The 57,671-nt window shown below is 38.4% G+C and carries 57 protein-coding genes and 1 other annotated feature (1 of these 58 running past the window's edge); of the genes, 4 read left to right on the forward strand and 53 right to left on the reverse strand.

Features of this window, described 5'->3' with window-relative positions; all coding sequences use genetic code 11:
* Positions 1-242: 242 nt before the first annotated feature.
* The 4 genes from WBG45_RS00635 to WBG45_RS00650 form a co-directional block, all read right to left on the reverse strand.
* Positions 243-1,769, reverse strand: coding sequence for an alpha-amylase family glycosyl hydrolase (locus tag WBG45_RS00635; RefSeq protein WP_424411868.1), 1,527 nt, complete (start codon positions 1,767-1,769; stop codon positions 243-245).
* A 38-nt stretch (positions 1,770-1,807) separates the two neighbouring features.
* Positions 1,808-2,650: a sugar ABC transporter permease gene (locus WBG45_RS00640; protein ID WP_424411869.1), complete on the reverse strand. Its 843-nt coding sequence runs from the start codon at positions 2,648-2,650 to the stop codon at positions 1,808-1,810.
* A 1-nt stretch (position 2,651) separates the two neighbouring features.
* Complete coding sequence (locus WBG45_RS00645) at positions 2,652-3,935, reverse strand: carbohydrate ABC transporter permease (RefSeq protein ID WP_424411870.1); 1,284 nt, start codon at positions 3,933-3,935, stop codon at positions 2,652-2,654.
* Between the two features lie 265 nt (positions 3,936-4,200).
* On the reverse strand, positions 4,201-5,484 hold the full coding sequence (locus WBG45_RS00650; RefSeq protein ID WP_424411871.1) for an extracellular solute-binding protein: 1,284 nt from the start codon (positions 5,482-5,484) through the stop codon (positions 4,201-4,203).
* A gap of 333 nt (positions 5,485-5,817) precedes the next feature.
* Here WBG45_RS00650 and WBG45_RS00655 point away from each other — a divergent pair, with 333 nt between their 5' ends.
* Entirely contained in the window at positions 5,818-7,599 is a 1,782-nt protein-coding gene (locus tag WBG45_RS00655) for a glycoside hydrolase family 13 protein (protein ID WP_424411872.1), read from the forward strand.
* A gap of 363 nt (positions 7,600-7,962) precedes the next feature.
* Here WBG45_RS00655 and dtd read toward each other — a convergent pair whose 3' ends face one another.
* The 7 genes from dtd to WBG45_RS00690 all read right to left on the reverse strand — a co-directional run bounded on the left by dtd (position 7,963) and on the right by WBG45_RS00690 (position 17,542).
* Positions 7,963-8,403, reverse strand: coding sequence for a D-aminoacyl-tRNA deacylase (gene dtd / locus WBG45_RS00660; protein WP_424411873.1), 441 nt, complete (start codon positions 8,401-8,403; stop codon positions 7,963-7,965).
* 10 nt (positions 8,404-8,413) lie between these two features.
* Positions 8,414-10,603: a RelA/SpoT family protein gene (locus WBG45_RS00665; RefSeq protein WP_424411874.1), complete on the reverse strand. Its 2,190-nt coding sequence runs from the start codon at positions 10,601-10,603 to the stop codon at positions 8,414-8,416.
* Between the two features lie 586 nt (positions 10,604-11,189).
* Complete coding sequence (locus tag WBG45_RS00670; RefSeq protein WP_424411875.1) at positions 11,190-11,702, reverse strand: adenine phosphoribosyltransferase; 513 nt, start codon at positions 11,700-11,702, stop codon at positions 11,190-11,192.
* On the reverse strand, positions 11,693-14,050 hold the full coding sequence (gene recJ / locus WBG45_RS00675) for a single-stranded-DNA-specific exonuclease RecJ (protein WP_424411876.1): 2,358 nt from the start codon (positions 14,048-14,050) through the stop codon (positions 11,693-11,695). Before recJ ends, WBG45_RS00670 begins: the two co-directional genes overlap by 10 nt.
* A gap of 281 nt (positions 14,051-14,331) precedes the next feature.
* Positions 14,332-14,709: a LapA family protein gene (locus WBG45_RS00680; protein ID WP_424411877.1), complete on the reverse strand. Its 378-nt coding sequence runs from the start codon at positions 14,707-14,709 to the stop codon at positions 14,332-14,334.
* Between the two features lie 103 nt (positions 14,710-14,812).
* Entirely contained in the window at positions 14,813-17,086 is a 2,274-nt protein-coding gene (secDF, locus tag WBG45_RS00685; RefSeq protein ID WP_424411878.1) for a protein translocase subunit SecDF, read from the reverse strand.
* A 105-nt stretch (positions 17,087-17,191) separates the two neighbouring features.
* A complete protein-coding gene (locus tag WBG45_RS00690) occupies positions 17,192-17,542 on the reverse strand; it encodes a post-transcriptional regulator (RefSeq protein WP_424411879.1) in 351 nt (116 codons plus the stop codon).
* 95 nt (positions 17,543-17,637) lie between these two features.
* On the opposite strand from WBG45_RS00690, the gene WBG45_RS00695 reads away from it, so the two are divergent.
* The gene (locus WBG45_RS00695; protein WP_424411880.1) at positions 17,638-19,143 is read left to right on the forward strand and encodes an oligosaccharide flippase family protein; all 1,506 of its coding nucleotides are present in this window, start codon (positions 17,638-17,640) and stop codon (positions 19,141-19,143) included.
* Here WBG45_RS00695 and WBG45_RS00700 read toward each other — a convergent pair.
* From WBG45_RS00700 to ruvA, 6 genes are all read right to left on the reverse strand, one after another.
* On the reverse strand, positions 19,130-19,786 hold the full coding sequence (locus WBG45_RS00700) for a DUF421 domain-containing protein (protein ID WP_424411881.1): 657 nt from the start codon (positions 19,784-19,786) through the stop codon (positions 19,130-19,132). The two genes, WBG45_RS00695 and WBG45_RS00700, sit on opposite strands and share 14 nt — an antisense overlap.
* 99 nt (positions 19,787-19,885) lie before the next feature.
* Positions 19,886-20,158, reverse strand: coding sequence for a preprotein translocase subunit YajC (gene yajC / locus WBG45_RS00705; protein WP_024534396.1), 273 nt, complete (start codon positions 20,156-20,158; stop codon positions 19,886-19,888).
* 44 nt (positions 20,159-20,202) lie between these two features.
* Positions 20,203-21,342: a tRNA guanosine(34) transglycosylase Tgt gene (tgt, locus tag WBG45_RS00710; protein ID WP_424411882.1), complete on the reverse strand. Its 1,140-nt coding sequence runs from the start codon at positions 21,340-21,342 to the stop codon at positions 20,203-20,205.
* Entirely contained in the window at positions 21,339-22,397 is a 1,059-nt protein-coding gene (gene queA / locus WBG45_RS00715; RefSeq protein ID WP_424411883.1) for a tRNA preQ1(34) S-adenosylmethionine ribosyltransferase-isomerase QueA, read from the reverse strand. Before queA ends, tgt begins: the two co-directional genes overlap by 4 nt.
* A 21-nt stretch (positions 22,398-22,418) precedes the next feature.
* Complete coding sequence (gene ruvB / locus WBG45_RS00720) at positions 22,419-23,420, reverse strand: Holliday junction branch migration DNA helicase RuvB (protein ID WP_424411884.1); 1,002 nt, start codon at positions 23,418-23,420, stop codon at positions 22,419-22,421.
* Positions 23,421-23,438: 18 nt separating this feature from the next.
* The gene (gene ruvA / locus WBG45_RS00725) at positions 23,439-24,059 is read right to left on the reverse strand and encodes a Holliday junction branch migration protein RuvA (RefSeq protein WP_424411885.1); all 621 of its coding nucleotides are present in this window, start codon (positions 24,057-24,059) and stop codon (positions 23,439-23,441) included.
* 209 nt (positions 24,060-24,268) lie between these two features.
* Between ruvA and WBG45_RS00730 the strand changes: the two genes are divergently transcribed.
* Complete coding sequence (locus WBG45_RS00730) at positions 24,269-24,454, forward strand: hypothetical protein (protein WP_424411886.1); 186 nt, start codon at positions 24,269-24,271, stop codon at positions 24,452-24,454.
* Positions 24,455-24,602: 148 nt separating this feature from the next.
* On the opposite strand, the gene WBG45_RS00735 is transcribed toward WBG45_RS00730, so the two are convergent.
* Both WBG45_RS00735 and safA read right to left on the reverse strand, forming a co-directional pair.
* A complete protein-coding gene (locus WBG45_RS00735) occupies positions 24,603-25,415 on the reverse strand; it encodes a phosphotransferase (protein ID WP_424411887.1) in 813 nt (270 codons plus the stop codon).
* A gap of 39 nt (positions 25,416-25,454) precedes the next feature.
* Entirely contained in the window at positions 25,455-26,384 is a 930-nt protein-coding gene (gene safA / locus WBG45_RS00740) for a SafA/ExsA family spore coat assembly protein (RefSeq protein WP_424411888.1), read from the reverse strand.
* A 98-nt stretch (positions 26,385-26,482) separates the two neighbouring features.
* Between safA and WBG45_RS00745 the strand changes: the two genes are divergently transcribed.
* Positions 26,483-27,040 (forward strand): transcription repressor NadR, encoded by a 558-nt coding sequence (locus tag WBG45_RS00745; protein ID WP_424411919.1) that lies wholly within the window; start codon positions 26,483-26,485, stop codon positions 27,038-27,040.
* 266 nt (positions 27,041-27,306) lie between these two features.
* On the opposite strand, the gene pheA is transcribed toward WBG45_RS00745, so the two are convergent.
* From pheA to WBG45_RS00915, 34 genes are all read right to left on the reverse strand, one after another.
* Positions 27,307-28,179, reverse strand: coding sequence for a prephenate dehydratase (gene pheA / locus WBG45_RS00750; protein ID WP_424411889.1), 873 nt, complete (start codon positions 28,177-28,179; stop codon positions 27,307-27,309).
* A gap of 12 nt (positions 28,180-28,191) precedes the next feature.
* A complete protein-coding gene (locus WBG45_RS00755; RefSeq protein WP_424411890.1) occupies positions 28,192-28,647 on the reverse strand; it encodes an ACT domain-containing protein in 456 nt (151 codons plus the stop codon).
* Positions 28,648-28,664: 17 nt separating this feature from the next.
* Positions 28,665-29,954: a GTPase ObgE gene (obgE, locus tag WBG45_RS00760; protein WP_024534385.1), complete on the reverse strand. Its 1,290-nt coding sequence runs from the start codon at positions 29,952-29,954 to the stop codon at positions 28,665-28,667.
* A 3-nt stretch (positions 29,955-29,957) separates the two neighbouring features.
* Positions 29,958-30,488, reverse strand: coding sequence for a Spo0B domain-containing protein (locus tag WBG45_RS00765; RefSeq protein ID WP_424411891.1), 531 nt, complete (start codon positions 30,486-30,488; stop codon positions 29,958-29,960).
* A 284-nt stretch (positions 30,489-30,772) separates the two neighbouring features.
* A complete protein-coding gene (gene rpmA / locus WBG45_RS00770; protein WP_024534383.1) occupies positions 30,773-31,063 on the reverse strand; it encodes a 50S ribosomal protein L27 in 291 nt (96 codons plus the stop codon).
* A 15-nt stretch (positions 31,064-31,078) separates the two neighbouring features.
* Positions 31,079-31,414 carry a ribosomal-processing cysteine protease Prp gene (locus WBG45_RS00775; RefSeq protein ID WP_024534382.1) on the reverse strand — a complete coding sequence of 112 codons (336 nt, stop codon included), beginning with the start codon at positions 31,412-31,414 and terminating at the stop codon, positions 31,079-31,081.
* Positions 31,415-31,426: 12 nt separating this feature from the next.
* The gene (gene rplU / locus WBG45_RS00780; RefSeq protein WP_024534381.1) at positions 31,427-31,735 is read right to left on the reverse strand and encodes a 50S ribosomal protein L21; all 309 of its coding nucleotides are present in this window, start codon (positions 31,733-31,735) and stop codon (positions 31,427-31,429) included.
* Between the two features lie 14 nt (positions 31,736-31,749).
* Positions 31,750-31,825, reverse strand: a sequence feature (ribosomal protein L21 leader region).
* 39 nt (positions 31,826-31,864) lie between these two features.
* The gene (locus WBG45_RS00785; protein WP_424411892.1) at positions 31,865-32,464 is read right to left on the reverse strand and encodes a metalloprotease; all 600 of its coding nucleotides are present in this window, start codon (positions 32,462-32,464) and stop codon (positions 31,865-31,867) included.
* Positions 32,451-33,011: a hypothetical protein gene (locus WBG45_RS00790; RefSeq protein WP_424411893.1), complete on the reverse strand. Its 561-nt coding sequence runs from the start codon at positions 33,009-33,011 to the stop codon at positions 32,451-32,453. The genes WBG45_RS00785 and WBG45_RS00790 overlap by 14 nt, the downstream gene beginning before the upstream one ends.
* 280 nt (positions 33,012-33,291) lie before the next feature.
* Entirely contained in the window at positions 33,292-34,227 is a 936-nt protein-coding gene (locus WBG45_RS00795) for a nuclease-related domain-containing protein (RefSeq protein WP_424411920.1), read from the reverse strand.
* A 95-nt stretch (positions 34,228-34,322) separates the two neighbouring features.
* Positions 34,323-35,120: a septum site-determining protein MinD gene (gene minD, locus WBG45_RS00800; protein WP_424411894.1), complete on the reverse strand. Its 798-nt coding sequence runs from the start codon at positions 35,118-35,120 to the stop codon at positions 34,323-34,325.
* A 1-nt stretch (position 35,121) separates the two neighbouring features.
* Positions 35,122-35,793 (reverse strand): septum site-determining protein MinC, encoded by a 672-nt coding sequence (gene minC / locus WBG45_RS00805; protein ID WP_424411895.1) that lies wholly within the window; start codon positions 35,791-35,793, stop codon positions 35,122-35,124.
* A gap of 22 nt (positions 35,794-35,815) precedes the next feature.
* Complete coding sequence (gene mreD / locus WBG45_RS00810; RefSeq protein WP_424411896.1) at positions 35,816-36,340, reverse strand: rod shape-determining protein MreD; 525 nt, start codon at positions 36,338-36,340, stop codon at positions 35,816-35,818.
* Positions 36,337-37,224 carry a rod shape-determining protein MreC gene (mreC, locus tag WBG45_RS00815; RefSeq protein WP_424411897.1) on the reverse strand — a complete coding sequence of 296 codons (888 nt, stop codon included), beginning with the start codon at positions 37,222-37,224 and terminating at the stop codon, positions 36,337-36,339. The genes mreD and mreC overlap by 4 nt, the downstream gene beginning before the upstream one ends.
* Before the next feature lie 14 nt (positions 37,225-37,238).
* On the reverse strand, positions 37,239-38,255 hold the full coding sequence (locus WBG45_RS00820; protein ID WP_024534373.1) for a rod shape-determining protein: 1,017 nt from the start codon (positions 38,253-38,255) through the stop codon (positions 37,239-37,241).
* 94 nt (positions 38,256-38,349) lie between these two features.
* A complete protein-coding gene (gene radC, locus WBG45_RS00825; RefSeq protein ID WP_024534372.1) occupies positions 38,350-39,048 on the reverse strand; it encodes a RadC family protein in 699 nt (232 codons plus the stop codon).
* A complete protein-coding gene (locus WBG45_RS00830) occupies positions 39,038-39,649 on the reverse strand; it encodes a Maf family protein (RefSeq protein ID WP_424411898.1) in 612 nt (203 codons plus the stop codon). The genes radC and WBG45_RS00830 overlap by 11 nt, the downstream gene beginning before the upstream one ends.
* Before the next feature lie 95 nt (positions 39,650-39,744).
* A complete protein-coding gene (locus tag WBG45_RS00835) occupies positions 39,745-40,383 on the reverse strand; it encodes a hypothetical protein (protein WP_424411899.1) in 639 nt (212 codons plus the stop codon).
* 87 nt (positions 40,384-40,470) lie between these two features.
* Entirely contained in the window at positions 40,471-41,226 is a 756-nt protein-coding gene (locus WBG45_RS00840) for a prepilin peptidase (RefSeq protein WP_424411900.1), read from the reverse strand.
* Positions 41,227-41,850: 624 nt separating this feature from the next.
* On the reverse strand, positions 41,851-42,891 hold the full coding sequence (locus tag WBG45_RS00845) for a LysM peptidoglycan-binding domain-containing protein (RefSeq protein WP_424411901.1): 1,041 nt from the start codon (positions 42,889-42,891) through the stop codon (positions 41,851-41,853).
* Positions 42,884-43,639 (reverse strand): hypothetical protein, encoded by a 756-nt coding sequence (locus WBG45_RS00850; RefSeq protein WP_424411902.1) that lies wholly within the window; start codon positions 43,637-43,639, stop codon positions 42,884-42,886. The genes WBG45_RS00845 and WBG45_RS00850 overlap by 8 nt, the downstream gene beginning before the upstream one ends.
* Positions 43,640-43,641: 2 nt before the next feature.
* Positions 43,642-44,595: a type IV pilus biogenesis protein PilM gene (pilM, locus tag WBG45_RS00855; protein ID WP_424411903.1), complete on the reverse strand. Its 954-nt coding sequence runs from the start codon at positions 44,593-44,595 to the stop codon at positions 43,642-43,644.
* Positions 44,596-44,638: 43 nt separating this feature from the next.
* Entirely contained in the window at positions 44,639-45,103 is a 465-nt protein-coding gene (locus tag WBG45_RS00860) for a prepilin-type N-terminal cleavage/methylation domain-containing protein (protein WP_424411904.1), read from the reverse strand.
* Positions 45,104-45,452: 349 nt separating this feature from the next.
* A complete protein-coding gene (locus WBG45_RS00865; RefSeq protein WP_424411905.1) occupies positions 45,453-46,664 on the reverse strand; it encodes a type II secretion system F family protein in 1,212 nt (403 codons plus the stop codon).
* Positions 46,664-47,704 (reverse strand): type IV pilus twitching motility protein PilT, encoded by a 1,041-nt coding sequence (locus tag WBG45_RS00870; RefSeq protein WP_424411906.1) that lies wholly within the window; start codon positions 47,702-47,704, stop codon positions 46,664-46,666. Before WBG45_RS00870 ends, WBG45_RS00865 begins: the two co-directional genes overlap by 1 nt.
* Before the next feature lie 8 nt (positions 47,705-47,712).
* Entirely contained in the window at positions 47,713-49,362 is a 1,650-nt protein-coding gene (locus WBG45_RS00875) for a GspE/PulE family protein (protein ID WP_424411907.1), read from the reverse strand.
* Positions 49,363-49,376: 14 nt separating this feature from the next.
* Complete coding sequence (locus WBG45_RS00880; RefSeq protein ID WP_424411908.1) at positions 49,377-50,762, reverse strand: hypothetical protein; 1,386 nt, start codon at positions 50,760-50,762, stop codon at positions 49,377-49,379.
* Positions 50,763-50,765: 3 nt separating this feature from the next.
* Complete coding sequence (locus WBG45_RS00885; protein ID WP_424411909.1) at positions 50,766-51,152, reverse strand: hypothetical protein; 387 nt, start codon at positions 51,150-51,152, stop codon at positions 50,766-50,768.
* Between the two features lie 13 nt (positions 51,153-51,165).
* Positions 51,166-52,635: a hypothetical protein gene (locus tag WBG45_RS00890; RefSeq protein ID WP_424411910.1), complete on the reverse strand. Its 1,470-nt coding sequence runs from the start codon at positions 52,633-52,635 to the stop codon at positions 51,166-51,168.
* An 18-nt stretch (positions 52,636-52,653) separates the two neighbouring features.
* On the reverse strand, positions 52,654-53,112 hold the full coding sequence (locus WBG45_RS00895; RefSeq protein ID WP_424411911.1) for a prepilin-type N-terminal cleavage/methylation domain-containing protein: 459 nt from the start codon (positions 53,110-53,112) through the stop codon (positions 52,654-52,656).
* Positions 53,109-53,597 (reverse strand): type IV pilus modification PilV family protein, encoded by a 489-nt coding sequence (locus WBG45_RS00900; RefSeq protein ID WP_424411912.1) that lies wholly within the window; start codon positions 53,595-53,597, stop codon positions 53,109-53,111. The genes WBG45_RS00895 and WBG45_RS00900 overlap by 4 nt, the downstream gene beginning before the upstream one ends.
* Before the next feature lie 123 nt (positions 53,598-53,720).
* Positions 53,721-55,433 carry a sensor domain-containing diguanylate cyclase gene (locus WBG45_RS00905; protein ID WP_424411913.1) on the reverse strand — a complete coding sequence of 571 codons (1,713 nt, stop codon included), beginning with the start codon at positions 55,431-55,433 and terminating at the stop codon, positions 53,721-53,723.
* An 83-nt stretch (positions 55,434-55,516) separates the two neighbouring features.
* Positions 55,517-56,767 carry a bifunctional folylpolyglutamate synthase/dihydrofolate synthase gene (locus WBG45_RS00910; protein WP_424411914.1) on the reverse strand — a complete coding sequence of 417 codons (1,251 nt, stop codon included), beginning with the start codon at positions 56,765-56,767 and terminating at the stop codon, positions 55,517-55,519.
* A 58-nt stretch (positions 56,768-56,825) separates the two neighbouring features.
* Positions 56,826-57,671, reverse strand: partial view of a bifunctional folylpolyglutamate synthase/dihydrofolate synthase gene (locus WBG45_RS00915; protein ID WP_424411915.1) — the 3' portion only. The gene runs 459 nt beyond the window's last position; the window shows 846 of its 1,305 coding nt (coding positions 460-1,305); its start codon lies off the right edge, out of view; it ends in the stop codon at positions 56,826-56,828.

Consider the following 57,671-nt stretch of genomic DNA (forward strand, 5'->3'; position numbering starts at 1 on the left):
TACCTTGTATATCTCCAATTCCATCACCATTGCTGTCCATAAAACTACGGGGATAGATTTGATAACAAACAGCTTCTTTCCACCAATATTTATTCATTTATTAAACCTCCAAATCCAAGATGTAACTATACATATAAAATCACTAGTATTCTAAACCATTATTTTTTTTAATTGTTGTTTTATTTATCCTATAATTGCGGTTGACGATCATTCCGCGTGACAAGTATGAAATCATGATAAGTCTATTTCTTATATCTTTTCCACATCAAGATAACCAATCCTAACAATACACTAAAAATGAATATGATAGGCCCAAGAAATCCAAAATCTAAGCCCTTTATCTCTGAGATTGAAAAGATTTCTGCCTGTTCCGAATCAATAGTTAGAGAATACTTACCTTTACTTTCTTTGACACTTCCATCAGCCAATAAGCCCTTTAATTCCATATCCAAAGGCAAATCCTTCTCGTCTAAACTGACAGTTTGCTGATCCGTTGTGTTATTTATGGCAACGACAATTGTTTCTTCTTTGTAAGTTCGTTTATAGACTGCCATACCACTTTCATCATGTAACACTTCCAAGTCTCCTCTAGTGAGGGATGGATACTTATTACGAAGCACTCCAAGTTTAGAAAGGTACTTGGTTAATGTCTGATCTTCATCGAACTCCATCATTCTTCTATTACCTGGATCTTCTGCACCATCAAGAGCAATTTCAGAACCATAATATAAAATTGGAATACCAGGTGCAGTATAAAGATAAGTGAGGGCTAATTTCCATCGAACAATTGGATCTTCCCTATTTATTAAAATGTCTCTAGTAAAACGGGTCATATCATGATTATCCATGAAATTACCCAAGAGTTCTGGGTGTTGGTAAAATGCTTTATTGCGGTCCCATGAAGTGAATAGCCAACCAAGGCTTTGGTTTGGCTTTGAAAATATTGTACGAAGATGTTGATTTTGTGGAAAATCGACAAATCCATCTATTCCTGTCTTTTCATAAGAGGCTACCACTCGAAGGTCATCATGCCAAACTTCCCCTAATAAATAAAAATCATCTTTTACCGATTTGACTTCTTGTGAAAACTCGGTCCAAAATTCTTTCGGAACATGCTTCACTGTATCCAATCGATAGCCATCCACATCGGTTTCTTCAATCCACCACTTAGCGGTATCTAGCAAATATTTTCGTGCTTCAGGATTTTCTTGATCAAAATCTGGTAAATCATATAGCCAATTATTTTCTACTTCTTCTTGGTTACCCCAATTGACGATTGGCTGTTTTTCATGAAACCAGTCTTTTTTCTGTTCGTCAGTCGCCCATGGGTGATTAGGTCCCACATGGTTAACTACGAAATCCAAAATTACTTTAATATCACGGTTATGTGCTTCTGTGACGAGTGTCTTAAATTCTTCCATCGTTCCGAAATGTTCTTCCGTATTATAAAAGTCCTTAATCCAATAACCGTGGTAGCCCTTGTCCTCATTATCAAAAACAGGTGTTAACCAAATCGCAGTAAAACCCATGTCCTTGATATAATCAAGCTTGTCCGTGATTCCTTTAAAGTCTCCGCCGTTATATTCTTTCAAATCATCTGACTGCACTTTAAAATCGTTGGTTGTATCACCATTGTTAAAACGATCAACCATGATGAAGTAAATGGATTCATCTTGCCATTTGCGCTCTTCTTTTTCATCAGCACTTACTGGAAATGCATAAAAAAGAAGAAACGGAATTAAAATGAGCAATACGTGACCCCTTTTCATTTTCCGTTCCTCCTCTCATATTTATATTGTTTTTTGAATTATCCTTTTGTGCCCCCGGCAGTTAAGCCAGAAACAAAATACTTTTGGAACATTAAGAACAGAATAGCAATAGGAATGGCAATTAAAACTGCCCCTGCTGCGAATTTTGTGAATTCATTTCCGAATTGCTTCGCAACTAGTTCATATAAACCAACAGCTAGTGTGAATTTATCTTCCGAACGTAGTAAAATTCTCGCCAAGATAAAGTCCCCTAATGGTGCAATGAAAGAGAACAATGCGACAACTGAGATGATTGGTTTAGCTAAAGGCATCACGATTTGGAAGAAGATACGCAGATGACCTGCACCATCCATTTTAGCTGATTCATCAAGTTCTTTAGGAATCGTATCTAAATAACCTTTCATCAACCATGTACTCATTGGAATTTGACCACCAACGTAGACAAGAATTAACCCGATATGTGTGTCGATTAACCCTGTACGGTTTGCTAATACGAATATAGCAATTAATGCTGCAAAGTTAGGAATCATTTGCAAGATTAAAAATGTTAGTAAGCCATTTTTTCGTCCAATAAAACGATAACGAGAGAATGAATACGCTGTAAACGATACGGCAATGACAGATAACACCATTGTGATAATACTTATTTTCATTGAATTCCAATACCATAACATGTAATTAGATTTATCTAGATCAAACAAGAATTGATAGTGTTTCAACGTCGGGTTATCTGGGAACATTTTTGAACCCGATAGACTTTGTCCTGGATTAAAGGAAGAACCAATTACCCAAAGTAAAGGATAAACTACGATAAAAATCATCAATGCAATTAAGATATAGGATATTGTGAGTCGGATAATTTTACTTTTTTTAACGTTCATACTACATCATATCCTCCTCTTGGAAAGATTTTGTTCTCTTGAACTGCCATAGTGCCACCGAGATAACAATGACTGATAGAATCATCGTGACAGCTGCTGCTTTACCATATTGTGCACTTGTCATCGTCAAGCGATAGATCCACGAAATGAGGATATCCGTTCCACCCGCATTTTGACTTGGTATAGCCGGTCCCCCACCATTAAATAGGAAAATGACGTTGAAGTTATTAAAGTTAAAGGTATATTGCGTAATAATAATCGGTGCTGTTGCAAATAATACTAATGGCAATGTAATAGAAAAGAACTTTTGGAAGATAGAGGCACCATCAACAGTTGCCGCTTCGTAAAGTTCATCTGGAATCGATTGTAAAACTCCAGTCGTCATGGCAAAAATAAATGGAAAACCTAACCACGTTTGAATCATGATCAGAGCTAATCGTGTCCACGTTTCATTTGTCATCCAAGACACAGCCTCAATCCCAAAGAAAGGAAGTATGTCTTTATTGATAACTCCGAAAGTTTCATTAAACATTCCAGAGAATATTAGGATCGTAATAAATGAAGGAACTGCCCAAGGTAAAATCATGACAGTACGGATGATTGCTTTACCTTTTAAATCCTTTTGATTAACAAGAATCGCAAGGAAAATACCTAATGCTACTTGTAAAGTAGTTGCACCGAATGTCCAAATAATTGTCCAAGCCAAAACGGCGAAGAAAGTAGTTCTCCAAATATCTAATTTGAAGATATCGATAAAGTTTTGGAAACCAACCCAGTCTACTAATTTTGCTGGTGGCGAATGGTATAAATCGTAATTGGTAAATGCCAATAATGCCACGAATAAAATCGGGAAGATAACAACAAAAATTAATAGGAAGAATCCAGGTGTAATCATTAAGTAAGGGAACCCATTGTCTATTAAATTATGATATTGTTGGCGCACCGAATTCAACTTGAATCCTCTATCTCGTTTTTCACCATTGCGGTACGCATCATTTAAATTCAGCGCATAAACACCCAAGCCCATGATGGTAATAATCAAAGCAATAATTCCATCGATTAATAGGAATACTGAATGATCCAGCTTCGGAATTTCACCTAGCGTAAATAGTCCCCAAAAACCAACAGGTATTATATCTTTAAACACAATACCAAAAGATAGCCCTAGTATTAAAAAGATGAACCCTTTTAAAAATTGCTTATTATAAAACTGTCCGAATCCAGGAATGATGGAAAGCAAAACAGCGTTTCTTCCATGATGAGTAGTCGTTTTTGTTTCTTCCATAATTGCTAAGCCTCCTCTTTCAGAATAGGAGAAAGTAGTTGATTTTGTATCAAACTATTAACCTTTTCTTTTCGTAACCTATGTAACTCAGAAATCGATATCAACGCATGATTTTTTCTTCTTGCTAAATTGAGTTCTTTTTTAATGTATTCTCTACTTCTGTGAGCGTCTTAATAAAAGGATGGGCAATACCTTCCAAGAAGGAAGATATCGCCCTTTGCTTTTTCCTACGTATTAATTTGCAAGTTTTATCAGCTAACCTTTATTATTTTGCAGGGTGGTTAGCTTCAATGTTTGCTTGAATAGCTTTTACAGCTTCGTCTAAAGCAGGTTTTGCTTCAGCTTTTCCAGTTGCCAATGTTTGAAGTGCAGAAGCCATTGGGCCCCATACTTCTCCCATTTCAGGAATGTTAGGCATTGGTACAGCGTATTGAGATTGAACTGCTACTGCTTTAGCGCCTTCGTTGTCAGCAATAATTGGATCTTCAACTAATGCAACGTTAGCTGGAATCTCAGATACTGCTTCAAAACGTGCTTTAGAGTTTTCATCGTTAGATAAATGTTCAATTAATTTCGTTGCCCAGTAAGGATTTTCAGTGAATTCTGTTACGTGCCATCCTTTAACACCCATGAATGTTTTAACTGGTTCTCCGTTAGGAAGTGTTGGCATTGGAGCGATACCAATGTCAATTCCAGCATCTTTCATGCCTTGGAATGCCCAAGGACCATTCATTACTGCTGCTACTTTACCTTCATTGAATAATCCGTCCATTGCAGCACCGCCACTTTCCCCAATGATTCCTTTAGGGAATAAGCCTTCTGCATACCATTTTTGAATGTATTCAGCACCTTCAACAGCGCCTTCGTTGTTTAAGCCAACATCGTCACGGTCAAGAGCACCGTCTTTTTCATTAAACACATATCCACCCATACCAGCGATTGCACCGTGTGCAAAGTAGAAGTTATCCCAAAGTGCTAGGAAACCATAGTTATCGCCTTTAGTGAAATCTTTAGAGAATGTGTATAGTTCATCCATCGTTTTTGGAGCTTCAGGCATTAACGCTTTGTTATAAATTAAAACTGGAGTTTCAGTTGCTTTAGGAAGACCGTAAAGTTTTCCATCATACATTTGAGCATTAACTGAAGACTCGCTATATGTTTTAAGAACTGTATCTTCTACAGTAATTTCTTGAATTAGACCTTCAGTTACCACTTGGCCAATTTGGTCATGTGGAAGAGTTACTACGTCTGGAGCATTTCCAGCTGGTCCATCAAGACGTAATTGATCACGGATTTTGTCCGCCATGTTTAATTCTTTGAATTCAACTTTGATACCGTGCTCTTCTTCGAATGAAGCAAGTGCAGCTGGTAACCAATCTTTACTTTTCTCTAAGTCTTCCCAAATAACCAATTTCTCAGGTTTTGGTTCCTCAGTTGCTTCTGGTTTTTCTCCATCAGCAGGTTCAGTTCCTTCTTCTCGGTCTGGTGCACATGCAGCAAGCATACCTAGTAAAAGAATAAGCATCATTAATAATAAATTCTTTTTCATCATGACCCTCCTATATTCTATTTATATTTTTCTTAATCTATACAAACGGTTGCACAAACCTAATTTTTCGTCTGTGAAAGCGGTTGCACAAATATAAATTTAATTATAATGATTAAATTTAATTTTACAACAACTATTTTCACATTAAATCACTATACGAATTTCACTCTTAAAAAATACTATCAAAATCATAATTTTTATTTTTCGTTATTCATTGTATTTGCGTTAAATATCCTTCCATCGTATTGAATACACTACTCCCTTTTGTTATTCTGTATCAAAGATTATTATTCATGCAAACGTTTGCAATAATTGAAATGAGGAGTGATTAGTTTGGAACGTTCAGCAGTTTATCATAGACCTGATCAAAACTATTCTTTTATTCTTAATGAGACAACTTTAGGGATTAGAATTAGGACAAAAAAAAATGACGTAGAGAGAATTGAGCTGATTCATGGCGATCCTTATATTTGGAAGGATGGAAAGTGGGTTCTCACCAGGGCTGAAATGAATATGGTTGCTACGGATGCTTTATTTGATTACTGGGAATCTATCATATCCCCTCCACACCGTAGAATTCGGTACGGCTTTGAATTACATAGCAATGGAGAAACAGCTCTCTATACAGAAAAAGGCTTTTACGAAGAAGTGATTTATGATTGTCAGAATTATTTCTGTTTCCCATACTTACATGCATCTGAACTTTTCAATGCACCTGACTGGGTAAAGGATACTCGCTGGTATCAAATTTTCCCTGAGCGTTTTGGTAATGGGAATCCCTCCATTAATCCCAAGAATACGTTGCCTTGGGGTGAAGTGGAGCCTCAAATAAACAATTTCTTCGGGGGGGATTTTGAAGGAGTCATTCAGAACCTTGATTACTTAGTAGACCTAGGTATCAATGGGATTTATTTCACACCCATCTTTAAGTCTCCTTCAAATCATAAATATGACACCATCGATTATTTCGAAATTGATCCTCAATTTGGCACGAAAGAAGATTTGAAAAGACTAGTGAAAGAATGTCATGATCGAGGAATTAAAATAATGCTTGATGCCGTTTTCAATCATAGTGGGTATTATTTTGCACCTTTCCAAGACGTTCTTGAAAAAGGTCAAGAGTCTGTGTATGCAGATTGGTTCTATCCACATAACTTCCCTCTTCAAGGTGGAGATCGACCAAATTATGAAACCTTTGCGTTTGTAGCTTCAATGCCTAAATTGAATACACAAAATCCAGATGTCAAAAAGTATTTGCTTGATGTATCTGCCTATTGGATTAATGAATTTAATATTGATGGCTGGCGCCTTGATGTGGCAAATGAAGTGGATCATCAATTTTGGAGAGAGTTTCGAACTGTTGTGAGAGAACAGAAACCAGATATTTATATTCTCGGTGAAGTTTGGCATGATTCAATGCCTTGGCTTTTAGGAGATCAATTCGATGCAGTTATGAACTACCCATTTACAACTAACGTATTAAATTTACTAGCAAGTCAAACCATTTCAGCTGCGCAATTTATGAATGACATGACAACAGTCATCCAGAGCTATCCTAAAAATGTAATGGACGTCACGTTCAATTTAGTTGGTAGTCATGATACACCGAGAATACTTACTGAATGCCAAGAAGATGTCGACCGTGTGAAACTCATTTACACCATGCTCTACACATTTATGGGGTCACCATGCATGTACTATGGAGATGAGATCGGCATGACTGGCGGGAAGGATCCAGGTTGCCGTAAATGCATGGAGTGGAATCCTGAAAAACAAGACACCGATTTACTCAATCATGTTAAAAAGTTGATGTCTTTACGCCAATCGAAAAAATTACTTGCGAATGAAGGTAGCTTCCAATTCTTCAATCAAATTAAAACCGAAGTTGTGGCCTATCGTAAATATCAAGATGATCAAAATATCTTAGTCATCATTAACCCTACAGATGCTGATCAAACGTTTACGATTCCTCATTTAGTGAAAGGAATAAGCGTTAAGAATCTCTGGACCGATGAGGAATTTGTATCAACTGATGTTACAACAGAAGTTCAACTTAAGCCTTTAGAGTTTACAATTCTAGCTTATCAATTAAAAACAGAAGCTATTTCCAACTAGCTGTTGCTAAACAAAAACACCCGTCCCTTACTTCGTAGTATCAAACTACTTGTAAGAGAAGGGTGTTTTAATATTTATTTACTAGCTGAGTCAATCATAAATGAATTCTAATGAAAGATACATGAATATTTGAAGTGTATTCCTTTGGATTTGTTAAGAATTTCAGTCATTTGATTGGAGTGAAGGGCGGCGACTCCAGCGGGAAAAGTGGCTCCAGGTGTGACCCCGCAGTGAGCTAAGCGAACGAGGAGGCACACGGACCACCCCGCGGAAAGCGTCCGCCCGTAACGGAAATCGACAGAATCTCTGTTTTTAGAATCTTCGTATTTACATCCGGTTTTATGAATTATGAAATTGACTCAGCTATTTTGATTCTACAATTAATGTAACTGGTCCATCATTCGTTAATGACACATCCATCATTGCTCCAAAAATACCGGTCTCAACTTGAAGATTCAACTTACGTAATTCTTCGTTAAATAAATCCCAAAGAGGTTTCGCAACATCCGGTTTAGCTGCTTCACTAAAACTCGGCCGTCTCCCTTTCCGCGTATCGCCGTAAAGAGTGAATTGTGAAATCGATAAAATTGAACCACCATCTTCAAAAATGGATCGATTCATTTTACCTTCTTCATCTTCAAATAATCGTAAGTTTGCAACTTTTTCTGCAACGTAACGAACATCTTCTGTTGTATCTTCATGTGTTAGTCCAACAAGTAATACGTAACCTTTGTCAATTTGACCCGTTACCTTCCCATCGACTTTCACACTTGCAGCTAAGCTTCTTTGTAAAACTACTCTCACATCTGAAACCTCAATTCGTCATACGTTGTACAGAATAAATTTCCGGAATTTGTTTGATACGTTCTACCACTTTATGCAAGTGAGCAATATTTGTAATCATCACTGTCATATGGATAGTCGCAATTTTGTCGCGATCAGCTTTCCCACTAACTGCCGAAATATTCGTTTTGGTTTCACTAACCACTTGCATCACTTCATTGAGCAATCCAGAACGATCAAATGCTTGAATTTCAATATCGACTTGATATTCCTTACGATTTGGAGTGAGATGACTCCCCCACTCAACATCGATAATGCGCTCGTTGACATCTGCATCTTGAACATTAGGACAATCTTCCCTATGAACGGAAACACCGCGTCCTTTTGTAATAAATCCAACGATTTCGTCACCCGGAACCGGACTACAACATCTTGATAAACGGATGAGTAAGTTATCGATGCCTTTAACGATTACACCTGATTCTGTCGCCTTTTTCGGTGCATTCATTTCTTTAGTGATTTTTTCTAACGCTTCTTCATGATCACGAATTTTACGCATTTTTTCGGCTAATCTGTTGACGACTTGTTGGGCAGTTATGCCACTAAATCCAACAGCCGCATACATATCTTCTTCGCTTGTAAAATTGAATTTTTCACAAACTCGTTTGATGTTTTCATTAACTAACACTTCTTTTACTTCAAACTCTTGAGATTTTATTTCTTTTTCAATCATTTCACGCCCTTTATGGACGTTATCTTCACGAAGTTGCTTTTTAAAGAATTGCTTAATTTTATTCTTTGCTTGAGACGATTGAGCAATTTTCAACCAATCTCGACTTGGACCAAACGATTGTTTTGACGTTAGAATTTCAACAATATCGCCTGTTTTCAATTTAGTATCTAAAGGAACCATTTTTCCATTTACTTTTGAGCCAATGGTTTTATTGCCAATTTCAGAGTGAACTCGATAGGCAAAATCAATAGGAACGGATCCTGCTGGAAGTTCCATTACATCGCCTTTTGGAGAAAATACATAGACCATATCTGAGAATAAATCGAATTTCAATGACTCCATGAACTCTTCTGCATTAGAAGACTCATTTTGATATTCTAATATTTCTCTGAACCACGTGAGCTTTGAATCAACCGATTTATTGGAAGATTCAACAGTTTTGCCTTCTTTATAAGCCCAGTGTGCAGCTACACCGAACTCAGCAATTTTGTGCATTTCTTCCGTACGGATTTGCACTTCTAAAGGATCCCCTTGTGGACCAATTACAGTTGTGTGAAGGGCTTGGTAAAGATTTTGTTTTGGCATCGCAATATAATCTTTGAAACGACCAGGCATTGGCTTCCATAGCGTATGGATAATTCCTAGTACTGCGTAACAATCTTTTATACTCTCAACCGTGATACGTACTGCCAAGAGGTCATAAATTTCGTTAAACTGTTTGTTTTGGATATTCATTTTTTTATAAATGCTGTAAATATGTTTAGGTCGCCCAAATAAATCAGCATCAATTTCAACTTCTTCAAGCTCCGTCTTTATATCTGTCATTACATTATTTAAGTAATCTTCCCGCTCATTACGTTTACGCTTCATTAAATTCACAATACGATAATATTGTTGTGGATTTAAATAACGCAAAGAAATGTCTTCAAGTTCCCACTTAATGGTGGAAATACCGAGACGATGTGCGAGTGGAGCAAATATTTCAAGCGTTTCACTTGCTTTAAGGCGTTGTTTTTCAACCGGTTGGAATTTCAATGTGCGCATATTGTGTAGACGGTCAGCTAATTTAATTAAAATAACGCGAATGTCTTGTGCCATAGCGACAAACATTTTACGGTGGTTTTCCGCTTGTTGTTCTTCTTTAGACATAAATTTAATTTTACTTAGCTTGGTTACGCCTTCTACTAACATCGCTACTTCTTCACTAAACTCCCGAACTATGTCTTCTCTATGGATGTCAGTATCCTCTACGACATCATGTAAAAAACCTGCAGCAACTGTTGCAGGATCCATTTGAAGTTGTGCTAAAATCCCCGCTACTTGAATCGGGTGAATAATATAGGGCTCTCCCGATTTTCTGAATTGTTCTCGGTGAGCGTACTCCGCCATTTCATACGACTTTTCGACAAATTTAACATTTTTGTCGTTCATGTACGTCGCGACAATTGCGAATACTTCTTCAGCTGTAAATACTTGGTCTTTCGCCATGTCGAATCACCAGACTCCATTCAATTTCGATAAATATATGTATTGTCTATTGTATAGCAGATATACACTTCTTGCACCCCAAATGATAAAAGATGATGAGTTTTCTTAAAAAGAACTATGAATGTTTTTCATTATTTCCCAATAAAATTGGGTTTCATTCGTTGTTTGTAGTTTTCTCATGAATAGACATGACAAACATATTCCCGTTAAATGAAAGGTCGTTTGGTTTACTATTGAATAGATGGTTACTTTAAAGAAATGTTCGGCCGAAGATACAATTTCGGACTTCTAATCGCAACTTAATGTGACATTTACTTTATGGTTTCTACAAGTCGACTCGGCAATAAGACAGTATTGAGCGATAAAACGTCAGATTGAGCGATAAATTCTCGAAATGATCGATAAATCTCCAGATTGAGCGATAAACCCCTCAAAATGATTGATAAATTTTCCACAATCTATTTTCCCAATAAAAATTCGTCTCATAAAACAAGTGAACAAGTTATGAAACAAGCGAGCAGATTAGTAAATTCTGAAATTAATTCCATAAAAAAAAGATGAACTTTAAAAGTTCACCTTTTCCTACTTAATATTGCATTAATGTACAGATGTCGTAGCCTTTTAATTTTTCGCGACCATCAAGGTAAGTCAACTCGATTAAGAACGCACAGCCTACAACTATTCCACCCATTTGTTCAATAAGTTTAATCGTTGCTTCTACTGTTCCGCCTGTTGCTAATAAGTCGTCACAGATCAACACACGTTGACCAGGTTTGATGGCATCTTTATGCATTGTCAAAACGTTTGTTCCGTACTCTAGGTCATATTCCGCACGAATGACTTCACGAGGTAATTTCCCCTCTTTACGAACAGGAGCAAAACCTTTACCCATCGCATAAGCGACTGGACAACCGATAATGAATCCACGTGCTTCCGGTCCAACAATCATATCTATGTTCATTAGTTTCGCATATTCCACGATTTGGTCAGTTGCATATTTGTAGGCTTCACCATTATCCATGATTGTTGAAATATCTTTGAAACGAATACCCGGTTTCGGCCAATCTTCTACTATTGTTACATATTGCTTTAAATCCATTGTTGTTGCTCCTCCTCAGGAACGGTCTGCTCAGCTAAGCGTGTGTCAAACCATTGTCTTAATTCCATATATGGCGCATATAACAGCTTTTGTTCTAATTGCATTTGCTGTTCGCGTGATTGATAGACCTCTGACTCTGCAAGATCTCGTTTTACACCAGCTTCTTGTATGTCAATTCGTCCATTGTTTATTTTAACAAACCCAAGGTCAAAAAACACCTCTGTCATGAAAAATAATGTACTTGTGCTCCACCCTTTATGTTTTGCGAGCTCATTTACATTTTGTTGTAAGTCAAATGAAGGTCGTTTTGCTAAAAATCCATAATACCATTTGAAATGGTCACGACTAGGCATACCTTCAAAATAGGTCGGATCAGATGCAAAGAAATGTGCATATATTCGTTTTGGTTGAATATGTGTCAAAACAGCTTCAAGCATCTTTTCATCTTGTGGAATATCAAGTAATACGATATAAGGCTTTGGTGAAGGTAATGCTTGATCTTTTGAAACCAAAGTTATGTCTACATTCAATAATGACTCAAAATGAGTGACCGTTTTTTTATCAAATGCCATATAAATCGTTTGATCAGCTTGGATCATTTGATTCCATCTGTTCACTTGGCGAATTCCACGAATATCATACAACTGCCAATCATCTGTCTTGGCGTCTGTAATCATAAATTGGGGTTTCTTTCGGCCATTCCATTCATTGATTTGTAAATCACCAATAAAGGATACAGCTACACCAGGTGTTAATTCGTCTGCTAAATGTCCTTGACTAAATCCTACAGCATCAAGAACTTGTGGACCATCTGACAGTTCCATTTTCACATGGTTCTGATTAGCCCCTATCTTTCTCATAGAAGAAATATTGACTCGTTCGATACAATACATCGGTTTTGGGAAATCCATCCCAAAAGGTCCGAGTTTTTTTAATGACTCAATAGCAACTAAATCAATTTCATCTAAACTAATTGAAATATCGATTTGTTGAATAGGTTGTAAATCTGCCTCAGTTAATTCTGCTTCTGCTTGCTCTTGCAAGCGCTGGCGTAAATCTGCTACATCGTCAATAGCTAAAGTCATGCCGGCTGCCATTGGGTGTCCACCGAAATGTGGTAAGATATCTCGGTTTTTTGCTAGCTCGTTATACAAGTGAAAGCCTTCGATACTTCGTGCTGATCCTTTAGCAATTCCTTTTTCTGAATCAAGCCCTAAAACGATGGAAGGACGATAGTATTTTTCAACGAGTCTAGAAGCGACAATCCCTACTACTCCTGGATTCCAGCCTTCTTTTGCCACGATAATGACGTGTGGATCAAGCCCTACTTCTCCAGACTCAACCATCGCTATTGCTTCTTCAGTCATTTGGCTAACAATCCCTTGACGTTCTTTATTATGCGAATCTAGAACTTTAGCAAGAGCCATTGCTTCCACTGAATCAGTCGATAAGAACAAGTCAACACCTGGAGCTGCTTCTGCTAATCGGCCAAGAGCGTTAATTCGTGGTCCGAATAAAAAGCCGATGGTTTCTTCATCAATTTGGTTTTGTTCCGTTCCTGCTATTTGACATAGCGCTTGAATGGCTGGTCGACTTGAAGAGCGAAGTTGTTTAATTCCTTCTTGTACAAAATAGCGATTTTCGTCGTGTAGAGAAACTAAATCTGCAACCGTTCCAATGGCAACAAGTTCGAATAACTCTTTTGGAATTTCGCCGAGTAAGGCATGAGCAACTTTGAATGCTACCCCTACTCCAGCAAGTTCGCCAAATGGATAAGTGCCGAGTGGATGTCTTGGATGAATAATGGCATCAGCAGGTGGAAGAATGTCTCCAGCTTCATGGTGATCAGTAACAATGACATCCATTCCAAGATCTTTTGCCATTTGAATTTCGTTTATACCTGAAATCCCATTATCAACCGTAATGATTAAGTTCACACCGTCTTCAAATGCCTCTTTAAATAATCGTTCACTTGGCCCATAGCCATCTATAAAACGATTCGGAATGGCAAATGTAACATGTGCATCTAATTGTTGAAGAGCAGTCATCATAACGGATGTACTCGTCACGCCATCTGCATCATAATCTCCGTAGACTAATATTAATTCCTCGTTAGCAATGGCTTGTTTAATACGGGCCACCGCTTTGTCCATATCATGAAGTAAGAATGGATCATGCATCGATGATTCATCCATTTGCAAAAATGCTTTAGTCTTATTGACATCAAAAAAGCCTCGAGAGGCGAGAAGTTTAGCTGAAACTGCTGGTATGCTTAATTCTTGCTGTAAATGTTGAACGATTTGGTCATCTGGACGTTCCATACGCCATCTCTTTTTAGATTCAATCATTTTTATATCACTTCCTCATACTTTCCATTATACATTATCAGACTCCCTCTGTAATTGTAAGAGTTCATGTTCGCGGTGAAAATTAGGAGATATTTGGATAGTTGCAACGAAATAGCGAAAGTTGCAACGAAATCGGAAAAGTTGCAACGAAATTTAATAAGTTGCAACCAAATCATGAAAGTTGCAACCAAAACGGAAAAGTTGCAACCAAAACGGAAAAGTTGCAACCAAATCGAAAATAACGCAAAAAAAACACCCGCGATGGGTGTTTTTTAATAACTTTAAATAGTTGACCGAACATCTGCTGAAGTATCACCGGGATTCATCTCATCTTTTAGATGTGTGTCTTGATATCGTACAGGTTCATTTTTGTGCAAAGCTGATATTTCATTTTGTTGAGTGGCGATTAGCGATTCTTTTGCAGTGTTATCTTTTTCTAGTTGCTTAACACGACGTTGCAAAACGAATGAGCGGAAGATTGCTACAGATCCACTTACAAGAGCGCCAAGTAAAGCAGATACTAAAATAACTAAAATTAGGGGCCACTGTGCAGTCCCAAAGACGTAATTGACTGGAACATCCTCTACATTTACAACAGCAAAAACAGCTACAATAACGGCGAAAATAAGTGCGATTAATAAAGACCATTGGAATTTCATCGGTATTCCTCCTTTATCTTAATGATACATTTGTTACAGTATACGTAAAAAAAAGGAACAAAGTATAGTTTTCTATACCCTGTTCCCTTTCATTCATAAACTTTTATACTACTGGCTCGTCAGAACCCCATTTTCGTTTGTTTTCATCCGCTTCAACATCGATTGCTCCACGTTTGTTTAATTCGCGTTTTTTCAATACGAACCATAGTTGTGCAGCTATGAAAATTGAAGAATACGTACCGGAAATTAAACCGATAAGTAATGCGATTGAGAAGTTACGAATTGATTCAGAACCAAAGACTAACAATGCTACTACAACAAACACAACCGTTAATACAGTGTTTACAGATCGGCCAAGTGTTTGGCGAAGTGATTTGTTCACGATAATGGCAAGGTCTTCTTCAGTTTCAATTTTCTTCGAGCGTCTCATATTTTCTCGAATACGGTCAAATGTCACGATGGTATCGTTTATTGAGTACCCGACAATTGTGAGAACAGCGGCAATGAACGTAATATCTACCTCTAAACGCAAAATACTAAATATCGCAACCATAAAGAATGCATCATGTAGTAGTGACAAGATTGCTGCCACACCCATTCGCCATTCAAATCGGAATGCCGTATAAAGAATAATACCAATTGCTGCAAAAATTAGTGCATACACAGCATTCTTCGCTAGTTCAACTCCAACTGTTGATGATACGGTGCTAACGTTTGAGTCACCATATTCTTCTTTTATCGTCGATTTCAAAGCAAGAATTTCTTCTTGAGAGAATTCTTCTTTATAACGAATAACCCCAATTTCTTGATTGTCACCAGACAACACAATATCTTCTGAAGGTTGATCAATTGATTCTAAATAAGTAGTCAATTCTTCTTTTGTCAATGTATCTTCAGAAAGAATTTCAACTCGCGTTCCGCTTGAGAAATCGATTCCAAGATTTAAGCGGAAAATCCCAAGAATAATTACACCAATCACAACAAATGCAATCGAAGCTGTGAAGAATTTCTTACGAGTACCGACAAAATCAAAACGATCAAATTTCGTTGGTAAGTCTAATGTATCAAATTCCTCTTTTGCAGGATGAATGGTTGATGGGTTAACTCCAAATAACCATGGTTTCCCATCAAACATTCCACTATTCACAAGAAGACCTAAAAGTACACGAGATCCCCAAACCGCAGTGATAAAGCTGGATAAAATACTGATGATCAACATTAAAGCAAAACCTTTTACCGAACTCGTCCCAAAATAAAACAGTACGGCTGCAGCAATTAATGATGTAATATTCGCATCAAAAATAGCTGAGAAAGATGAACTTGCACCCTTTTTGAATGCTGTTTTTATGGTATGCCCAACTCTTAGTTCTTCTTTAATTCTCTCGTACGTAATAATGTTGGCATCTACAGCCATACCGACACCTAAAACAATCGCTGCTATACCAGGTAATGTTAATACTCCATTTATCAAGTCGAAGACTAAGAGGATTAAAAACACGTATACAGACAATGTAATCATGGCTACCAAGCCAGGTAAACGGTAATACAAGAGCATGAATAATGCTACTAGTGCAATACCAATTAAAGAAGCAAACACTGTTGTGGTAAGAGCTTTTTCACCAAATTGTGCACCAACAGAAGTTGAATAAATTTCTGTCAACTTAACAGGCAACGCTCCAGCGTTCAATACGCCAGCAAGACTTTTCGTTTCTTCTACTGTAAACCTTCCGTTAATTTCTACACCAGTTGAATTAATTCGTTCATCAACAGTAGGGCTAGATACAAATTTAGGCTTTGCTTTGCTTGCTTCTGCTGCAAAAGAATCGACGCCTTCTTCAAAATCTAACCAAATAACTAATAAGTTTGTCCCAACTGGTTTTTGACTTATTTGCTGAGTCACATCAGCGAATTTAGATGAATCTTTTAGTTCAAGAGTCACGATAGGTTGGCCATTCGCATCAAATGTTGCTTTAGCTCCACCTTCTTTTAAATCTGAACCGTCTAACATTAAATTATCGTCAACATCACGGAAAGACAAGTTTGCTTGAGTAGACAATAACTCGCGGGCTGATTCTTGATCTTCCACACCAGCCAACTGAACACGAATACGATTTTCGCCTTCAACTTGAATGTTTGGTTCGCTAACACCTAGGACATTAATACGGTTTAATAGCGCCGTTGAGGTGTCAGTAACCATTTCCTCTGAAACTTTTTGACCTTTTTTAAGTGGTTCGACTTCATATAGTACTTCGAACCCACCTTGTAGATCCAATCCTAATTTGATATTGTTGACAACCGATTGCGCGGTTGTACTAATGGAAGCCGCAAATACTACGATAAGTAATAAAAATGCGATAATTCGGCCTCTTGTTTTCATATGTAAATTTCCTCCTCAAATTGTCAAATGGTAGAAAAACACTACCATTCTCAAAAAACACAACAAGATTATTATGAAACACGTGACGCTAAGTGTCAAATGGACTTAAGATTCTGACGACTCTGGTAATAATCGTACAGGTTTAACGGATTTGACTGAAGGCTTCAATAGTTCTTGAAGGCTACCCTCATTGAGTTCTGAGAACCAATTCGAGGTTTTAAAGTCTTCAATTTGAGTGTGTGTCATAAACTGTGCGGGTGAAACGGCTAACACATCATTGACCATTTCGGAAACACGCATATCCAAGATGTCACGCTTTCGCCATTTTTTGTTTATACAATAATGCCAAATATCTTCCTCTATAACAGAATTGTAGTTATACAAACGAAACTCGTGAATCTTACTTTCCAATGCGGGCCGCACAACTTGAAATAATTCTTCATATTTAACACTCATTTAAACACTTCCCTCTTCTATGGTATTAAACATCGTTATTTTCGCATAAGGATATTGTATACGAATTCGGGTGACTTGAGAAGGAAGTGGCAGAATTGTCGACATTTTTACGTGGGACAATGGTATTAATGGGGGCTGTATTTTTATCAAAATTGTTTGGTTTTGTTTTTCGCATTCAATTTGTGCGAATTGCGGGCGAGGAAGCTGTAGGTATCTATTCAGCGGCTTATCCAGCTTTTATTTTTTTCTTATCCTTAATAACATTAGGTTTACCAATTGCTGTTGCCAAAATCACAGCTGAATTGTATGCAGGGAAAAAGCATGCTGAAATTCAAGCACTCATGAGAAAAGTATGGAAACTAACATGGCTTTCCATAATTATTTTCGGTCCTATTTTATTTTTCACTATTCCTTATGTCGCAACTAGTTTGTTAGAAAATGCAGCTATTAGCAAGACACTTTATATTGGCTTATTAACCATTCCAATTGCAGCTTTTGGCGGAATTTTAAAGGGCTATTTTCAAGGTTTAGCCAAAGTTGAAGAAACTGCTTGGTCACAATTAATCGAACAATTTTTCCGAATTGCTTTAATCACTTGGTTATTACCTTATGTAGTTAATCAATCAAGTCCTGCTTCTACGGCAGCGGCGGCTATGTCACTGGCATTACTGGCAGAACTCGCCTCATTCTTGTACTTATGGTATAAGTACAAACGCGTGAAACAAATATCAGAACAAGGTGTGACCTATCCAACTACTCCTATTTTAGAAGTAGCATTACCTTCAGCTGGAAGTCGATTGTTCGGCTCATTTACTTGGTTTTTAGAGCCCATTGTTTTTATTAAAGCTTTAGCTGTAGCAGGAGTTACTGCAGTAGCAGCCACCAACCTATATGGGATGATCTCGGCTGTTTACATTCCGTTATTGTTATTTCCTGCTTTTATTCCGTATGCGTTATCCATCGTCTTAGTTCCAGCTGTAAGTGATGCTCGAGCTCGTTCTAATCGAGTTATGTTACAAGAACGTGTATCTCTTGCGATGCGTGTGTCGGCCATTACAGGATGTTTTGCTGCGACTATTTTTTATTTGCATGGGGAGCATATTGTTCGAGTGCTTTTTCATGTCACCGAAGGAAAAGGTTATATGGAACTTCTAGCTCCAGTGTTCTTTTTTTATTACATACAAAGTCCACTTCATGCAATCCTACAAGCTATGCATGAAGCTAAAGCTGCCATGATGAATTCAATTTATGGAGGACTTGGTAAATTATTTGTGATGTTTGTCTTAGCTTCCCAAGCAGGTATTGAAGAAAAAGGTGCGATTTTAGCCATTGGATTTGGTGTTTGTTTAACTTCGTTTTTACATATGGCTACGCTGAGACAAAAAAAAGAAGCCGGAATTGGCTTCTCATTCTTTGCTATTCCATATTTATTATTTATCATCGTGACGATTCTTCGTCCGGTTATATGGCCATTAGCAGAAATGCCTTGGGTTGCTGACAGCTTTATTACAGGTTTACTGGTTTTAGCTGGATTAATTGTTTTTGGTCAACTTCGCTTTTCAGATGTTCGTCTGCTTCGTAAATTAATTAAGAAGACTTAAATCGTTCTCTCATTTGGACATATAGCTTTTCTTTTTCATAGCTGCAATAAAAAACGGTTCGCGGATCATCAATATGAAGCTTCTTTAATTCATCTAATAACCATTCTTTATCCTGTTGAATTAAATCTAAATGAGATTCTTGTACGTCTCCATCTACAATAAGAGGCAAAACGGGGTGATCTTCACCTTTTTTAAATACAGATAAATTTCCTGACGGCTCCAAAAAAGCATACGCAACATCTTGTATTGAGCCTATTTGCTGTTCTCTAAGTTGTTGAAATAAGTCGTCCAAATTGTATCGTTGTTTACGCATTTCAGATTCGATTATTTCACCGCTCCGTATGATAACGGAAGGATCACCATCTATTAAATCTCGTACCTTTTTGCTTTTTAGTGACCAATAAGACGTGCCTAGTTGTATGAGTAACAATAGAATCATGGGTAAAATCGATTCAAATAATTTACGTTCTGGATTATCAATCGCAAATGAAGCCACTTCCGCAATCATAACGAAGATGACTAAGTCCATGAGGCTCAGTTCTCCTACTTCACGTTTACCCATTACACGGAAGATGACTAAAATTAAGAGGTAAAGAAAAATGGTTCTCCACGCAACAATAAATAGGAGTCCGAGTTCGCCCATATGCATCCCCCTTTTTCTATGTAGTATGAGAGAAAAAGGACTACACTATACAAAAAACCTGTTTCTCCATAATGGAAAAACAGGTTTTTGCATGTTTATTTATAGTACCGGTGAAGAGTCAATCGTACGAGCGATAGCTGCACGTTCAAATTGAAGGCGAGTACCGTCTGCAATTGTTACAAAAACAGTTGCGTCATCTACTGCATCAACTAACGCGTGAAGGCCACCTACTGTTACGATACGATCCCCACGTTTTAAGTTTGTTTGCATAGCTGCTGTCGTTTTTTGTCGTTTTTGTGCTGGTCGGATAATGAAAAACCACATCACTACGAACATCAAAATAATTGGTGATAAGCCGATTAAAGTTTCCATTCTATATATTCCCCCTCTCTCTATATACATTTAGTATACAAGAATCAGAAATTTTTTGCATTAGGTTTGTTATATCCATACTGTTCAAAGAACTCTGCACGGAAATCTCCGAGACGATCTTCGCGAATTGCTTGACGAACTTGCTTCATCAAATTCATTAAGAAATGTAAGTTATGAGTTGATGTTAAGCGAAGTCCGAATGTCTCTTCTGCTTTGATTAAGTGGCGAATGTACGCACGGGAATAGTTCTTACACGCATAACAATCACAGTTTTCATCGATAGGTCCGAAGTCGCGAGCATTTTGAGCACCTTTGATAACTAATCGACCGTTACTTGTCATAAGAGTTCCGTTACGCGCAATACGTGTTGGTAATACACAGTCAAACATATCTACACCACGAATCGCTCCATCAATTAGTGAGTCTGGTGATCCGACACCCATTAAGTAACGAGGCTTATCAGATGGCATAAATGGAGTTGTGAATTCTAATACGCGATTCATAACGTCTTTTGGTTCTCCTACTGAAAGTCCGCCAATTGCGTAACCTGGAAAATCGAGTGATGTAATATCTGCTGCACTTTGACGGCGAAGATCTTCATATTCTCCACCTTGAATGATTCCAAATAATCCTTGATCGTTTGGACGAGCATGGGCTTGTAGACAACGTTCTGCCCATCGTGATGTACGGTCTACACTTGATTGCATATATTCACGAGTAGCTGGGAATGGTGGACATTCATCAAACGCCATCATAATATCTGAACCTAAATCATTTTGAATTTCCATTGCTTTTTCTGGGCTTAAGAACATTTTGTCCCCATTCATATGGTTACGGAAATGAACGCCTTCTTCTTCAATTTTACGGAATTCGCTTAAACTGAAGACTTGGAAACCACCAGAATCAGTTAAAATGGCACGATCCCAGTTCATGAATTTATGCAAGCCGCCCGCTTCTTTGATAATTTCGTTACCTGGACGCAGCCATAAATGGTATGTGTTACTTAAAATGATTCCAGCGTCCATGGCCTTTAATTCTTCTGGAGACATCGTCTTTACCGTCGCTTGTGTGCCTACTGGCATAAATGTTGGTGTTTCAAATGAACCGTGTGGCGTATGCACGATACCTAAACGGGCTCCTGTTTGTTTACATGTTTTAATTAGTTCGTATCGAATGGCTGTCATGCACGAACTCCTTTCTGATTAGCGGAAGGGCGAATAAACATCGCGTCTCCAAAACTGAAAAATCGATAATTATTTGAAATGGCTTGCTCGTAAGCATGCAATATTTTGTCACGGGAAGTTAAGGCACTAACTAACATGACAAGTGTAGATTTAGGTAAATGGAAATTCGTGATTAAGCCATCAATGCACTTAAATTCATATCCTGGGTATATAAAAATCGATGTCCAGTCACTATCTTCCTGTAATTGACCTTCAAATTTATTCGCAACTGTTTCAAGCGTGCGTGTTGAAGTAGTTCCAACCGAAATCACACGACCTCCCGCAGCTTTTACTCGGTTAATGGTATCTGCCGTTTCTTGCGAAAGTCGATAAAACTCTGAATGCATTTCATGGTCGTCAATTGAATCAACGCTTACTGGTCTAAACGTACCCAGACCAACGTGAAGCGTAATAAATACAACTTCTACACCTTTTGCTCTAATGTCATCTAACAACTCGTCCGTAAAATGAAGACCTGCTGTAGGTGCAGCTGCAGAACCGCGTTCTTTGGCGAAGACCGTTTGATAGCGATCTTTATCATCTAATTTCTCTCGAATATACGGAGGTAAGGGCATATCACCTAATTGATCTAAAATCTCGTAAAAAATACCATCATAAGTAAATTTGAACAGACGACCTCCGTGGTTAGCTTCACCAACACATTGTGCACGCAGTAAGCCTTCGCCGAAAGATACAACTGTACCCACTTTAACTCGCTTCGCAGGTTTCACTAATGTTTCCCACACATCGTCTTCAGTTTGCTTTAAGAGAAGAATTTCGATGTTGGCACCTGTATCTTCTTTAACTCCCATAAGACGCGCTGGGAGCACGCGTGTATCGTTTAAAACAAGGCAATCGCCTGCTTTAAATTCATGGAGAATATCTTTAAACGTGTGATGAGTTACTTCACCACTATCTTTATCCAGTACTAAAAGCTTGCTCGATGTACGATCGGCAAGCGGTGTTTGAGCAATTAATTCTTCTGGTAAATGAAAATCAAAATCTTCTACTTGCATGGGTATACTTCCTTTTTATTATTATTCCTCAAAATAAGGGTAGTTAAGATGGTCATAAGCGAGTTTCGTCACGACACGTCCTCTTGGTGTCCGTTGTAAGAAACCAATTTGCAATAAGTAAGGTTCATAGACATCTTCAATTGTTGTCGATTCTTCTCCAATACTTGCAGCAATTGTATCAAGTCCAACAGGTCCACCTCTGAAGCGTTCAATCATGCCAACTAGTAACTTATGATCAATATGATCTAGACCGAGTGCATCAACTTGCAACAATTCGAGGGCTTCTTGTGCAGTGTCGATTGAGATGGTGCCGTTTCCTCGGACTTGAGCGAAATCTCTCACCCGCTTCAATAAGCGATTAGCAATACGAGGTGTTCCTCGAGAACGACTAGCAATCTCACCAGCTGAAGGATGGTCAATTTCTGCGTCAAAAAGGGTAGCACTCCTAGTGACAATTTCGGTTAACGCATGATTATCATAATAATCAAGTCGCAGTAATACACCGAAGCGATCCCGCAGTGGAGCAGATAATGCTCCTGCTCTCGTCGTGGCACCTATTAACGTGAATGGTGGTAAATCAAGGCGCACAGAACGAGCTGACGGTCCTTTTCCAACGACAATATCCAGACAGAAATCTTCCATTGCTGGATACAATACTTCTTCAATCGAACGATTTAAACGATGGATTTCATCGATAAATAAGACGTCACCTGGTTCAAGTGAGCTGACAATCGCCGCTAAATCGCCTGGACGTTCAATCGCAGGTCCACTCGTCATTCGAATATTGACTTCCATTTCATTAGCAATAACAGCTGCTAAAGTAGTTTTCCCAAGTCCAGGAGGTCCATACAATAAAACATGGTCCAGACTTTCTTTGCGCATTTTGGCTGCCTTCACAAATATGTCTAAATTATTTTTGACTTTATCTTGGCCTATGTACTGGGACAAATATTGTGGGCGAAGTGATTGTTCAAATCGTTCATCAAACTCCGACACTTCGGTAGAAATAACGCGTTCTTCCATGCTTATGACCTCCCTTCATCAGCCTTGCTTTAATAGCAATTGTAATGCTTTTTTCATGTAGCCTTCTGTATCCAGTGCTTCTGGTAAAGAGACTAATTGTGGGCGTACTTTCACTAGTTCACGATCTGAATAACCAAGAGCAGCAAGTGCTAAGAATGCTTCTTCTAGCTCAAGCTTTCCTGATGTTTCAGGGAACAATTGGAGTTCGTCTTCTCCACTTGGCATGTCATAATCGATAGATAAGTCACCTAGTTTTCCTTTTAAATCAAGAATCATTTGACGCGCTGTTTTTTTCCCGACTCCCGGGAATTTCACCAAAAAGGTCTCGTCTTCTCGTTCAATTGCTTGTACAACTTGTGATGGTTGTCCACTAGCAAGTATGGCTAACGCTCCTTTTGGGCCAATGCCAGACACTTGAATCAGTTTGCGAAAAAGTTCGCGCTGGTCAAGCGAAACGAAACCAAAAAGCAACTGCGCATCTTCACGAACATTCAAATGTGTAAAGATTTGCTTTGGTTCTGGCGACACACGAAATGCGTATGGGTTAGGTGTGAATATTTGCCACCCTATCCCTTGTTGTTCTACCGTCATATATTCAGGTGTTATACGTGTAACTACACCTTTTATGTAATCGTACATTTAAGTCTCTCCTCACATTCAACGTACTGATTATAGCATATAAAACGGATGTTCGCAGAAGGAAACCTAGCAATCACCCATGATATCTAATAGAAAATTATGTGCGTATTTTATTAAGGAACTATCATTCACAAATGAAATGTTTCAAACTTAGTATGAATGGGAATAGATTCTCAACAACAATACCTACTAAATTGGAGGCGTTTTATATGGGAAGAAATAATGATACCTTTACTCACCAAAACAATCAACACAACAATCAAAATGAGCAAGGTGAAGTAAATGAATTACAGCGTAAAAAACTGCAGTACAATCAAGAACATAGCAACCATGATGAAAATGAAAAAGTAGAAAATGCACAAAATGAACAAAGCCTGGAAGATTCTAAAGAATAAATGCACTAATAAACAACACCCGTGATTTCCACAATCACGGGTGTTGTTTTGTTCGTAAGTAATGATAGTCAATCCAAAAGCATTATTTTTCCGAACTAATCACTTTCAAAGCTACGTTTTCTCAAACAAACGTAGCTGTTCAGTTGGTTCATGATTTTCTACCACAATCATCCCATAATTGAGGCATATGTTTTAAAGCCTTGTCTGTAAATACTTTTAATTTCGGTAAAAATCCACGTAGTTGCAAATCTGATAATGTACTAGCATACAACCACTCACGCATCAGTTCGTTTGGAAATAATAAATAGTTCCAATCGATTTTGCGCAGAGACGGATGCTCTTGAATAAGTGCTTGTAAATCATAATCAAAATGCGGTAACACGCGATGCGACCATAAAATAAGCTCTACTTCTGGTGGTCCTAAGCAAGCCAAGTCAAAATCAATGATGTACAAGCGATCTTTTTTATCACTCACAAAATTGTGATGAACGATATCACCATGCAATAGCGTTAAGTTGTTACTTCGAATCGGCCGGAGCTGATCTAACGAAGCTTTGGCAAGTTCTGTAATTCTCTGTGTTTTTGATGGCCCTAGTTTTTGATTTAAAAACGGCTCAAGTTGTTGCCATTTTTCTAATCGATGTGTCCATTTGCGAATTAAATCGATTTCATGGAAATAAATAGATTTGTGCCAAGCAATCTTTTTATTAGTAGCATGGAGTTGATGTAGTAATGAAAGTGATTTTATGCGGTCATTGGACTGACTGAATTTCACTTTACGACCACTATCAATCCATGGTTGTTGAATGACCAGTGCATCTGGATATGGCTCTACCGCCACGATATAATCAGCACCAATAGATTTTAATTGTTCATGTATAAAGCGGATTTTTGCGGCATCATCATGACGTTCGTATTTCTTTAATGAATACGTATGGGGTCCAATTTGCCATTTCCACACATTAGGCTTTAATTGGACATAATTCCCTCGTTCCACTTTTCAGTAATAGCGAACGGGATTTTGGTATCCCCATTGCCCTTGATGAGCAGGCCACATGTGACAAGGTGAGCATGCCATAAATGGTGCCATGTGCTGAGGCATATGCTGCGGCATCATCTGTTGAGGCATCATGTTAGGATGACCTTGGTTTTCGCCAAGTGTTTGAGTTGGAAACGGTGGTTGAGCGAAAACGTGTTGTGCAGGGTAATGATGTCCACATCCACAAGGTCGCGGAGGTGGCGGTGCACAACCACATGGCGGCTGTTGATGGTGTTCATAGTGTGGAGGTAACATTGGAATTTCTAGTGATGAAGAATCACATAAAGAACTTGTATCATCTAATTCCCAACCATGTGTTGGTTTAGGCATAGGTTTTGCCTTTGGTAATGGTTTCGGTATTGGTTTCGGTACAGGTGTTGGTGCTGGAATTGGTGGTGGAGGCGGCGGTGGTGGTGCTGCTTGTGCTGGCATCTGTACGTGAAGATTAACATCCATATCAGGTACCGGCATCCAACCATAAGGAATAAATTGCGGCATCATTTGAGTCATCGTTAAATTTTGATTAATCGGTTGCGGCATCATTTGTGGTGGCATTTGAACGGGTGGTTGTGGTATAGGTTGCGGTATTGGCTGCGGTTGCATAGTTAGCTTAGTAGGTTTAGTAGGTTTCGGTACTGGCATCGGTTTAGGAGCTGGCTGAGCTGTATACTCCTCCTTACTTTTCTTCACCGGGCGATCATTGGTATACGGATGTTCTTTCATCTCATGCATTTTCGTCGATTTTTCCGGAACGAAAATTTTCATCCCCGGAACGATGTAATCCGGATTTGCCAAATGCGCGTTTAAACGTTTTACTTCATCAAAAGATACACCATACTGTCTGGAAATTTTCCATAGTGTATCCCCTTTTTGCACAACATGTACGTGCAAAATACTTCCCCCTCTCATCCATGTATCCTATGAATGAAGTTTTGATTTGGTCACTTTTTAGGTGTACATGATAAACTATGAGAACAAGTGCTATAGTTATGCATGAAAAGGACGGGATTGTGTTGAAGAAATTATTAGGTGAAGAACGACGACAAAAACTACTTGAACTGTTAAAGACGGCGACTGAGCCTATCAAAGGAACTGACTTTGCGAAAAAAGCTGGTGTTAGCCGACAAGTCATAGTTGGCGACATGACCTTACTTAAAGCACGCAATGAGCCCATCTTAGCAACCAGTCAAGGATATATTTATATGAGTCAATCGAATACCGACCTTGCCTTTGAGCGTCAAATCGCGTGTGTTCACACACCTAGTGATGCACAGGAAGAATTGTATACTCTTGTAGATGCAGGTGTGGTGGTAAAAAACGTCACGGTTGAACATCCGGTTTACGGTGAATTAACGGCATCCATTATGGTCGCCAATCGACATGAAGTCGATTTATTCTTGAGTCGAGTAAAAGAAACTGGTGCTAGTTATTTATCTGAATTGACCGACGGCATTCATTTACATTTAATCGCAGCCAACACAAGTGAATCTTTAGATGCTGCAATTGAAGGAATGCGTTCTAAAGGGTTTTTGGCTGATGATCAATAGTAATGAAAGTGAAAAATCTAATTTGGCAGCTCGTCGCTTTTGCGAGAGCTGCTTTTTTGTGGGTGAATCGAGTGGGAATTAGGAGGTAATTGGATAGTTGCAACCAAATCGTGAAAGTTGCAACCAAATCGGAAAAGTTGCAACGAAACAAGAAAAGTTGCAACGAAACAAGAAAAGTTGCAACCAAATGAAGAAAGTTGCAACGAAAACACGATAATCATCCTAAACTCTTAGAAATAAAAAAGGAATGATTGCAGAATCTGCAATCATTCCTTTTTGTATGTAAAATATGTACCAAGAGATTTTACTTCGCACCCTAGAGCACGTAGTTCTTCTTTAGCACCTTGCATCATCGTTGCATTTTCATCTTCTAGAACATCCATGATAAAGAAATAATGACCAAGTCCTGTTTTTAATGGGCGCGATTCAATTTTACTCAAATTCAACTGACGCCATGCAAATACAGATAACACTTGATGTAGTGCTCCCGATCGATCATCCACTGGTAAAGTGATCATAAGAGTCGTTTTTGGTGATTCGTCATGACCTGCTTTATTCAGCTTTCTGTTTGTTTTTTGAAGGACAAAAAATCGCGTATGATTGAAATGAAAATCATGAATATTCGATTCCACAATGGTTAATCCATATTTCTTCGCAGCAAATTCATTACCGATAGCAGCATACGTTTTGTCAGGATGCTCAGAAACAAATTTCGCTGCAGCTGCAGTCGAGGTTGTTTGTTCTAAAGGAATCCCACGGAAACGGTAATATAAATATTTATGACACTGGGCGAGAGCATGAGGATGGGAAAATACCGATTCGATATCTTGCCAGTTCGTTACTTGCTCAGGATGAACCATAAAATGTTGCTGGATCGGTGATAAAATTTCTGCTGACACATGTAATTTTACATCGTGAAACAAATAATCAATGGTAAGGGGTACAGAGCCCTCCAGAGCATTTTCTAGAGGTACAACGGCATATTCGACTTCATCGTTGGCAACCGCTTCTATACACTCAGGAATGGTCGCATAGGGCACCAGCCACTCCCCTTCAAACACTTCACCTGCTGCTAAATGTGTAAAGGATGCTTCTGGTCCTAAATAAGCCACTCGTGATTCCCACGATTGTTTTACCATGTTAAACACTCCTTAAGATGCACCCGAACTAATGACTTCCGCTGACTCCACAAAATCTAAACGTTTCAATTGTTGAAGGAAATCATCCAATTGGACATTCATCGCCGTAACATCCAAGGAAAGCGTCACATTGGCACGCCCTTGGATAGGAATGGTTTGATGAATCGTCAGCACATTACATTGCGTTTCTGCAACTGTATGAAGTAGCGTAGCCAAAGTTCCTTTGCGATCCTCTAGTTGTAAAAACACTGTTAAAATACGTTCGCGAACAATGGAATGGAATGGAAAGACGGCATCTCGATATTTATAAAAAGCGCTACGTGATAAGTCCACTTTTTTTACCGCGTCCCAAATTGACGCGACTTCTCCACTTTGCAATAACTCCTTGGCTTCAAGTGTTTTTTGCATCGCTTCCGTCAACACATCTTCGCGTACTAAAAAATATCGTTGTTCAGATACGTCTTTCATGTCTCCATCCTCACTTTCTATTCGATGAATTCAAATTCGAATTCGAGAAGTCTTACAGTATCGCCATTTTCTGCACCACGTTCACGAAGTGCTTCATCAACACCCATACCACGAAGCTGACGTGCGAAACGACGAATTGAATCTTCACGTGAGAAGTCGGTCATCTTGAATAAACGTTCAATTGACGAACCACTTAATACGTACGCGCCATCGTCATCACGTGATATATCGAAACCTTCACGTTCAGATGTATGCTTGTAAAGAACCGTTTTATCAGACTCTTCTTCATCCATTTCGTGAAGCAAGAAATCTTCTGTTACATCAAGTAAATCAGCAATAGCGAATAATAATTCATTTAACCCTTTACGTGAAAGTGCTGAAATCGGGAAAATCTTCACATCTTCCGGTAATTTCTTACGGAATTCTGCTAAGTTTTCTTCTGAATCCGGCATATCCATTTTGTTAGCAACCACTAATTGTGGACGCTCAGTTAAACGCAAGTTATATTGACGAAGTTCTTCGTTAATCGTCACATAATCCTCATATGGGTCGCGTCCTTCAATTCCAGACATATCAATAACATGCACAATAACACGTGTACGTTCAATATGACGTAAGAATTGGTGACCTAGACCTACACCTTGGCTAGCGCCTTCAATAAGACCTGGTAAATCAGCCATCGCAAAGCTACGGTGATCTGTTGTCTCAACCATTCCTAGGTTAGGAACAATCGTCGTGAAATGATAAGCAGCAATTTTTGGCTTCGCTGCAGAGACAACTGAAAGTAGTGTAGATTTCCCAACACTTGGGAATCCAACTAATCCTACGTCAGCTAATACTTTAAGCTCTAAAACTACATCAATTTCATGCCCCGGTTCGCCTTTTTCTGACAGTTCAGGTGCTGGATTTTGAGGTGTTACAAAACGACAGTTTCCGCGTCCTCCACGGCCACCTTTTGCAATAACTGCTTGTTGACCATGTTCAACTAAATCAGCTAATACTGGACCGCCTTCTTCAGCCATTACCACGGTACCCGGTGGAACTTTAATAATTAAATCTTCTGCACCACGGCCGTGCATACCTTTACTTTGTCCGTGATCTCCACGGTCCGCTTTAAAGAATCGTTTGTAACGGAAATCCATTAGTGTACGTAAACCTTCTTCAACTTCAAAGATTACGCTTCCTCCACGGCCGCCATCTCCGCCTGCGGGTCCACCGTTTGGAACATACTTTTCACGACGAAACGCGACCATACCATCTCCGCCATCTCCGCCTTTAATGGATATCTTTACGTGATCTACAAACATAGACTATCCCTCCTTGCTTTCTTCTATATGAAAACGCCAATTCTTGGACGTTTTGCATTCATGAGTCAATGTAACTTGTGGTTCATGGTTAATTTCATGCTGTATTGGTTCCCATTCTCCGATTGCTTCAAACGTAAGTTTAAATCCAGACTGGGTACACACAATATGAATGTGTAATTGTTGTTCTGTAAAGGGACTTAATTGTGTGTGCAAAAGCTTAATTGCTTGTTCAAGCACATCACGAATCGAGGAATCTAATAAGGCATTACAGGTAGTCTCAATATGACTAGATATCTTCACTTGAAAGCCAGCAAAACGCCAATTCACGGTTTGAAGCCACTCAGAAGTGAGGGGTAGACTTAACTTCGACAATTCATAAAATGCTTTAACTTCAGTGGTATAGTGATTAATGACCTCTTTCGCTTCATCCAGTCGCTCTAAATCAATATTCATTTTAATAAGCTGCAACTGATTTAAAAAATCATGTCTTGCATATCTCAATGCTTCATTTACTGAAAATGCTTTATCGGTCATATATCTCACACTCTCCATTATGCTAATCTCATTTCCTTAGTATACCAAGAAATGAAGCGATTTTGTTGCAAATTAGAAAAGCGTAAAGCGCTACCTTAGTTCGACACCGGACTCTGGAAGGAACGAATCGAAAACTTACTTTCGAATGAGTCCCTAAAGCTTAGATGCGAAATAGCGCTTGTAGCTAAACACAGAATATCTAAATCCGTGTGTATTTCTAAGTAAATATTGTTTTTTGGAAAAAGAAAAAGGACTGCAGTTATGCAGTCCTTTGGCTGTTTGAATTAAGCTTCTTGAGCTACAGGATATACACTAACTTTTTTCTTGTCGCGGCCGTAACGCTCAAAGCGTACAATACCGTCAACTTTCGCAAAAAGTGTGTCATCTCCACCACGGCCTACGTTTTCACCTGGATAAATTTTAGTACCGCGTTGACGGTATAAAATCGAACCACCTGATACGTGTTGACCATCAGCGCGTTTAGCGCCAAGGCGTTTTGATTGTGAGTCACGTCCGTTACGAGTCGAACCTACTCCCTTTTTCGAAGCGAAAAACTGAAGATCTAATCTTAACATCATTTGTTTCACCCCCTACTTTTTGAAGGTTATTTTTATATACTGTCCATAATCTTTTTCAATCGTTTGTAAAGAAACAATCATCGCTTGTACAATTAATTGTACCTGTTCATTCGTTTTTGGAACTAAGTCCTGCGAAAACGAGACTTTGAGAAATCCGCCGTCTTGTCCTTGCTTCACATCAGGAATCACTTTAGTTAGTTCAGCGATTGCATTAACTGCTCCAAAAGAAACAGCTGTTGCGGCTGCACATACTAAATCTTTTCCATGTTCAGCAAAATCTGCATGGCCTTTCATTTCAAAAGAAAGAATGTCATTGGATTGATTTTTATCAATCGTTACTTTAATCATCTTTTACACATCTTATAGATTGATCGAATCAATCACAAGTTTCGTGTAAGGTTGGCGATGACCTAGTTTACGATGATAGTTCTTTTTAGCTTTATATTTGAAAACAGTGATTTTTTTAGCTTTGCCGTTTTTCACGACTGTCGCTTTAACTGTTGCTCCTTCAACGAAAGGAACTCCAACTTTCACATTGTCTCCACCTACGAATAATACTTTATCAAATGTGAAAACTTCATCAGCATCAACACCTAATTTTTCGATGTAGATTTCTTGACCTTTTTCAACTTTGATTTGCTTACCACCAGTTTCAATAATTGCGTACATTTTACTGCACCTCCTCTTAGACTCAGACTCGCCTTAAATGAGGTGATCTTTTCAGATACTTTGACCTCTTCAGAGCGGTTGTAGTAGCACGGGTGCTACAAACAATAACATTAAAACTTTACCATACTGCTAAGGTAGCGTCAACTGCTTCGTCACAATTTTATTGAAAGCTTCTTCATATTTCCGATATTGCCATGTGCGAATATTTTGAAATGCGATAAATGTAAATATAAATGCGAGATGCATTTGATTATATGTAACTAATATAAGCAAGGTAGAAACACAGATAGACAATGCTAAATGAGTGTTTTGATGATATTTCGGAAGTATGGCCTTCAACGCTTGTCCTCCATCTAAAGGCAAGATGGGAATCAAATTCAGCGCAAGTATCGTCAATTGAACTTGATTAAAAAAAGCTTGTCCTGGAAAAGTAAAAAATTGTGCAGTCAAATAAAGCACCGCCGTTGCAAGTGGCCCAGCAATCGCAATAAGCCACTGTTGATGTGAGGGAGCAAGGTAAAGATTTTTGATTTTAATCGCTCCACCATAGGGGAGAATGGTACAACTCGTCAACTTAAGGCCCGTCCATTTGGCTGCCGCAATATGACCTAATTCATGAAAGATCAACGAGCAAATAATGATGCTGTAGTGCGCGAGCTGCGCAGTAGCTATCAAGTAAATAATGATAGGAATCATAATCGGATGCATACGAATTTTAGTAAAGTACATCGGTCATCCATTCTGTAACTGCAGAGGGTTCTAAATTTATACCTCCACGTTCTATTTTCACAAACATCGATCCTGGCTGAACTTCTGCAATTAAGTCATTCTCTCCAACCGCTGTATATGGTAAATTAGAAAAATTTTCTACAAAACCATAGGTCACAATATCTCCACCATCATAAAGAACCGTCATCGTTTTCCCCGTATGACGCGTGTGACCAGTAAACAGAATGATTCCATCTTCTCTGGCAGTCACTTGAATCGGTGTATTGTATGAAACTAGCACACCTTCTTCATAAGGTTGCATAGTCTCATAAGTCGCCATCGTCGGAATCATTTCATCTTTGGGAGTTGCTGCCACAGGAATGAGTTCGGGTTGATAATCTCTTGGTAACTGCGCGAGAACAAATTCGCGAACCATTTGAATATCTTTCCCTTGGGTAAATAGTGTGCGTAGTTGTGAAGTTCCACCTTTTTGCTCTTGGATTTGAACGATAGCAATGATGCCAACGGTGAATATACATGCGATGATCCATTTTTGTGCAGATTTCATGCTGCAGCCCCCCTTTTTGGGTAGTATATGCAGACTTAGTTTTATATATTTCTATGGATATATAGATTTTAGAGTGAGAGTTATAGGGAGGTTTTGATTTCGTTGCAACTTTCGTCATTTGGTTGCAACTTTTCTGTTTTCGTTGCAACTTTTGCTTTTTCGTTGCAACTTTCTCGATTTGGTTGCAACTATCCAATTTCCCCCTAATTCCCGACCGGTTTTACCACAAAAACGCAGCCTTTCGCGTAAGCGCAAGGCTGCCAAATTAGATTTTAACCCTTTATCTCTTCCTCATTTCAAATGCTAGAAATGATTCCAACCGCCATGGTTCAAATTTCAATGTATAGATTCTATTTTTATCACTACCACTATACTTTTCTATGCACTTCTTTAATAATCTCGAAGTTAAATATTTATCGTCAATCCCCAACCACCACTTCACATCTCTACTTGTAGTTTCGCTGCCAAATAGAAGTTGGTATTCTTGCAATGTCGCGAAATGTGCATCCTTGTCATGACATCCACAATATCCGCACACCCACGTAGAATACACTCGATTCATCCCTATTGCGAAACATTTCCCGCATTTCACTCCTGGACGAATCTCTTTTCGCTCGATACCAAGTCGCTCCATTAATCCCACATCATGGACAGTATAAGTTCCACGTTTCAGAATATGCCGTACTTTTTTCAACTCTTCATTTGTCAAAAGCTTATTACTCTTAGCTTCCATCTCTTCGAGTGTATCGCACATGGCGTCGATAGGAACTGAACGGAAAAGCGTTGGAGGTTGAATAACAATGCCTGATCGACTCGCAAAGACAATTAAACCTTGAACGGGAATGTGAACTCCTCTAAGCGTAAATTTTCTCTGCAAAACTCGTACCGCTCTCTGCAATTGAAGTTCCGGATTTCTCATACCCTCCTTCTTACCGCCGTCAATTACCCGGTAAAATTGTTTTGACGTGGAATCAAAATAAAATTCACCCTTCATATTTTTCACTTCCAAAATGCAAATCATCTTCGGTGTCACCACAATAATGTCCATTTGAGTGTTGTCCATCACGACATTTCGATAAATCTCCATTTTGCCAGTTAAAACAACCTCTCCTAAAAATCGCGATACTTTATCCTCGCCAGCAAATCCTGCTTTTGTCGTCCGATAATCTTCGCTAATCAATCTTTTATCGACAACTCTCGAATGCAATACACACATTCTTAACACATGCAACTCGAATGTTTTCAAATTATTCAGTCTTATCACTCCTAAAAAAATCCTCCACTCATTCAATAGTGGAGGATTTAACTAATTTATTTAGCAAAAACGGCTTTTAATTTTGAGAATATGCCTTTTTTCTGCGAGTCCATAGACATTAATGGTACCGATTCGCCTAAAATACGACGCGCAATGTTGCGGTAGCCTTGAGCAGCACGGTTTGTTGGATCCATAACTACTGGCTCACCTTTGTTAGAAGATGTAATAACGCTTTCGTCATCCATAATGATACCAAGTAAATCAATAGATAAGTGTGTCGTAATTTCATTAACATCTAACGCATCGCCGGCTTTCATTAAATGTTGGCGAATACGATTGATAATCAATTTTGGTGGAGCAATATCTTCTTGTTCAAGCAAACCGATAATACGATCCGCATCACGCACTGCTGAAATTTCAGGAGTGGTAACGACGATTGCGCGGTCTGCACCTGCTACTGCATTTTTGTATCCTTGTTCAATACCTGCAGGACAGTCAATTACGACATAATCATAGTCACGTTTTAATTCCGTTACAAGTTCTTTCATTTGCTCCGGGTTAATAGCATTTTTGTCTGTCGTTTGCGCTGCTGGAAGTAGATATAATTTGTCATCAAAACGTTTATCTTTTACTAAAGCTTGGTGAACTTTACAACGACCTTCGATTACGTCAACCAAATCATAAATAATTCGGTTTTCTAATCCAAGTACTACGTCTAAGTTACGTAAGCCAATATCAGTATCGATTAAACAAACTTTCTTGCCTTGAAGTGCCAATGCAGTCCCAAGGTTGGCGGTTGTCGTTGTTTTGCCAACGCCTCCCTTACCTGAAGTAATTACGATAGCTTCTCCCACATTAGCTTCCTCCTTTAAATGTAGATAATTGCGGTCTTAATAAACGCAGTTCTTGTAATCTATCGATTGCAATGAAGCCATTTGCATGCAAATATGCGCATTCCATCTCGGGTTGTTCAGAAAGAATCGTCAATTCATCCGTCATTGTTTCAAGTGTTTCATCAATCTTAATATGTGTCGCTTCTAACCAAGATGCCGCGATAACAGCCTCTTTATTGCCATTCGCCCCTGCATGTGCACTACCTTTTAAGCGGCCAAGTACAAAAATATTGCCACCCGCTACGATTTTGCCATTAGGGTTAACATCTCCTACGACGACTAAATCACCTTCTGCTTTGACAACTTGTCCAGAGCGAACGATGCCAACATATGTTTCTGATTGACGCTCTAAAATGCGTCGATTGCTTTCTTCTACGGAAATGACATCGCTTTGCACTCTTGAGACACGTAAATGTGGAGACGTGTGCACGCTTGCAATGAGTTCTTTTATTTGTTCTTCAGAGCAATAGCGATTTCCAAGTTGTAATAATACCTCTGCTTGTCCATCGATGCCTTCGTCCGAAACTTTTAGCTTTAGTTCATCCACCAGTTCGGCATATGCGCATTGATCATCAAGCCGAAGCACTAGACCATCTTTTGTCCCTTTTATGTAGACTAGTTGCTTTTTCGTCAAATGCGTCACCTCACGCGTAGAATCAATTTGGCTGATTTAATCGTTGCAACAATCGTGCATTGATTACATATTTAAATGCCCAGCCTAGCACCACTAAGAAAATTGAATTTGCAATCATTGTTGGAATGAGACGATCGCTAACAAAAGCTTGTAACGAAATATCGGTCAATCCAATTAATGAAAAGAATTGGTATAACGCGAACTCAAGACCAGCAACTAACACCAGTGACACGATTGTTGTCACCAATAAGTTCTGGTGTATGAATTTCACTATATAACTAGCTAGTAAACAAATTAATGGATATAAAAAAGAATACAATCCAATAATATCAATGAAAAACACATCATACAAGAGCCCAAAAAGTAATGCATACGCCATCGCGCGGTTGCGACTATAGTAGATGGAAATGAATATCAAATACATGATGAGAAATCGAGGGATTAAATACCGATACTCCCCGTTAATATCTAGGGGAGAAAATAGCCCGAAAACGGGTTCAAGATAAAAAAGCACGACAGCAATGGCTGGAACAATAAAACGCTTCATGATTCGTCCTCATCAGTCGCAGTATTTTCTCCATCTGTCCCATCGACCGTTGTCATAACTCGTTTGGCAATCATCACGTGGTCAAGCAGGGCAAAATCAGCTGCAGGTTTTACATAAGCCATATTCGTTAAACCAAAATCGTCTGTCGATACTTCAGTAATTTCCCCGACCAGAAGACCTTTCGGGAATATCCCACCTAGTCCAGATGACATGATTTTCTGACCTTTTTTGATTTCAATATTTGAATCGATTCGTTTTAGAATTAGTTCGTTTCGCTCATCATCGTATCCTTCAATTAAGCCGAATACTTCTTTATCGCCCATTACCATCGCAGATACGCGATAGTTTGGATTTTGTGTCGATAAAAGTTCTACAGTAGAAGTAAATGGTGTCGTAAGTATGATTTTCCCAATTAAGCCTTGTGCGGTCATAATTGCCATGTTCTTTTCGACTCCGTGAACTTCGCCTTTATCGAGTATTACTTTTTCTTCCCACTGATCAGGATTTCTCGCGATTACAGTTGCTTGTATCGGCTCATACTTTCGAAGATCGTCTTGTTTGTCTACAACTTCTCTTAATCTCGTATTCTCGGATGATAAATCGTTGACGTCAGCTTGTAATTTCGCAAATTCTTCTAAACGACCTTTTAATCGTTTATTTTCTTCATACGTATTTAACAAAGAATCAACATTATCGAAAACACCTGTTATGTACTGTGTTGGTTTCGAGAAAATAGATTGCCCAAAACCAACCACATCTTTAATAATTTGTTCAGGTAACGATGCATTATCACGATCTTTGAGAGAGAAGCTGATCAATGCCACAAGAAAGATTACCCCGACAAGCAGCAAAATCAATCGCTTATTCGAAAAAAGTTGTGGCATTAGAACGGTCCTCCTTATTGTTTAGAATTTTGGCGAATCATATTCATATGCTCAAGCGCCATTCCCGTACCGATTGCAACGCAGTCTAACGGGTTCTCTGCAATAAAGACTGGCATGCTTGTCTCATCACTAATCACTTTATCCAAGTTCTTAAGTAATGCGCCACCGCCAGTTAAGACAATTCCACGTTCCATCACATCTGCAGATAATTCTGGAGGTGTTTGTTCTAATGTTTTCTTCACTCCATCAATAATTGCAGTAACTGATTCTTTCAACGCTTCTGCAATTTCTTCAGAAGAGATTTCAAGTGTTTTTGGAAGACCTGTCACTAAATCACGGCCACGAATTTCCATTTTCTCAACATTATCAATGACTTTAGCAGAACCGATTTCTATTTTAATAGCTTCGGCTGTACGTTCACCAATCGTTAAGTTGTACATTTTACGAATATAACTAGTAATCGCATGATCCATCGCGTCACCAGCTACGCGCACTGATTCACTTGTCACAATCCCACCAAGTGAGATAACTGCAACTTCAGTTGTACCGCCACCGATATCTACTACCATGCTACCTGTTGGTTCCCATACTGGTAAGTTTGAACCGATTGCTGCCGCAAATGGTTCTTCAATCGTTACAGCATCTCTTGCGCCAGCTTGACGAGCTGCATCAATTACTGCCCGACGTTCAACAGACGTAATTCCATAAGGTACGCAAATCATGACGTTTGGCTTTTTCCAAGTACCGCCTGACGCTTTCATTGCTTCTTTTAAATAATACTGAATCATTGCTGTTGTGATATCAAAATCTGCAATAACTCCATCTTTCATTGGGCGAATGGCAACGATTGAACCTGGAGTACGACCAATCATATTTTTAGCATCGTTACCTACTGCCACGATGTCACCATTATTTGTATTTTTAGCTACTACTGAAGGTTCGCGTAATACGATCCCTTTTCCTTTAATAAATACCAAAGTATTTGCTGTGCCAAGGTCTATCCCGACATCTTTTGCTCCGAATCCAAACACGTTTTGTTCTTCCTTTCTATCCTTAGCCAGTTAATCTTAGCTTAGTTTAAACCATAACTTTGATTATAACGGATAAAAAGAGAAAATCACAGTGTCACATGTAACCCTTTTCTTTCAAACTTATAAATTGATGATCTCCGATAATCACATGGTCAAGTAATTCGATGCCCATGATCTGTCCGGCTTCTTGAATTCTCTTCGTTACCTCTATGTCTTCTGGTGACGGAGACGGGTTCCCAGAAGGGTGGTTATGAGCGCAAATAATCGAGGCGGCAGAACGTTTCACCGCTTCTCTGAATATTTCTCGGGGATGTACAATACTAGCATTTAAACTGCCTATAAAGATCGTTTGTTTGTGTAAAACTTGATTTTTCACATTCATAAATAGCACAACAAAATTTTCTTGCTTTAATGACGTCATATCCGCCATTAAATAGGTTGCAGCATCTTTTGGTGAACGCACGGTGAATTTTCCATCTGTTTGTTGTTGAGCTAAGCGTCGACCAAGTTCGACTGCCGCTAGTAATTGAACTGCCTTTGCTTCACCGATTCCTTTTATCGACATGATTTCTTCAATCGTGGCATTTTTCAATTCGTGAAGTTGTTCAAAAAATACTAATACTCGATTGGCTAAATGAAGAACTGATTCTTGTTTCGTACCTGTTCGCAACAAAATCGCAATCAACTCTTGATTTGATAACGCTGTAGCACCTTGTTTCATTAATCTTTCACGGGGGCGATCGGAAGCCGGCACATCACGGATCATCAATGTTGGTTTGATATCAGTTATCATAGCGTGCTCCAGCCTTTACATGTTCAATAAGTTCTAAGTGCTTTAGTTCTCGATAAAGCCCAGCTATTGGTAAGCCAACTACGTTATTGTAGTCGCCATTCACGTGTTCAACCATTAAGGCGCCAGCAGTTTGAATGCCATAAGCCCCCGCCTTGTCAAAACAATCTCCACTAGCTACGTAATTACTAATCCATTCCTCAGAAAGAGAGAAGAATGTAACTTTGGTTTTCTCGAAAAACACGCTACAAATATCGTCGAAATAAATGGCCACACCTGTAATGACGGTATGCGTCCTTCCAGACAATTTACGCAAATGATCTTTTGCCATCTCTACACTATCTGGCTTTCCTATCGGTTCGTCATCGATAAAAACCATCGTATCTGCACTAATGACGATGGCATGTTGATTATGTTCAGCCACTTGTAGACCTTTTTCCATGGCAATATTACAAACTAATTCAGCTGGTGATAAGCCAAAAACTGATTGTTCATCCACTTCTATCGTTTTCACTTCAAATGGTGCACCTAGTAACGATAGTAGTTCCTTTCTTCTCGGTGAGGCAGATGCTAAAATAAGCGGTTTTGTTGTCTTAAATTTCATTCAAATCAGCTCCTTTTTGACATCATACAGAACTATTTCTCTGTTGAAAAATGTGTCAAAAGGGCAATAATTTAATTTTGACCACTTAACCATCCTCAAAATTCAATTTTAAGGCAGTCGTTTTGAGTAGAATAGTGCGATAAAAGTTGCACACGGATGACGTTTTTATCCTTTGAAAGTGTTGATATAGCGGCATTATTTGCTACCCAATCTTTTGGTATGGCATCCTTATTTCCAGTACTCTCAAAATTAAATTTTGCAGGGTCTGGATTTGCAAGATAAACGGGCAGATTTTTCATCGCTTTTTCGGTGCAAGCTGATGAATTTATTTTGAATGGCTTAATAAACGACTCGGTAGTGCCTTGTATTTTCATTTCACTTTCCACTACACTTGCTGCAGACCATACAAAATACTGGTTGTTCGCAATGATAATAGCTGCCGATTTCATCGCTGGAGTGGATTGCAATAAAGCCGTCGCACCATCAGCCGTCGTAAACACCGCATGTTGTTTAGCAAAAAATTGAGTCGGGTTGCCGGCATCGGCTGGGGCATCGACTGTTATTTCTTCAGCTTTCTCCGGAACCTCTTCTTTAGACCCAGTCTTCTCGGCAGTCGAAATATCTTGCCACTGAATTAAAATCGCGAATATACCGATCGACACAGCTCCGATAAAAAAGCCATGTAAAATTGCTAGAGTATAGGAAAACTTAGAGAACGTTTTCGTAAAACGCATATCATCACCTCGTTTTTCTTTAACGCTAACATTTGAGCAATAAAAAAAGACAAGACCGGTGTCGGCTTGTCTAAAAAAGTTTTCGAGTTAAACTAACAAATTCGTATACCAGTCGAGCATTTGTGTCCCATAAAAATATACGATGATAGCGGCAAGTGCGATTGACGGACCAAAAGGCACTGGCGTTTTACGACCTTGTTTCGAACGCCTCAAATGAATCACACCTACGATGGCACCAATAAAAGCAGCAAGGAATAGCGTTAACAGTGTAGGTATTATCCCCAACACCAACCCGATAACTGCGAATAATTTAATATCCCCACCACCCATACCACCTTTCGACAATATCGCAATTAATAACAAAAGACCAAACCCTCCGACAGCACCAATGATGCTGTCCCACCATGGTTCTAGTGGTGAAAAGACTCTAGCAATGATTAATAAAGCTCCAAAAAATAGTAAGACTTTGTCTGGTATCAGCATATACGCCAAATCCGATACGGTGATAATTACTAGCATGGAAATAAATAGAATCGCTACGATGAGTTCGAGTGAAAACCCGATTTTCCAGTATGCAAAAGCAAATAATACTCCTGTGGTCAGTTCCATCACTGGATAAATCCAATGAATTTTCGTACCACATCCACGACATTTCCCCTTTAAGAATACAAATGAAAATACGGGTACTAAATCCTTAAATGTCAAACGACGATCACAAATTGTGCAATGGGATGGTGGGGTAATGATTGATTCATTTTTCGGCACACGTAATCCGACAACATTAAAAAATGACCCGAAAATTAGTCCGTAAATAAAAAAGAAAATTGTATAAAGAATCTCCATAAATGCCTCTCAATCTAGAAAAACACAATTCATTCAAAGTGTTTTTGCATTACTGAATTCAAAATTTTAATAACTACCAAGGGCAGCTCCCTTTTATATTAATTAGAGGTTGATTTCCGTTGCAGACGGACGCTTTCCGCGGGCATGGCCTCAGCCTCCTCGACGAGCAAGCTCGTCTCCGGGGTCTTCAGCTCATGCTATTCCTGCCGGAGTCACCGTCTTCCACTCCAATCAACCTTAAGTTCATAATGTGCAAAACAAACAATTAAAAATGGTTACAATATTCAATATAGGTACAGAGAAGAGATTTATTTTCTACACAAACTTTATATTATGGGCTTATTAGACAGCCTCTTCACCAAGCCACTGCGTCTTTCTAGTCGCAAATATACTCTTTCGACTGATATTCAACATCTTCTTTAAACTTAACATGAACTAAACACGAGTAAGGAGGCTTGCCTGTTCATCCACGGAAGGAATAAAGACTCCCTCTGACTAAATATAGGCTCGATTAACTATATTGGTATAAATCGTTTTGAACATTTAATGCTCTTTAAACATAGCCCATAAATAAGAATTGAAACAAAAACTGGAGAAATCGTACACTCTCCAGTTTTGCTGTGATTAATATGGGATGATTAACGTTTGATAAGTCATGACTTTATTAGAATTTAAGCCATTTGCTTGCTTGATTTTTCTTTCTCCTGATCGACTACCGTAATATTGCATCGAGATGGAATACAAGGTGTCTCCACGTTTTACTTTGTAGGTTCTGTATTTTGGTTTAGCTTTGGGTTGAGCTTTTGGTTTAGATTGTACTTTTGCTGTTGGTTTCGCTTGATCTTTTTTAGCTTTAATTACTACCTTCGAAGATTTTGCAGAAGCAACCTTGGTTACTTGCTTTTTAGCAGGAGCCTTCGAGATTTCATCAGATTCGCTTGCTGTTTCGTCATCCACCTCTGTAGTCTCATCAATTTCAGAATCAACCACTTCTCCATCATCGATGCCGTCATTAGTTGGGAGCGGATCCGATTTTTCAGCAGGTGCAGGCGTATCAACTTTTGGTCCTTCATCAACAAGTTCAAGTAAATCTGGACGATAGAATGCTGTGAATGACAATGACAGTTGCAATTTGGCTGGGTCAACTTCTTCTGTTGTAACTTCACCAGGTGAACTGAATGCAATATTATCCACTATCAATATGCGATCTAATTTTTCAATCTCATCAATGAACGTTTCCAACGTTGAATACGTTGATGTCTCTATCGTTAAAGTGACTAGAAGCTGTTGAAGCGTCTCTACACCTTCTGGAGGAGCTTCAATAACAAATGGTCCTTGTGAGAATCCCATAGACTGAACAAGTGAATTCGATACGACTTCAGCTTTTTCAACTTGCAAAATGATTAATTCTGTTAATGGATCAATTGGTACTTTCTTTTGTAACTCGAGTGAACTGACAATCGGCGTTTCAGGTTGATCAGCCAGTTGTTGCTCTAATGCAAACAATACTTGTCTATCAGTTGTGAGAGTGGTTTCCGCAACTGCTAGACTATCTTTTTTCGGTACATAAAAAGTGAAATATGCATAAGCAATCATAATTAGACAAAACAAGCTTGATAAAACGATAAGACCTATTTCTTTTTGCTTTTTAGTTAAATTACTCATTTGCATCGTCTCCTTGTGCATCATCTGCAGGAGGTTGTGTTTCTGTAGCAGGTGTTTCTGCTGGTTGTTCTTCTGTCGTTTCACCCTGTGCCGGTGTTTCACCTTCGACAGGCGGCGCGTTCGGATCGAGTGGAACAGCTGTGCCATCAGCAGGCATACGTGTGTCTAAGAAAGTTATTGCATAAGTAGCTAAATAACGTGGCATTACTTCTTCTTTCTCTTCATCTTCTGTAGTTTTAGCTTCAGTCTCTTCTTCAGCTTCTTCAACTACAGGTTGATAGGAAACAGTTGACAGCTCTACATCCGTTATCATTTCAGAAGATTTAAGTTGAGTTAAGTAAAATGCCGTATCACGAGAAGTATCAAATTGAGCAGAAATGTTTACTTGGTTAGGTGTTAAAAAAGCAAAACTCATGAAAAATCCACGTTCAGGTAACAACGACGTAAGTTCGCGAATCAACGGCAACGTGTCATATTGATAAGATTCGGCCCACTCTACTGTTTTTTGTAGTTTTTGAGTGTCACTTAGTGCAGCTGTCGTTACCATTTGTTCTTGTATTGCAACTTGTTGACCTACGACTTCTGCGCTTTGTGCTGCAAGAACTTGCTGTTTATTGCTGTATGTATTACCGAGGAAATATAAAACGAGCCCCGTAACTAATCCTAAAAGAATAAGTGAGATGGCTGCTACGACAAAGCCGGGACGGTCCCGTTCTTTATCGCCAAGTAAATTAATATCTACTAACATCGTCACACCTCTTTCAAAGCTAGTCCAAGCGCTCGATTAAAACGAACAGGAATGGCTTTTCCATCTTCTAAATAAATCGTTTCACGAATAACAGTTGAAGTTGTCACATCAAAGCGGGATCCGAGTCTTTGTAATAATTCTTCCCATCCATCGAACTCACCATTAAGTAACACATGTGTGATGCCTTCATTACCTTGGTTCATATTGTAGCGATAGAAATTAATGAGTTTTTCAATCTCAGATACAAGAGCATCCATTCTAGATGATTGTGTTCCACTAAAGTAATTCGCTTCAGCTGGTTCGGCGACTTCCACGGGACGCATAAATAACGGGAAATGCTGATGGAAAATAGATACCGTATAGTTATCATTTTTGATATCTAATAACAAAATATGTTCTTCACCAGTAAACTCAAATTGCGAATACGCCAATCGATATAAAGCTAGCGGCCCAATATCCGCAACTACAGGTTTCATTTTCACATCTTCAAAAACGTCTTCATATGTATTTAAAATACTTTCTTTTGAAGCTATTAAAATCGCTTCTTTTGTTTCAGTGGATGCAGTATATGGCACTACATCAAAAACGGGGTCTTCGAAGGGTAAATATAGTGTTGAACCAATTTCAATAAAGAAGTGGCCTTTTAACTCATCCCGTCGAACGTCATGAGGATAAGGCAATTTGCGGATAATCACGTACTCGTCAGGTGCTAAGAAGCGAACAGCTTTGCGGGAAAGTTTCCATTCCTCCACGACCTCGCCTAAAATCGACACCAGCGTATCCGCGTCCACAATTTTGCCATCCGTAATGATGCCAGAAGGCAAAGAACGCTCCTCTGCACAAATTACATGCATAGGAGACGTTGACTTCACTTCCACCATTCGGATCGCATCTTCTTCAATTGTAACCGTCGCCACGCGTGTGCGTTTGTTTAAGAACGATGGTGTGAATTTCATAGAATCAGCTCCGATTATTGTTTTTAAGCCCCTGCCGTTGCTATTAAGGAATAGTTACGGTTGCTCCATTTGTACTACCTTTTTGTATATCACCATTTATTGTTTCAACAGTTGCACCGGTAAAAGTTACACTCTTACTTCCTGAATAGGTAATTCCTCCGCCAGTTGTAAGAGATGTAATAGTATTACCAGTTGAAACTCCTGCTGCTGGTTTCGCAATAGTTTCAGAACCTTTTAACTTCCCAATCGAATCTAAATATTTATCAGTTTTAAGTTTAGATACTAAAACAGTTGTTTCAGAAGAATTCTCAGTAAAATAAATATTTGCTGCACTTAATGCATTAACCGCATCGGACTTAACTGCACTGTAACGACTGTTCTCAATAATGTTCCCAATTGCCGGAATAGCAATTGCTGCTATAATCGCAAGGATTACGATTACTGCTAAAAGCTCGATTAATGTTAAACCTTTTTGATCTTTTAACTTTTGTTGAATGAACTTTCTCATTTCTTGTAGCCTCCCCTTTTTTCTCTAAATATTGGTACTAATGAGTACATTTGTATAATACCATGTTTATATGTCGAAATATATAGATAATTAGACTTTTTACTCATTTTTATTTTAGTATTTTTGAGCTATATTACATGGTAACCTCAAGCTCGAACACTATAAATATAGGTAATATGATCACTAACATAGGGGCTCCCATAAGTCCTACTAATAAAAGAATTATTATGGGTTCTATCATGCCAATTAAGTTAGTTGTTCTTATGTGTGTTAAAAAAATGAAATTGATTTTACAACTTAAATACAAGGTTCTGATTGTCTATACATTTTAGTGATTTTCACTAAAATTCTACATATTATCCATATTCTCAAACATACCAAACATAGGTAACATAATTGCCATAACGATGGTCCCCACTAGTCCCGCTAATAATACAATCATAAGTGGTTCAATCATGGCTTTTAACTTATCGGTTTCTGCATCTACTTCTTTTTCATAGAATTCAGCAACTCGCTCTAGCATGTGATCGAGTGCTCCGGTTTGTTCACCAATTGATATCATATGAGGAATGAGTGGTGGAAAAGCCCAGTGTCCCATCATGGGGCCAGTCATTGATTCTCCTCGCTCTAAACCATCTCTTGATTGAAGAATTACTTTACCGATTACTTCATTACCAACTACTTTTTCTACCATGGTTAGAGCAGTCAATATTGGAACAGAACTAGAAAATAAAGAACTTAACGTTCGTGTCATTCTAGCAAGTGCTGCTTTTTTTAAGATGTTTCCAAAGAGTGGCATTTTCAATAAAAACGTATCTAGCATATAGCGTCCTTTTGCATCTCTTTTAATTAACCATAATCCGGCCGCAAAAAGAACAGCAATAGCTACTAATATGTACCAGTATCCTTGTACGAAATCACTGGCACCCATTACGAATCTAGTAAGTAACGGCAGTTCTCCACCAAAACTACTGAACATTTCTACAAACATCGGCACGATAGATGTTAACAGGAAAATGACTACGCCAACTGCTAAAACTGCCACGATTAATGGATAGGTCATGGCTGAAACTACTTTCTGTCTAGTGACATATGCTTTTTCAAAGTGTAGAGCTAATCGATCCAATGACTCGTCAAGAGATCCCGTCAATTCTCCAGCCTGTAATAGATTGACTACCAGAGGTTCGAAAATTCTTGGGAATTTTTTTACCGCTTCCGATAAAGCATTACCACTTTTTAGATCGTCTGAAATTTCAACTAGAGCACGACGCAATGCTTTTGACTCCACTTGTTGTGCCAGGATGACACATGAATCCACAATAGTAACGCCAGCTCGCATTAATGTCGCAAATTGACGCAAAAACATAATGAATTGTTCACGTTTTACTGGGTTACCAATGGAAATTTCTTTTTGTAGAGCGGTTTCGGCCATTTGTTTAATTTCTGTAATGCGAATGCCGTCATCACGAAGTTTCATGATGGCTTCACGTTGATTTGCTGCTTGAACAATACCTTTTCGCACGGCTTTTCGGTCACGACCGATATATTGGAAACGTGCCATTAATGCTCTTCTCCTTCAAGATATGGCTGGGCCATCTCTTGTGTAATTTGGCCAGACTCGACCAACTCTTTCACCGAAGTTGCCATCATATGCATGCCAAGAGCACGATTAGTCATGATGACGTTTGGAATTTGATGGACTTTTGCCGTGCGAATTAAATTCGATATAGCTGGATTCGAAATTAAGATTTCAGTTGCGGCACGACGACCTTTGCCGTCCACTGTTTTAATCAAACGTTGACTGATTACAGCTTTAAGTACGCCACCAAGTTGAGTTCTCACTTGTGCTTGTTGTTCTGGTGAGAACACGTCAATAATACGTTCAATCGTTGAAGCTGCACTAGAAGTATGTAATGTACCTAACACTAAGTGACCAGTTTCAGCTGCCGTGATGGCAATACTGATCGTTTCTAAGTCACGCATTTCCCCAACAAGAATAACGTCTGGATCTTGTCGTAGCGCTGCACGTAAGCCACTTGTAAATGATTTCGTATCAAAGCCTACTTCACGTTGATCTATGATACTCGTACCATGTTCATGCATATATTCAATCGGGTCTTCCAATGTGATGATATGTAAACTTAAATCCGTATTCATATGTTTAATCATGGCCGCTAATGTGGTCGACTTTCCAGAACCCGTTGGACCAGTGACTAGTATTAAACCTTGTTTAGTTTCCGCTAATTTCTTCAACGTATTTGGCATTTGTAATTGCTCAACCGTTGGAATAATTTGCGGTATGGTACGAAAAGCAATGGAGATTTTCCCTTTTTGATGAAACGCATTGACACGAAAACGTGCAACATTTTCAACAACATGCGAATAATCTAACTCTCCTAGTTCCAAAAAAGTATCCCATAACTTATCGGGTGTAATCGCTCGTGCCATTTCTCGAGACATATCTGCAGTGATTGCTGTAGAACCAATCTTGACTAAATCCCCTTGTACACGAAAAATCGGAGGAACTCCAACTGTTATATGAATATCTGATGCTTTTTGATGAAAAGCATTGGTTAATAATTGATCGACTGATTCTCTCATTTTGCCACCTAATCTTGAAGGGCAACACGCAGAATTTCTTCTGTCGTTGTTTTGCCTTCTCGTACTTTCATTAATCCATCATCTATTAAAAAGATGGTGTCATTCGATTGGGCAATTTCACGGATTTCCGCTGCAGTACCGCCTCTGTTAATGACATTTTTAATTTGATCATCTACCACAAGCACTTCGTGAATTGCCATCCGTCCTCGATAACCCGACATCCCGCATGACGGACAACCTTTACCTCGAGATATTGTTTGAATATCAAGCCCACGTTTTTTGAAAATCTCAATTTCGCGAATACTTGGCTCTTGCTTTTCACTACAGTCACGACAAACACGACGTACTAAACGTTGTGCCACAACAGCATTAATAGAACTTGTAACTAAAAATGGTTCAACGCCCATATCCATTAAACGTGTAACAGAGGCAATCGAATCATTCGTATGGATGGTGCTCAAAACTAAGTGACCCGTTAAAGAAGCACGAATGGCTATTTCAACTGTCTCTTTATCACGGATTTCTCCGACCATGACAATATCTGGATCTTGACGCAAAATAGAACGAAGACCCGCCGCAAATGTTAATCCTACATTGGAATTCACTTGAATTTGATTGATGCCTTCAAGCTGGTACTCAACTGGATCCTCAACTGTAATAATATTCACTTCTTCATCATTTAAATAGCTAAGTGCCGCGTACAAAGTTGAAGATTTACCTGAGCCTGTTGGACCAGAAATTAATACGATGCCATTTGGTTTTGCAATTTCCTTCATGAAGCGTTCATAATTCTTTTCAGATAAACCAAGCTTTGAAATGTCTGTTAAATTATTCGATAAATCCAAAATACGCATTACGATTTTTTCGCCGTAAACAGTCGGCAATGTGGATACACGCAAATCAATTGGTCGGAAATCAACATTTGTTTTGATCCGTCCATCTTGAGGAATCCGATGCTCTGTAATATCAAGCTTGGCCATAATTTTCACACGTGCGGTAACCATTCCTTGCATTAACTTTGGAAGCGTCCGTTCATCATGTAAAACTCCATCTATGCGAAATCGCACTAATAAACGAGTTTCTTGAGGATCAAAATGTATGTCACTTGCTTTCTGAGTTACAGCAGCAGACATAATCTGATTAACAATACGCACAACAGGAGCGTCCACATCTAACAGTTCTTCTTGCTTTTCTGCAGAAACTGCTTGATCAACCAAGAAATCATCAAACGTTTCGTCTTCATAGTATTTGTTAATGGTTTTCAAGATATCTTCTTTGGAAGAAATCGCTGGGATGATTTGAAAGCCAGTAATTAATCGTAAATCATCGATCGTTATGAAATCCATTGGATCTTTCATCGCTACATATAATTTATCACCATCGATTTTTAATGGAACAATCAAACTGCGTTTTGCCAAATCTTTTGGAATTAAGCTGAAAATTTTCGCGTCAAATGGATAATGAAATAATTGAACTTGAGGGATGCCAAGCTGAATTTCGAGCACTTCGAGTAGCTGCTGCTCAGTAATAATTCCTTGTTGCAATAAGACATCGCCAAGTAATTCATCACGCGACTTTTTTTGTAATACGGTAGTCAGTTGATCATCTGTTATTAAGCCGTTTTCAACTAATAAATCACCCAATCTTTTACGAATCAAGTTACTTCCCCCTATTACTTACTTGATGGAATTAAATTTCCACCTTTATCATATTGCGGTTCTGTTTCTTCATCTGAATTGTCGCTATTATTCCCGTCATCTGTTCCTGTTCCATCAGTCGACGAATCACTATCTGTTGAGCCATCTCCAGTATCTGTTGATGGTTGTCCGCTTGTTCCGTCTGTGGATGTTCCAGAACCATCAGTAGTACCGGATGTTCCTCCAGTCGAAGTCCCTGTACCCGCAGGAGGTGCAGGCACGGTTAATGGATGTACTTCTACTTTATGTACAGGTGGATAGAAATCTTTGGATACATTAATAGTTTCTAAAACATCGTCACCAGAAATGATAGTTTTCAGCACTGAAACTTGAACGCCATTCTCGCCTTCAGTTTTAATGCGAATTGTATTTTGGTCAACGAACGAACTAAACTGCTTAATCGTTTTAGGTTTGAATTCTTCACGATCGGTTATTGCAGTCTCGTAACTATAAACAAATGGAAGACCTGTTAAGTTTGCATTTAAACTCGTTCCACTAGTGTTTAGGTTTAATGTAAAAGTAGTTGAATTTGGATTGGTAAAAACAAAATCAACACCAAGTTCGCGATTTATTGTAGCTTCGAAACCTAGTGGAACTGTTATTGGAACTGTTGGCCCAATACTGCGCTCACCTACTCCGAAATTCGTTTGAAGTACAGATGCGTATAAAATAGATGCCACTGTCGTTAAATCTTGCTCTGTTACAACTCCAACATCAGCAGTTTCAATGAACTCTAGTAATGAGAACGTTGTCAATGGATCAATTACATAACCATCTAAAGCTAGAACGAGATTTTGAAGCCCTACTGACGTGTCGATGGAATCAAACGTTACATCTGTAACTGTAGCTTCTGTATTCGTGCTTAATAATGCATTTGAAATATCGATCGTTTGATCTTTTCTGCCAGAAGCTAACTGAACACGAATGGCCTCCGTTGCACTTATTATTTCGTCATCACTAAAAACAAAAGGCGAAAATTGCTGGTTCAAAAACGTTCCAACAGAATCTTCGGTAACATCAAATTGAAGTTCGTTTTTTGCTCCATCTTCCGCAGAAGTCAGTGTATTATTTGTATTAAACTCAACGACTTCTAATGGGAATGGAACCACAGCATCCTGCACTTTAATTTTCACTTGTGCTTGATCGAACCAACCTTTAACTCCTGTTTGAATAGTTACTGCAGCCTCTTCTTCGGGCAAATTCGATACATCAAACGGTCCTATGTATGTTTGATCTCCAAAATCTTTAGCAGGAAAGATAACTTCATTTACAACATATGTACCGGCTTGTGTTACGCCAAAGAACAAAATAGATGAGCCAAGAAGAGCAGCAAAAGTGGTTCCAAATACTTTATTATTCATTTATCAGCTCTCCTTCTTCGATGGTTTTAACCAGTCATCATTTTTAATTTCTGCAACAGCAGGGGTTGTTGTCGGCACTACATATTGTTGGGTTGGTTTCTCAATCGCTTCTTTAATAGTTTGAGGCACATAGATATGGGCTTCCTCTTCGGCTAACTTTTGACTTTCAAACTGTTTAGTAAAGAATACGGCTCCCACGAATATCAAACCTAACATAATTAACAATGCGTAATAAAAACTTAAAGTAGATTGCACTACCAATCCTAAAAAGGCGATAAAAAGCCCGCCAACCAAAAACATTAGTTTTGTTTTTAAATCAATCTTTTTTGCGAATAGTATGACTATTGGAAACACAATTAGTGCTACTAAAATTAACATTATAAATTTCATTATGTTTCACCTCTTATGGGTTGTAGTTGATGAATGTTTCAAAATTAAAATCGCCATTTTCCATGGATTCCATCTGATATTCACCATCAATATTAATCATGCTGACTGAACATTGTCGTAAAAAATCTTCAAAATCATCTGTGTAGATTACTTGATTTGCAGTTTCTGGTAGTAATTTGGCATGAGTGATTCTTGGATAGTATATTATTTTGCCATTTCCACTGAAGCTGAATGAATTGTCATTAAAATTTGTAGAACTATCAGCACCATCAAGTTTGATGGCATTTAAATTAACACACATCTTTGAATTCTGCCCGATAATCAAGCTATTTGCTCCTTGCTCTTTCCATTTCACGAGTCCCGTTTTACCGCTATTACCCATTACGACAATCGTTGTATCAGTCATATTCACTCCATTGTGCATTTCAATTGATCTAGTAATAATGGTGTTTCCTGAACTTTGATTCATATTGTTTAAGTCTAAAAACCCGTCTATATAAAAAATAGAATCCTTAAGTTGATTAGCATTTCCACCATCTAAAACACCGTTCGTAGGCTTTATATAAATCGGTACGTTTTGACCATCATATGCACTGAAATTGCAATTCGAGTTTGTTCCTATTGCTGCACAATAGTTGGTGACCTTAATAATAATATCGCTACCTTCCGGTATTGCTGCTAAAAACCCTTCTAAATCATTACCTGCATAAGTACAGGTTCCACTTGGATTTGTATTAGCTGGAATCGTGCAGATTCTTCCAGTATCATTCGGAGGTTCAAAAATATCGCTTACTGCATTATCAGAGTAGCTAATGATTGGCGTTTTTTCGACTGAAAGAAAATTAGGTGATCCAATGTTCAACTCAGAATGCAGATTCCGTTTGACTTGTGTTCCCATCGATCCTTCAACATTAATATTTAAAATAATATCGGAAGTTATTGTCGGTTGAACAATATCAATGCTCGTAATTTTGTACTTTAAATCTTTTTCATCATTTACCTCACGCTCATTTAAATTGACTTTTGAAACAAGGTTGGCAGCGTTTAGTTGTTGTACAAACTTACTAGGTTGTAGTTTTTTCATCTCATTTATTTCGCAGTCCAGTAATTCGACAAAATTTCCAGCTATCAATTTTGGTTTACATACATCATAAAATTCACCTAGCTTGGAATAACTTCTACCCCCATAATAATCTGATAAAGAGATATTGAATCTAATTTTTATTTTATCTAACTCAGCTTGAACAGAAGGAACAAACTGTTTAGCTTCAAGGGCCACCAAATTTTCAACATTTTTGACGTAGTATTGTGTTCCCATTTCTGCAGCAACCACTGCTTGATTTGAATTATCTACCGTTTGTTCTTGACGGCTATGATTTAAAGATGCGGCAACAAACATCGTTGAAAGAGCTAATAAAAAGACGACTAATATGAGAGTTATTAATAGTGCATACCCATGACTATTTATAAGAATTTTTTTCATTCTTTTCACCCTTCCAACTTAATAAGTAGTATTTAATCTATATATTTGAGTTTGGTAACTATTCTCTAAAGAACTACTATTGTCTTTGATGGTTAGGGTTAAGGAGTAGTTTGTTTCTTGAGGGTTAATTTTTTCTGGTGTACCCGTTTCCAAATTTAATTCATATGTGAATTGATTTTGATTGAACTCGATTTGTCTACTAGAAGGTGAAGTGCATTGTTCATCATCATATATTTTCATGGTAATTGCGGTTGTAGTTGTATTCTCAATCTCATAGCATTTTTCTGTACGGTGCACATTCATTAATGTCGATACAATCAGATTAGATTCTTGTTGCATTGTCGTTTTCTTGGTTTCAGTAACGTTGTATTTGACTCCAATATTAAATGTTGTCATTGCTAACACAGCGATAATTGAAACTAATGCCAATGCAGCTAACAGCTCGATTAAAGTAACGCCTTTTTCATTCAGATTCAATTTGGATCATCCTCCTCTTGAGCAATATATCCATAAGTCTCTGAACGTTTTTGACCATTTTTCTCAATTGACATAGTTACTAGATGTAGACTGATTGAATCTAAATTCGCATCAATTTCATTAGTAGAGACATTCTCTCTTGTTAAATTAATTGAAATTATAAAATCATATCCATTTGATGAAAAAGTTATTATTTTGTTGGTAGCCGTTTCAGAAATTGAAACATTTTGGTAGATTGAATCTGAATAAATATTTTGTAAAGTTGTATTTCCGACTAATTCAAAGGGTGTTGATTGCAAATGTTGCATTTCCATTCTTGCTAAGTTCATCGTATCCAGCTTCGCATCTGTTCGGTCATTAAAAAGTGTCATTTGAGGGAAGACAGTCATGATTCCAACCATTACTATTCCTAAAAGAACGAGAGCTGCCAAAACTTCAACAAGTGATAAACCACTCTGTTGTGAAAAAGGTGTCTTATTCTTCATCCTTTTGTCACACTCCCCCTAGTATTATAGTTTGATTATCCAATAAATATAGGAAAATGTCGATAAAATTCTCAATAAATAGAAAAAGAGCCAATTATCTTGGCTCAGTAGTTTCAATATATTCTATTTCACATACTCCGCAACCCTATTTCTACCTTCCCGCTTCGCTCCGATATAAAGTGCACGATCGGCATTACGGATAAGGGCCATGGCTTCGTCACAGTCTTCTGGTGCTGTTGAAACACCAATGCTTGTTGTAATGTTGACTAATGTTAGTTGTGGTTTGTCTTCAAGTTCAGTGCGAATTTCAAATGGAGTGGATTCGATTTTTGTTCGTAACTCTTCTGCTAATTTTAGAGATTGTTCTTTGGAGTAGTTTGGTAGAATAACGACAAATTCTTCGCCACCGTACCTTGCAAGAATACCGATGTCTTCTACTTCTCTTTCTAACAATCTAGCGAGTCCAAATAAGATGTCATTCCCACTCTGATGTCCATAGGTATCGTTGATAGCTTTAAAATGGTCAATATCCATCATTAGTAAAGATAATTGACGAAGTTCGCCATTTAAAAGTTCATCCATGTTGATTTCAAGTTGTTGCTCTAAATAACGATAGTTGTAAAGTTTTGTTAAGCCGCAACGTTCGCTTTTTGAAACTGCATCTTGGACAAAACGAGCCTTTTCAAGAGAAACGGCAAAGTAGGAACATAATAGACTAATTATTTGCAGCTGGTATGTCTCAAAAGCGTATTTTTTTCTTGAAGCAATAACCAAGATGCCTTCCATTTTTTGATTTCGAATAATGGGAACAGAAATGACGCTTTCTGCATCTAGTGGAAGAAATTCAGAATTCACCCTTCTCCATTCAGATTGCTTATTGTATAATACCGATTTCTCTTTCTTGAAAACCATTCCGGCAATACTAGTTAATAATTCTTCATGGGTTTGGGTAATTTCGACATCAATATCTGCTTCCATCGCCTTCAAGAAAATCAATTCACCTTTTTGACTTTGAATATCAAGAATATACGAATAATCAACAGGTAACATCTTATTTATTTTAGTCAAAAACAAATCGATAATTTCATCAGCAGTCAGCCGATCAGCCAGTTCATGACCAATTTCAGTTGCTTGATTCAAGTCTTCATTCACACGTTCTGAGTTGCTGTACAAACGCACGAGGAACGTGATGATTAAAAAAGGGACTCCTAAAAGTAGGAATGAGGCAGGTCCAACAAACTCATTGAGTAAATAAAGCGTAATTCCAAATGGGAATGTGACAATAAATCCTGCAAAATCCCATATTGTGTCTGGTCCGAAAAATCCTTCGTTTTCTTGTTTCGTAACCCTTAAATAAAAATAGAGAATAACATGATTTGAAAACATGTTGATAACTTGATAGATAGCTCCGAATAATAGTATTTCTTTAAAATCGATACTCCCTACTTGATAGCCCATTAATAGCACTGAGACCCCACTAATGACGGAAACCATAAAGAACATAAATGAATTCCAGAGAGCACGATAGAAATCACTGTAGCCAATTTTTAATTTCATCGCTAATGGAATAATAGCTAGTTGCATGACAATGGCTTCGACAAACACACCATACTTTAAAAATATAGCGAGGTTAATCCACTGCACTAAAAATATTGTGGTTCCTGCTACTTTGAATGGGAAATAGGTGGTTAATAAAGCGAGTGATGCGTATCCAATTAATATGATCCAATCAATTTGACCAGGTGTTTGAAACTGATAGATGAGATAAAGACCATATGGAACAAACAGAGCCCAAATGCCCCAAATCAATCCTTGCGTCCGTTTAGATATATCCATAAGCGCCCCTTCCAATATGGTTCCATTTATCTAGTACAAAATACATCGTATCAAAGTTAGAAAGTTTTGTCATCTTTTAAATATCAAGATTTCCCAAACATTTCGAGAGCCTTCAAACGCAGCTCTGCCAAGAGATAGAGGGAACCCGTGACTATTGTCACACGTGATTTTGAAAGACTTTTTTGAATATTTTCCAATGGGTCTTTAGTCACTAAAGTGAAGGGTGATTCACTAATTTTCGACATCTCTGAAGCTGGCATTGAGCGAGTATCTTCGAAATCTATAAATGTGAATGTTGAAGAAATTTCTTCAAAAATTCGTAAAATAGTTTCTGCATCTTTACCTTTTATCATTCCCACATAAAAATGAACAGGTGTATTTGGAAATTTTTCTTTTATCGTGTTAACGAGTGCTCTGGCACTTGCAGGGTTATGTGCTCCATCAAAATATAAGTTATCTGCAATTTTTTCAAAACGACCTGGGATAAACGCTTTTCTTAAACCCTCACGAATTAAATCTTCATTCATTTTAATATGAAGTTTTTCCAAAACATATAAAACCGCTCGAATTGCCAAGGCGGCATTATCAAGTTGGTGTGATCCTGAAAGCGGCACTTCCAGATTGGTAATTTTCGTCTCTAAATGACTTTCGTAGGTTCCGTTAGATAACGAAAAATCTTGATTAATCATCCAAAGTGATGATTGAAGCTTTTCCGCTTCCGTTGCTAAGACGTCCTTCGCTTCTTCTACAAGTGGACCTATAACCACAGGTATCCCTTTTTTAATAATTCCAGCCTTATGAAAAGCCACTTCTTTAATTGAGTTCCCTAAAAATTGTTCGTGTTCTAATGCAATGCTTGGAATTACGGAAATAAGAGGAGTAATCACATTTGTGCTATCAAACCTGCCCCCCATCCCGGTTTCAAGCAAAACGATTTGGGGCCGGAATCGTTCAAATGCCATAAAGGCGAGAACTGTTAGTAATTCAAAATCTGTAAGCAAGCCACTAATTCCCGCTTCTTTCGCTGATATAAAAACTTCATCTAATTGTTTGGAGGTTATGTATTGTCCATTTAATTGAATTTGATCATGCACATCCATAAAACAAGGTGAATAAAAACACGCAGTCTTCACTCCATGTGCTTGAAGCATGGCGTTCATCATGTTTATGGTCGATCCTTTACCATTCGTTCCTGCCACGTGGACGAATTGGAGGTTCTGATGTGGGTTGCAAACTTTTTTTAATGCATCCTCTACAGCTTCTAGACCGGGTTCAATTATATTTTTACTTTCCAATTCAAAACGTTGTTTATATTCATTAAATTTCGGAATCATTGTAGACTCCCCTTTCATCAAAGCGACCCCGCCTCAAAAATTAAGGCAGGGTCAATAATTATACTACTTTCGCTTGTGCTTTTTGTATTAAGTATGGACGGGCTAATGACATGAAGTACAGAGAACCCGTAACGAGAACAATACTTGATTCATCTAATTTCTCTAACGTTTGATCAAGTGCATCTTGCCAATTTAACACTAACTCTTTTTCAGGATGGTTAGTCGCTTCAAAAATATCTTTAGCGACCGCTGCATTTTTCACATGAATTTCTGTCACCGTAATGCTTGATGCAATATCATCTAACATATGGAGAACTGACGTAATATCTTTATCCTGAAGTGCTGTAAAGACGACGTGAATATTTTTCTCTGTATACCGTTGTTGAATGGTTTGAAGAAGCACTTCCATTCCTGCTGGGTTATGTGCCCCGTCAATAATAACATTCGGTAAAACTTCTTCAAATCGGGCAGCCCAACTTGAAGTAATCAATCCCTGGCGTATGCTGGCTTCCGTAATAGTAAAGCCATAGTATTTGTTCAATAATAAGGCTGCTGAAATGGCAAGAGATGCATTCTCAACTTGGTGATGGCCTTTCATTTTCAGGTGTAAATCCACAAGAGAAACATCGTCTAGCTGATAAGTAAAACGTTGCTCGTTCACTTCTTGCGTGACATTTTCAATAATGAAGTCTTTATACAGTTGATAGATTGGTGCTTGCTCCAACGAGGCTTTTTCCTCGATTACGTCTACTGCTTGCTTAGCCTTCACAGCACTGATAACGGGCACCGATGGTTTAATGATTCCCGCTTTTTCAATGGCGATTGCTTCTATTGTATCCCCTAATATTTGCGTGTGATCAAGAGATATTGACGTCAAAATTGATAACAGAGGTGTGATCACATT

Origin of the sequence: Paenisporosarcina sp. (assembly GCF_049671445.1) — a bacterium.
Classification (GTDB): domain Bacteria; phylum Bacillota; class Bacilli; order Bacillales_A; family Planococcaceae; genus Paenisporosarcina.

Excerpts from the sequence above, each read along its gene's own strand:
- tgt (WP_424411882.1), bottom strand. The coding sequence starts at position 21,342 with ATGACAGCCATTCGATACGAACTAATTAAAACATGTAAACAAACAGGA.
- secDF (WP_424411878.1), bottom strand. The coding sequence starts at position 17,086 with ATGAAAACAAGAGGCCGAATTATCGCATTTTTATTACTTATCGTAGTA.
- WBG45_RS00880 (WP_424411908.1), bottom strand. The coding sequence starts at position 50,762 with ATGAATAATAAAGTATTTGGAACCACTTTTGCTGCTCTTCTTGGCTCA.
- WBG45_RS00910 (WP_424411914.1), bottom strand. The coding sequence starts at position 56,767 with ATGATTCCGAAATTTAATGAATATAAACAACGTTTTGAATTGGAAAGT.
- WBG45_RS00870 (WP_424411906.1), bottom strand. The coding sequence starts at position 47,704 with ATGAGAGAATCAGTCGATCAATTATTAACCAATGCTTTTCATCAAAAA.
- WBG45_RS00635 (WP_424411868.1), bottom strand. The coding sequence starts at position 1,769 with ATGAAAAGGGGTCACGTATTGCTCATTTTAATTCCGTTTCTTCTTTTT.
- pilM (WP_424411903.1), bottom strand. The coding sequence starts at position 44,595 with ATGAAATTCACACCATCGTTCTTAAACAAACGCACACGCGTGGCGACG.
- WBG45_RS00765 (WP_424411891.1), bottom strand. The coding sequence starts at position 30,488 with ATGACCGATAAAGCATTTTCAGTAAATGAAGCATTGAGATATGCAAGA.
- WBG45_RS00900 (WP_424411912.1), bottom strand. The coding sequence starts at position 53,597 with ATGAAGAATAAGACACCTTTTTCACAACAGAGTGGTTTATCACTTGTT.
- WBG45_RS00745 (WP_424411919.1), top strand. The coding sequence starts at position 26,483 with ATGCATGAAAAGGACGGGATTGTGTTGAAGAAATTATTAGGTGAAGAA.
- WBG45_RS00865 (WP_424411905.1), bottom strand. The coding sequence starts at position 46,664 with ATGGCACGTTTCCAATATATCGGTCGTGACCGAAAAGCCGTGCGAAAA.
- WBG45_RS00850 (WP_424411902.1), bottom strand. The coding sequence starts at position 43,639 with ATGTTAGTAGATATTAATTTACTTGGCGATAAAGAACGGGACCGTCCC.
- WBG45_RS00640 (WP_424411869.1), bottom strand. The coding sequence starts at position 2,650 with ATGAACGTTAAAAAAAGTAAAATTATCCGACTCACAATATCCTATATC.
- WBG45_RS00680 (WP_424411877.1), bottom strand. The coding sequence starts at position 14,709 with ATGAAATTCCAATGGTCTTTATTAATCGCACTTATTTTCGCCGTTATT.
- WBG45_RS00835 (WP_424411899.1), bottom strand. The coding sequence starts at position 40,383 with ATGCGTTTTACGAAAACGTTCTCTAAGTTTTCCTATACTCTAGCAATT.
- WBG45_RS00700 (WP_424411881.1), bottom strand. The coding sequence starts at position 19,786 with ATGGGCGAACTCGGACTCCTATTTATTGTTGCGTGGAGAACCATTTTT.
- ruvB (WP_424411884.1), bottom strand. The coding sequence starts at position 23,420 with ATGGAAGAACGCGTTATTTCTACCGAAGTGTCGGAGTTTGATGAACGA.
- rpmA (WP_024534383.1), bottom strand. The coding sequence starts at position 31,063 with ATGTTAAGATTAGATCTTCAGTTTTTCGCTTCGAAAAAGGGAGTAGGT.
- WBG45_RS00790 (WP_424411893.1), bottom strand. The coding sequence starts at position 33,011 with ATGAAATCTGCACAAAAATGGATCATCGCATGTATATTCACCGTTGGC.
- radC (WP_024534372.1), bottom strand. The coding sequence starts at position 39,048 with ATGATAACTGATATCAAACCAACATTGATGATCCGTGATGTGCCGGCT.
- WBG45_RS00665 (WP_424411874.1), bottom strand. The coding sequence starts at position 10,603 with ATGGCGAAAGACCAAGTATTTACAGCTGAAGAAGTATTCGCAATTGTC.
- WBG45_RS00645 (WP_424411870.1), bottom strand. The coding sequence starts at position 3,935 with ATGGAAGAAACAAAAACGACTACTCATCATGGAAGAAACGCTGTTTTG.
- ruvA (WP_424411885.1), bottom strand. The coding sequence starts at position 24,059 with ATGTACGATTACATAAAAGGTGTAGTTACACGTATAACACCTGAATAT.
- mreD (WP_424411896.1), bottom strand. The coding sequence starts at position 36,340 with ATGAAGCGTTTTATTGTTCCAGCCATTGCTGTCGTGCTTTTTTATCTT.
- rplU (WP_024534381.1), bottom strand. The coding sequence starts at position 31,735 with ATGTACGCAATTATTGAAACTGGTGGTAAGCAAATCAAAGTTGAAAAA.
- recJ (WP_424411876.1), bottom strand. The coding sequence starts at position 14,050 with ATGATTGAATCTAAAAAGAGATGGCGTATGGAACGTCCAGATGACCAA.
- WBG45_RS00775 (WP_024534382.1), bottom strand. The coding sequence starts at position 31,414 with ATGATTAAAGTAACGATTGATAAAAATCAATCCAATGACATTCTTTCT.
- WBG45_RS00860 (WP_424411904.1), bottom strand. The coding sequence starts at position 45,103 with ATGAGAAAGTTCATTCAACAAAAGTTAAAAGATCAAAAAGGTTTAACA.
- pheA (WP_424411889.1), bottom strand. The coding sequence starts at position 28,179 with ATGGTAAAACAATCGTGGGAATCACGAGTGGCTTATTTAGGACCAGAA.
- WBG45_RS00785 (WP_424411892.1), bottom strand. The coding sequence starts at position 32,464 with ATGTACTTTACTAAAATTCGTATGCATCCGATTATGATTCCTATCATT.
- WBG45_RS00905 (WP_424411913.1), bottom strand. The coding sequence starts at position 55,433 with ATGGATATATCTAAACGGACGCAAGGATTGATTTGGGGCATTTGGGCT.
- WBG45_RS00885 (WP_424411909.1), bottom strand. The coding sequence starts at position 51,152 with ATGAAATTTATAATGTTAATTTTAGTAGCACTAATTGTGTTTCCAATA.
- WBG45_RS00650 (WP_424411871.1), bottom strand. The coding sequence starts at position 5,484 with ATGAAAAAGAATTTATTATTAATGATGCTTATTCTTTTACTAGGTATG.
- WBG45_RS00670 (WP_424411875.1), bottom strand. The coding sequence starts at position 11,702 with ATGGATTTAAAGCAATATGTAACAATAGTAGAAGATTGGCCGAAACCG.
- WBG45_RS00845 (WP_424411901.1), bottom strand. The coding sequence starts at position 42,891 with ATGAGTAATTTAACTAAAAAGCAAAAAGAAATAGGTCTTATCGTTTTA.
- WBG45_RS00755 (WP_424411890.1), bottom strand. The coding sequence starts at position 28,647 with ATGAAAGACGTATCTGAACAACGATATTTTTTAGTACGCGAAGATGTG.
- WBG45_RS00890 (WP_424411910.1), bottom strand. The coding sequence starts at position 52,635 with ATGAAAAAAATTCTTATAAATAGTCATGGGTATGCACTATTAATAACT.
- WBG45_RS00795 (WP_424411920.1), bottom strand. The coding sequence starts at position 34,227 with ATGTGTGTATTGCATTCGAGAGTTGTCGATAAAAGATTGATTAGCGAA.
- yajC (WP_024534396.1), bottom strand. The coding sequence starts at position 20,158 with ATGGAAACTTTAATCGGCTTATCACCAATTATTTTGATGTTCGTAGTG.
- WBG45_RS00730 (WP_424411886.1), top strand. The coding sequence starts at position 24,269 with ATGGGAAGAAATAATGATACCTTTACTCACCAAAACAATCAACACAAC.
- obgE (WP_024534385.1), bottom strand. The coding sequence starts at position 29,954 with ATGTTTGTAGATCACGTAAAGATATCCATTAAAGGCGGAGATGGCGGA.
- WBG45_RS00830 (WP_424411898.1), bottom strand. The coding sequence starts at position 39,649 with ATGAAATTTAAGACAACAAAACCGCTTATTTTAGCATCTGCCTCACCG.
- queA (WP_424411883.1), bottom strand. The coding sequence starts at position 22,397 with ATGCAAGTAGAAGATTTTGATTTTCATTTACCAGAAGAATTAATTGCT.
- WBG45_RS00840 (WP_424411900.1), bottom strand. The coding sequence starts at position 41,226 with ATGGAGATTCTTTATACAATTTTCTTTTTTATTTACGGACTAATTTTC.
- mreC (WP_424411897.1), bottom strand. The coding sequence starts at position 37,224 with ATGCCACAACTTTTTTCGAATAAGCGATTGATTTTGCTGCTTGTCGGG.
- WBG45_RS00690 (WP_424411879.1), bottom strand. The coding sequence starts at position 17,542 with ATGAGTGTTAAATATGAAGAATTATTTCAAGTTGTGCGGCCCGCATTG.